Genomic DNA, 56,753 nt, shown 5'->3' on the forward strand with positions numbered 1-56,753 from the left:
AAGGTCGACATACGAAAACAGCGACCCCGTCCGATCATCCCCGCCGCGCATCCAAATTCCCTCGAAATCACTTGCAAGATGGAATCATGTGTCCAGCCCAAAAGCCAGTGGGTTTTTCAGCAGCCTGCTAGTGGTCGTGGGTACTGAGAGCTGACGCGGCCGGTAGCGCGATCGCGGTCGCGGAATATTCGCACCCTAGCAGCACGGGCCAATCGATCATCCCCCAACTGCAACAGGTTTGGCGGATTTCAATCCTCCGATGTGATTCGGTCGATCGCATCCTTGCATGCAGCCTTGATCAGGAGGACAACCGCCTCTTGGGATCGTCCCACCCCCAGCATTCGAACTATTGCGAAGCTCGTAAAAGCAAAGATTAGATGCGACAGCATCGCGTTGGCTGATTGAAAACGCCTTGCCCTTTGTTATTCGCCCAACCAGCACTTCGATGGTTTGCCGCCGGCGCTCGTTTCGCTCGATCAATGCCTGCGCGAATTCGGCGTCGAGCACCATTGCATCATGCAACCGACCGACGGCCGTTCCAGAAATTGCAGAAGATTTCGATCAAATGATCGAGTCCCGCTTGGGCATTCGGCATCGCCATCGCCTGGGCGATCCGCGTAAGGCCACCCTGAAGCGCAATCTCATCGAAAACGGTTTCAAGCAGTCCTCGCCGTGATCCGAACTGATTGTAGACGGCTGACGGGGCTTCTGACCATTCCGCCCATGCTACTCCAACCTGAAGCCCGTGGTCGTCTCAACGGGGTATATGGGGATTCATGTTTCTCGGCGGATCTCTTGCGGAATGGTACTAATGCCGCCCGCGCGGCGGCCTCGTTCCGGGCTTCTTGCGGACCTGGCCCCTGTCGCGGCGGCCCGCTTTGTGGAAGGAGCGCACCGCCGTCGGCATTTCGCGCCCTTCGCTGACCATTTCGAAACGCAGCGCGCCGGCGAGCGGAATCGCTTCGGCAAGCTTCACCGTGACGCTGTCGCCAAGGCGATAGCCAAGCCCTGTCCGTTCACCGGAGAGCGCCTGATGCGCCTCATCATAGATGAAATAATCGGTTCCAAGCGTCGATATGGGGACGAAACCGTCGGCGCCATAGTCCGGCAGAACGACAAAAAGCCCCGATTTCGTCACACCCGAGACGCGGCCGGCAAACTCCTCGCCGACGCGGCCGCTGAGATGGTGGGCGATCAGCCGGTCGACCGTCTCACGCTCGGCCGCCATGGCGCGGCGCTCGAAGGTCGAGATTTCGGCGGCGATATCGTCGAGAGCCGCCTCTTCCTCGGGCGTGATGCCCCCTTCACCGAAGCCCAGCGAGCCGACGAGGGCGCGATGCACGATGAGATCGGCGTAACGGCGGATCGGTGAGGTGAAATGCGCGTATTTCATCAGGTTGAGGCCGAAGTGGCCGATATTCTCCGGGCCGTAGATCGCCTGGCTCTGCGAACGCAGCACCATCTCGCTGACCATGGTCTGGTGCGGCGTGCCGTCCGCTTTCGCCAGGATGCCGTTGAAGTTGTTGGCGCGCATGTTGCCGCCCTTGGCAAGCGGGATGCCGAGCGTCGCCAGGAACTCGCGCAGGATTTCCTGCTTGGCAAGCGTCGGGCCGTCATGGATGCGGTAGATCAGCGGCTGACGTGCCTTTTCCAGCGTCTCGGCGGCGCAGACGTTCGCCTGGATCATCATCTCTTCGATCAGCTTGTGCGCCTCAAGGCGCGGCGGCACGACGACCCGGTCGACGGTGCCGTCGGGCTTCAGCTGGATCTTGCGCTCCGGCATGTCGAGTTCCAGCGGCTGGCGCCGGTCGCGTCCGCGCTTCATAACCTCATAGGCGTGCCAGAGGGGCTTCAGGATCGGCTCGAGCATCGGTCCGGTCTGATCGTCCGGCTTGCCGTCGATCGCCGCCTGCGCCTGCTGGTAGGACAGCTTGGCCGCGCTCTTCATCATGATGCGATAGAAGGTGTGGCCGATCTTGCGGCCTTCTCCGGAAAAGCTCATGCGCACGGCAAGCGCCGGGCGGTCGACACCTTCCTTCAGCGAACACAGATCGTTGGAGATGCGCTCCGGCAGCATCGGCACCACCCGATCCGGGAAATAGACAGAGTTGCCGCGTTTCAGCGCCTCGCGGTCGAGCGCCGACTTGGAGCGGACATACCAGGAGACATCGGCAATCGCCACGGTGACGACGACGCCGCCGGGATTGTCGGGCGAGGGGTCGAGTTCGGCATAGACGGCGTCGTCATGGTCCTTGGCGTCGGCCGGGTCGATGGTGATCAGCGGCACGTCGCGCCAATCCTCGCGATGCGACATCGTGGCGGGTTTTGCTGCGTCCGCCTCGTCAACGACGGCTGGCGGGAACACATGCGGGATGCCATGCGCATGAATGGCGATCATCGAGATCGCCTTTTCCGAGCCGACGGAGCCGACGACGGAAAGCACCTTGGCGCGCGGCAGGCCGAGACGGCCGAGGCGGGCGATTTCGACTTCGACCAGGTCGCCGTCCGTGGCGCCGCCGGTGAAGTCTGGATCGATGACCATCTCCTCGCCACGCCGCTCGATCGGCAGCAGCCGGCCGCCGCCGCCAGGCGCCGTGCGGAAAACGCCCATCGAGGCGCCGCGGCGCTTGTCGATCACTTTGATGATCCGCGCCGTATAGGCCGGCCCGCCGCGATCGACGGCCGGGAAGATCTTCGCCAGGATGCGGTCGCCGAGACCGGCGACGGGCGCCTTGCCCTTGCCCTGGCGGCCAGCAGGCGATTGTTGGCGGATGGCGACGGCAGGTGCGACACCCTGGTCTTCCGGCCATTCCGCCGGCCGGCCGATCAGATCGCCATCCTTGTCGCGCGTGGTGATATCGAGGACAGTGACCGGCGGCAGCGCGCCGGGACGGATCAGCGACTTGCGGTTCTTCTGCAGCATGCCTTCCTGCTCAAGCTCCTGCAGAAGGTGCTTGAGCTCGACGCGGTTGTCGCCCTTCAGGCCGAAGGCCCTGGCGAGTTCCCGTTTGGAGGCCTTCTGCGGATGATCGGCGATGAAGCGCAGGATCACCTCGCGCGAGGGCAGCGCGCCGTGGACGATGTTCAGCGGCTCGACCGCGGAAGCATCCTTGCCGGCACGACCGATCTTGCCAGGGCGCGTTCCCGCAGGGTTCGTTCTGTCGCGCGGTATTCTGCTCACGTCAGCTCTTTTTCGATTTCGCGGGCGCCTTCGCCTTTGTTGTCTTCGGCTTGGCCGCCGTCTTGGTGGTCTTGGCTTCGGCGGCCGCCGCCTTCGGCTTGGCTTTCGCCTTGATGGTTTTGCCAGCAGGCGCCTTGCCGGCCTTCTCGGCGATCAGCACGAGCGCCTCCTCGACGGTGATCGCCTGCGGATCCTTGCCCTTCGGCAGGGTGGCATTGACCTTGCCCCAGTTGACGTAAGGGCCGTACTTGCCGTCGCGAACGGTGATCGCGCCGCCGTCGGGATGGTCGCCGAGTGTCTTCAACGCCGCCGGCGTACCGCGCGAACCCCGGCCTGGCGGCTGGTTCGCCTTTTCGGCAATGACAGTCACGGCGCGGTTGAGGCCGACTGAGAACACGTCCTCGATGGTTTCCAGGTTGGCATAGGAGCCGTCATGCAGCAGGAACGGCCCATAGCGGCCGATGCCCGACGAGATCATCTTGCCGGATTCCGGATGTTTGCCGATATCGCGCGGCAGCGAAATCAGAGCCATCGCCTTTTCATAGTCGATGTCTTCGGGCTTCCAACCCTTCGGCAGCGAAGCGCGCTTTGCTTCCTTGCCGTCGCCGCGCTGAATATAGGGGCCGAAGCGGCCGGAACGCAGCGTCAGCTCCTCGCCGGTCGTCGGATCGGTGCCGAGGTTCTTCGGCTCGTTCAATCCGGCACCATCCGCTTCCCCGCCGTTTTCAGAAGAGAGCTGGCGGGTGTAGTTGCATTCCGGATAGTTCGAGCAGCCGACGAAGGCGCCATATTTGCCGAGCTTCAGCGACAGGTTGCCGGTGCCGCAGACCTGACAGATCCTGGGATCGCTGCCGTCCTCCCTTTTCGGGAAGACCAGGGGTGCCAGCGACTCGTTCAGCGAATCCAGCACATTGGTGACGCGCAATTCCTTGGTGTCTTCGATCTGCGCGAAGAAATCCTTCCAGAAATCGCGCAGCACCTGCTTCCAGTTCAGCTCGCCGGCGGAAATCCGGTCGAGCTTTTCCTCGAGATCGGCGGTGAAGTCGTATTCGACATATTTGGTAAAGAAGCTTTCGAGGAAAGCCGTCACCAGCCGGCCCTTGGCCTGCGGGATCAGCTTGCGCTTGTCGATCGTCACATAGTCGCGATCGCGCAATGTCGCCAGCGTCGCCGCATAGGTGGACGGGCGGCCGATGCCGAGCTCTTCCATCTTCTTGATCAGCGAAGCTTCCGAGTAGCGCGGCGGCGGCTCGGTGAAATGCTGGGTCGAATTGATCTTCTGCTTGGCGAGCGTCTCGCGCGCATTGATCTCCGGCAGGCGGCCATCCTCATCGCCGTCGTCGCTCTGTTCGCCGTCTTCCTTCTGGTCGGTATAGGCGGCGATGAAACCATCGAAGCGGATGACCGAACCGACGGCGCGCAGGCCGGCCTTCTCGCCCTTGTTGTCGGCGGTGATTTCAGCCGTCGTGCGTTCGATCTCGGCCGAGGCCATCTGGCTGGCGATGCCGCGCTTCCAGATCAGGTCGTAGAGCCGGATCTGGTCGGCATCGAGGAATTGGCGCACGCGGTCGGGTGACCGGTAGAAATCGGTCGGACGGATCGCCTCATGCGCTTCCTGGGCGTTCTTGGCCTTGGTGGAATAGAAGCGCGGCTTCTCAGGCATGTAGCGCTCGCCGAACTGGTCGACGATGGCGCTGCGCGCCGCATCGATCGCTTCCGGTGCCATCTGCACGCCGTCGGTTCGCATATATGTGATCAGACCGACCGTCTCGCCGCCGATATCGACGCCCTCATAAAGCTTCTGAGCGATCTGCATGGTGCGCGAGGCGGAGAAGCCGAGATTGGAGGAAGCGGCCTGCTGCAGCGTCGAGGTCGTAAACGGCGGTCCCGGGTTGCGCTTGACCGGCTTGGCCTCGACCGTGTCGACGACATAGCTCGCACCGTCGAGCAACGCCTTCAGCCGGCCTGCATCCTCGCCGTTGCCGATCGCGCGCGGCTGCAGCCGTTTGCCGTTCGCCGAAACCAGCCTTGCCTCGAACTCGTCGCCGCGCGGTGTCTTCAGAAGCGCCGAGATGTTCCAGTATTCTTCCGAAATGAAGCGCTCGATCTCGGATTCGCGGTCGCAGACCAAGCGAAGTGACACAGACTGGACACGGCCGGCCGAACGTGCGCCGGGCAGCTTGCGCCACAGGACCGGCGAAAGATTGAAGCCGACGAGATAGTCGAGTGCGCGGCGCGCGAGATAGGCGTCGACCAGCGGCACGTCGATGTCGCGCGGATCGGCCATCGCGTCGAGCACCGCCTTCTTGGTGATGGCGTTGAAGACGACGCGCTTGACCGGCTTGCCGTTCAGCACGCGCTTCTTGTTCAGCATGTCGAGAACGTGCCAGGAAATCGCTTCGCCTTCGCGATCCGGGTCGGTCGCGAGAAAAAGGCCGTCGGAGGATTTCACCGCGTCGGCAATGTCCTTCATCCGCTTGGCCGAGGCGCTATCGACCTCCCAAAGCATTTCGAAATCCTGATCGGGGAGGACCGAGCCATCCTTGGCAGGCAGATCGCGCACATGGCCGAAGGAGGCGAGCACTTTGTATCCCGGACCCAGATACTTGTTGATCGTCTTGGCCTTGGCAGGCGATTCCACCACTACAACATTCATGATGATTCTCTAAAAAGGAAACGACGCCAGCATTGAAGCCAGCGCAACACACACCGCAACATGGATGCCCGGCCCTCCGACATGGACAGGGAAATCGCCGCGGTCAAGGGGTTTGGTACAATTTTACGTCTTGCGTCTGTTGCAGCCGAAAGAGGATCGTCGGAAAAATACACCTTGAGATAGGTTGCCGATCATTTTCGGCATGGTTCGCCATTCTCAGCGCCGCGCCGAGATATCGCGCGAAATTCAATCGGCAAGCGAGACGAGACCGCCCTGATGCCGATGCAGCCTGCTTGAGATGTCGAGCTCCAGAAGGATGAGATAGACCGCGGATGCTGACAGACCGGTATGGCGGATGACGTCGTCGATCTCGACCGGGGTTGGTCCGAGCGCATCGATGATGCGAGCCCGGTCTGAATCGCCGGGCGGCATCGTCATCGCCTTGCCGTCACGTGCCGGTTGCTCGGCCATCGATGACGGGAACAGCTCGAATTGCGTAAGCGGCGCCAAAGCCTCGACGACATCGGCAGGTGTGGTGACGATCGAAGCGCCGTCCTTCAGCAGGCCGTTGCTGCCGTGGCAGCGCGGATCGAGCGGTGAGCCGGGCACGGCAAACACCAGGCGGCCGAACTCGCCGGCAAGCCGTGCGGTGATCAGCGAGCCTGAGCGCGTTGCCGCTTCGACGACCACAAGGCCGAGCGCGATGCCGGCGATCAGCCGGTTTCGGCGCGGGAAATCGCGGGCGCGCGGTTCCCAGCCGAAGGGCATCTCGCTCACCGCCAGGCCGTTGCCACCGGTTATTTCCTCGAGCAGGCCGATATTCTCCGGTGGGTAAGGCTGGTCGAGACCGCCGGCAAGCGCTGCGATCGTGCCCGTGTCGAGGCTTGCCCGATGCGCTGCCGTGTCGATGCCGCGGGCCAGGCCGGAGACCACGGTATAACCGGCCCGGCCGCAGTCGCGCGCCACCATCGCCGCGAATTTCGCGCCGGCGATCGAGGCGTTGCGCGAGCCGACAATGCCGACGGCCGGTCGTTTGGCGGCGGTAAGAGCGCCCTTGACGGCAAGCAGCGGTGGCGCGCCGTCGATCTGCTTCAGGGCCTGCGGATAGTCCGGCTCGCCGATGCCGACGAAGCGGGCGCCGAAACGGCGAGCCGCCTCCAGTTCCCGATGTGCCTCAGCCTCGCTGGCGATGCGGATTGCCCGCGTCGCGCCGCCGCGCGCCGAAAGCTCCGGCAGTGCTGCGAGCGCTGCCTCGGCCGATCCGAAATGATTGATCAGGTCGCGAAAGGTGGCCGGGCCGATATTGTCGGAACGGATGAGGCGCAGCCAGGCGATGCGTTGCCGTTCGCTCAGCGCCACGCCTTTTGATCCCGCGCCCGGCGCATCCATTATCCCTTTGCTCCGATCTTGCTTTCCGTGCCGTGCATCAGGCGGGAAATATTGGCCCTGTGCTTCCAGTAGGAGATCAGCGTCATGATCGCCATGACAGCAGCAACCTTTTCGTTACCCAGTATCCATAGCGCAACCGGAATGACAAGCATGGCAACCAGCGCCGATAGCGACGAGTAGCGGCTGGTGAAGGCGACCGCCAGCCAGACGGCGGCGAAGAGCACGACCATGATCGGCGCGACGCCGAGCAGGGTGCCGATATAGGTGGCGACACCCTTGCCGCCCTTGAAGGCGATCCAGACCGGGAAGAGATGGCCGATGAAGGCGAAAAAGCCGGCGATGATCGCCGCCTCCTCGCCGAGGAAATAACCGACAACCCAGGCCGCTGCCGCCGCCTTCAGCGCATCGAGCAGCAGTGTCGCAGCCGCGAGCTTGCGGTTTCCTGTTCTCAGCACGTTGGTCGCGCCGATATTGCCGGAGCCAATGCTGCGCACGTCGCCGAGGCCGGCGGCACGCGTGAGGATCAGGCCGAAGGGAATCGAGCCGAAGAGGTAGCCGATGATGGCGGCGGCAAGCGCGATCGGCAGCGTAATCTGCCATGACATGAGATTGGATAACATACGCCGCCTCAGCCCCTCCGTGGCCTATCCCCAGTATGCCGTTTCTTAAGTCCAGCCGGTTCTTAAAGTGCGTGGACAAGCTTTCCCGAGACATAAGTCGCGACGGCCCGCCCGCTGAAGCGCGCATCTTCGAACGGCGTATTCTTCGAGCGGGAGAGAAGCATGTCTTTGGCGACAAGCCAAGGCTCATCGAGATCGATCAGCGCGATATCGGCCGCAGCACCCGGTTTCAGCGTGCCGGCGGCGAGGCCGAAGATTTGTGCGGGGCGGGTGGACATGGCGTCGATCAGGCGCATCAGGCTCACCTGACCGCCATGGTGGAGCCTGAGAGCCGCCGCCAGCATGGTTTCAAGGCCGATCGCGCCGTCCGCCGCCTCGCCGAAGGGCAGGCGCTTCGTATCGACGTCCTGCGGGTCGTGCGAGGAGACGATGATGTCGATCGCGCCGTTCGCAAGCGCCTCGACCATGGCGACCCGGTCGTCTTCCGGGCGCAGCGGCGGATAGAGCTTGAAGAAGCTGCGGTATTCGCCGATGTCGTTTTCGTTGAGCGCCAGATTGTTGATCGATATGCCTGAGGTCACCTTGGCGCCGCGGCTGCGGGCGCGTTCGATAGCCTCGACCGAGGCCGGCACCGAGATCATCGCGGCGTGATAGTGGCCGCGCGTCAGTTCTGCGATCCTGAGATCGCGTTCGAGCGGGATCAGTTCGGCTTCCCTTGGAATGCCGGAGAGCCCGAGCCAGCTGGCGAAAAGCCCTTCATGCATGACGCCGTTCGCGCCGAGATATTTGTCGCGGGTTTCGCAGGAGATGACGGCGCCGAATTCACGCGCATAGGTCATGATCCGGCGCAGCACCTGCGTGTCGTGCACGCTCGAATGGGCATCGGTGAAGGCGACGGCGCCCGCCTGCATCAACAGGCCGATCTCCGTCATCTCCGCGCCGGCAAGGCCCTTGGTGATAGCGGCTGCCGGATAGACGTTGACGGCGGCGGTATCGCGGGCCGTCTTCTTGACGAATTCGACGAGCGCAATGTCGTCGATGACAGGATCGGTGTCCGGCATCATGATGATCGAGGTGACGCCGCCGGCTGCTGCCGCCCGACTTGCCGAGGCGATGGTCTCGCGATGTTCGCCGCCGGGTTCGCCGATATGGACGCGCGCATCGACGAGACCGGGGGCCGCGACAAGGCCGGCGCAGTCGCGGATGGTCGCACCTTCCGGCGCGCCCTGGTTCTGTGCCGCGGAACCGGCAGCAATGATCACACCGTTTTCGACGATGATCGTGCCAACGTCGTCAAGATTGCGCGACGGATCGATGATGCGGACGTTTTTGAGGACGATCGGGTTGCTCATGCCATCATTCCATCGCTTCGGGGACCCTGGTTCTGCGAGACGAGCAGCGTCTCCATCACCGCCATGCGCACCGCGACCCCCATTTCCACCTGTTCGGCGATCACGCTCTGCGGCCCGTCCGCCACCTCGGAGGCGATCTCGACGCCGCGGTTCATCGGACCGGGATGCATGACCAGCGCATCCTCCTTCGCCGACTTCAGCGTTTCGGCGTCGAGCCCGTAGAAATGATAGTATTCGCGCACCGAAGGCACAAAGGCGCCGGACATGCGTTCGCGCTGCAGCCGCAGCATCATCACCACGTCGGCGTCCTTCAGCCCTTCCTTCATCGAATGGAAGACCTCGACGCCCATCTCGGCGATGCCGGCGGGCAGCAGGGTCGCGGGCGCGACGACGCGCACGCGGGCGCCCATCGCATTGAGCAGCAGGATATTGGAGCGCGCCACCCGCGAATGCAGCACGTCGCCGCAGATCGCCACGATGATGCGCGAGAGCTTGCCCTTGGCGCGGCGGATCGTCAGCGCGTCGAGCAGCGCCTGGGTCGGATGTTCGTGCTGCCCGTCGCCGGCATTGACGACGGAGCAGGAGACCTTCTGGGCGAGAAGGGCGGCAGCACCGGCGCTCGAATGGCGAATAACAAGCACGTCGGGGCGCATCGCATTCAGCGTCATCGCCGTGTCGATCAGCGTTTCGCCCTTCTTCACCGAGGAGTTGCCGACCGACATGTTCATGACGTCGGCGCCGAGCCGCTTGCCGGCCAGCTCGAAGGAGGCCTGCGTGCGGGTCGATGCTTCGAAGAACAGGTTGATCTGTGTCAGCCCGCGCAACGTCGACGTCTTCTTCTCTCGCTGGCGGCTGATCTTGACGGCCTCGTCGGCCTTGTCGAGCAGATAGGTGATATCCTGCTCGGTGAGGCCCTTGATGCCGATGAGGTGGCGGTGGGGAAAAAAGACCATGACCCTGCCTCTTGCTGTCTCTGGCGGGTCTATAAAGAGTGCTGCCCGCCGGGGCAAGCATGCGCTGTGGGCAAAGGCTTATGTCCCCATGCATTTTCGCCAAAATTCCGATAGAGCAGAATGAACCGAATCATAACTTCCGGTTTCCCTTTGCCGGGCTCTTACACTAGAAGCGAATTATGACCTCCGCCAACCGGACTGAAGAAAAACTCGCAGAACTCAATCAGCCGAGCCTGTGGTCCGGCATCAACGCCTATCGGTCCGATCCGCTGATCGTCGATCTGACGGCAGCCCTGCCGCGCGGCATCCGCGAAGACCTGGAAAACATGGGCCGCTACGTCACCTCGCCGGAGGCGCAGGAGCTGGCGCGCATGGCGAACCAGGGTCCGCCGCAGCTGCGTACCCACGGTCCGCGCGGCGAGCGCCTCGACGTCGTCGAGTTCCATCCTGCCTGGCACGCGTTGATGCGCCGCTCCATGTCGGTCGGCCTGCATTCCTCGGTCTGGGATCCGCAGGCCGATAGCGAAGCCAAGGATGAGGCCCACAAGGTTCGCGCCGCCCGCTTCTATCTGTCGTCGCAGCTGGAATCCGGCCATCTCTGCCCGCTGACGATGACCAGCGCCTCGGTCGCCGCGCTCTCGGCCTCGCCGGCAATACAGAAGGATTGGGCCCCCAAAATCCTCTCGCGCAAATATGATTCGTCGAACAAGCCCGCCATGCAGAAGTCTGCCGTGACCATCGGCATGGGCATGACGGAAAAGCAGGGCGGCACGGATGTGCGCGCCAACCGCAGCGCTGCCGAAAAGGTCAGCGAGGGCATCTACCGGCTGTCCGGCCATAAATGGTTCATGTCGGCTCCGATGAGCGATGCCTTCATCATGCTGGCGCAGACGAAGGAGGGCATGGGCTGCTTCCTCGTGCCGCGCCTGCTGGAGGACGGTTCCGCCAACGGCCTGCAGTTCCAGCGGCTGAAGGACAAGGTCGGCAACCGCTCAAACGCCTCTGCCGAAGTGGAGTTCACCGACACGTTCGGTTTCCTGCTCGGCGGCCCGGATGCCGGCATCCGCACCATTCTCGACATGGTGACACTGACGCGGCTCGACTGCGCGCTGGCCTCATCCGGCATGATGCGCGCCTCACTGGCCGAAGCCGTACACCACACCCGCGGCCGCAGCGTCTTCGGCAAGATGCTCGTCAACCAGCCGATCATGACGCGCGTACTGGCCGACATGGCGCTCGATGTCGCCGCCGCGACGGCACTGTCCTTCCGTCTTGCCGATGCCTTCGACAAGGCGCGCGGCAATGCCGAGCAAGCGGCCTATGCCCGCGTCATGACGCCGGTCGCCAAATACTGGTGCTGCAAGATCGCGCCGGCGCTGATCTACGAGGCGATGGAATGCATCGGTGGCAACGGCTATATCGAAGAACGCCCGATCGCCCGCCACTACCGCGAGGCTCCGGTCAACGCCATCTGGGAAGGCTCCGGCAACGTCATGGCGCTCGACGTGCTGCGCGTGCTCAACCGTGGCAAGGATCTGTTCGAAACGGTGTTCGCCGGCCTTGCCCGCGATCTCGGCCCGGCCGGCAAGAAGACGATCGACGTGCTACGCGCCGCTGTCGCGCTCTGTGAACAGGATGAGGGCGCCGCGCGCTTGCTCGTCGAGCAGCTGGCGCTCGCCGCCGGTGCCGCCGAACTCTATCGGCTCGGGGCAGGGCGCATTGCCGATGCCTTCATCGAGACGCGCCTTGCCGGCGGCTGGCGCTCCACCTACGGCATGCTCGATTCTCGCTTCGACGCCAGCTACATCGTCGATCTGCTCTATCCGCCGGCGGCCTGACCGTAGCGGACGATGATCGCTCTTCGCCGGCATCGAGCAGCGATATCGAAGCGATTCGCGCCGACGGCTGCCCCTCACCATAACCCTCTCCCCGTAAACGGGGCGAGGGCACGTGCCTTGCAAGAGCGAGGTGGGAACGGAGAGGGCGCGGCATGTCCCTTCGCCCCGTTTACGGGGGGCCGCAGGACGGGTCGAGACCCGTGGCTCGACCCCGGTCGGTGCCGGCAGGCGGATGAGGGGCCGGCATCGGCGATCTCCCGGACCGGGTTGGCCGCACTTATCCCGCGCAGACGCACGATCCAAGACCGAACTGTGGACGACAATCACCGTCTTCCGTTCGGCTGGTCGCAACGTATCTCTTCCATGTCGCCTTCCCAGCCTATCCCTGCGAGGTCTGTGTTCGCATTTTTCCGGCGGCGCCTCTCGATCAGGCTTCGTAAAGCCTGTTCGACGGCGGCCTCTTTTGTCGCCAATCCCGTGACGATCATTGCTGCGTCGAGCAAGCCATCATCGATATCGATCGTCGTCCGCATGACCACCTCGAGTGTGCCAATGGGTGAAGGTACACGCCCAGCCCTCAGGGTTCGACTTGCTGAAGAAGCATCGCCACAAACAAAAATCCGGCCGCGTCGCCGCGGCCGGATTGATCATTTACGTCCGAAAATCAGCGTTCAAAAGAAGCCACGGCGCTGCCACCAGCCGGCCTTCTTCGGCTTGCCGTCGTCAGCTTCGCCATTCTCGACGCGGGTGGATTTCACAGTCGGTTCGGAGGAGGTGATATTGGATTCGCGGTTGGCGCGAACCGGCTTTGCCTCTTCCTTGACCTCTTCCTGAACGGGTGTTCCGAGATCGGCGGTGGCTTCAACCAACTCCGGTTCGGCCTCGGCCGCAGGTGCCGTCTCTGCCACCGGTTCCTCGACCGGCACTGCGGCCGGTTTGCGGCGGCCGCGGCTGCGGGCGGGCTTTACATCCTCGGCTATCACAGGTGCGCTTTCGACGGCTGCCATCGCGGCCTGGCCTTCGCCGGCATCGGCAACTGCTTCGATAGTTTCGGCGACGACTTCGCTCGGAGCGCTGTCGTTCGAAACGTCGTCGCCTTCGTCCTCGCCATTGTCCTCACCAGCTTCGCTGGCCGTCAGTTCGGAGCCATCCTCGGCCCGATTGCGGCGACCGCCACGCTTGCCGCGACGGCGCCGCTTGCGGCGCTGCGATTCCTCGCTTTCAGCCAGCGTCTCGGACGTGGATTCGGCGGTTTCAACGCCTTCACCGCCCTCGTCGTCACCGTCCTCATCTTCGTCGCCGGCTTCGCCAGCGGCAGACGTCGGATGCTCGGCATTGCCGTTGCGGCCACGCCGACGCCGGCGGCGCTTGCGCTTGCGATTGCCGTCAGCTTCGCCTTCCGAGCGTGCTGCGACGGGTCGCTCGGCAGCGGCCGGCTTTTCCTCGAGCTCTTCGTCTTCGTCCTCATCCACTTCGATGACGATGTCGTCGTCGTCATCTTCAGGAATGGCTGCGAAGTTGAAGAGCGTTTCGATTTTGACCGGGTTTTCCACCGGATCGCCGCGATCGATCGCGAAATGCTGGGCGCCGACCGAACCGTCCGCATCGATGACGATAGCGACGCCGAAACGGTTTTCGTAATCGATGATCGTCTGGCGCTTGTGGTTGAGCAGGTAGAGCGCAATGTCAGGCGTGGTGCGCACGCTGATATTGTGCGTGGTATTCTTCAGCAGATATTCCTCGATACCGCGCAGGACATGCAGGGCGACGGAGGACTGCGAACGCACATGGCCGCTGCCGCCGCAATGCGAGCAGACCTGCGTGGTCGATTCGAGAACCGACGCGCGGATGCGCTGGCGCGACATTTCGAGCAGGCCGAAATGCGAGATCCGTCCGACCTGAATGCGGGCGCGGTCGTTCTTCAGGCATTCCTTCAGCTTCTTCTCGACAGCGCGGTTGTTGCGCTTCTCTTCCATGTCGATGAAGTCGATGACGATCAGGCCGGCAAGGTCGCGCAGGCGAAGCTGGCGAGCGACTTCGTCGGCAGCCTCGAGGTTCGTCTGCAGCGCGGTATCTTCGATCGAGTGTTCGCGGGTCGAGCGGCCGGAGTTGACGTCGATCGAGACCAGCGCTTCGGTCTGGTTCATGATCAGGTAGCCGCCGGACTTCAGGGTCACCTGCGGCTGCAGCATGCGGTCGAGCTGCGCTTCGATACCGGAACGCGAGAAGATCGGATGGATGTCGCGGTAGGGCTGAACCACCTTGGCATGGCTCGGCATCAGCATCTTCATGAAGTCTTTCGCTTCACGATAGCCTTCTTCGCCGGAGACGATGACTTCACTGATATCCTTGTTGTAAAGGTCGCGGATCGAGCGCTTGATCAGCGAACCTTCCTCGTAGACGAGGCAGGGAGCCGTGGACGCCAGCGTCAGTGTGCGGACGTTCTCCCAGAGGCGCATCAGATATTCGAAGTCGCGCTTGACCTCGACCTTGGTGCGGTTGGCGCCGGCGGTGCGAAGGATGACGCCCATACCCTGCGGCACTTCGAGCATGCGCGCGATTTCCTTCAGGCGCTTGCGGTCGGCAGGGTTGGTGATCTTGCGGGAAATGCCGCCGCCGCGCGCCGTGTTCGGCATCAGCACGGAATAGCGGCCGGCGAGCGAGAGATAGGTAGTAAGGGCTGCACCCTTGTTGCCGCGCTCTTCCTTGGCGACCTGCACGAGCAGGATCTGGCGGCGCTTGATGACTTCCTGGATGCGGTACTGCTTGCGCGGCTTGCGCTGCACCCGTTCCGGCACTTCTTCCATCGCGTCTTCGGCGCCGACGGATTCGATGATTTCCTCTTCGCCATGATCGTCATCGTCGTCGTCATCATCGTGGCGACGCTTGCCGCTATCGACGTCCTCGGAGATCGAGTCGGTTTCCACCATGGCCGCCATCGCGCCGCCGGTCGAACCGTCATCCTCGTTATCGACGCTCGAAGCGCCTTCGGCTTCGACGTCCGTGGGAACGGCGTCCTCGGTGGCGGTTGTCTCAGCAGCCGGTTCGGTCACCTTCTTGCGGCTGCGGCGCGGCCTGGCCTTCTTGGCCGGAGCTTCCTCGGCGGCCTCGGGCGATGCCGCGGCCTCCACCGCTGCCGGCTCGTCGGTTACGGCAGCCGTTTCCGGCGCCTCCGGCACGATGCCGACATCCGGCTGGTCCTGGGTCGAAAGATCGACCATCGGCGCGGTTTCGACATGCTCGACATCTTCGTCGCGGCGATGCTCCTCGGCTTCGGCCCGAAGCAGCGCCTGACGGTCGGCGAGCGGTATCTGATAATAGTCGGGATGGATTTCGGCGAAGGCCAGGAAGCCGTGCCGGTTGCCGCCGTAATCGACGAAGGCTGCTTGCAGCGAGGGCTCGACCCTCGTTACCTTTGCAAGATAGATGTTGCCGCGGATCTGCTTCTTGTGCTGAGACTCGAAGTCAAATTCTTCTATGCGGTTCCCGCGAACGACAACGACGCGCGTCTCTTCCTCGTGAGACGCATCGATAAGCATTTTGTCTGCCATGTAAGCTGTGCTCCTCGGCGTGGCCGCGAGAGCGCATTCCCGACTGCTGTTGAAACAGAAAGAATGCGGTCCGCAGTGGCCGCGCCGGATAATGAAAGTCGCGCCTGATGCGAGGGGGAGGGCAGCAGCCAGACCGCAGCCGGAACCATTTCGGTCCGGGGCCTGTACACTTCAGATAAAACCTGCTGCGAAACCATCAACAACCAAGCGTGATCGACAAATACGAAGACCCATTCGGGTCCGATGAGTTTGCTCCCTGAGAGCGTGGTGGCTGATCCACCAATGAATTCCGACAATGAGCCGGAAAATCAGGATCCAGTTCTAAGGATGAAGCGCATGAGACGGCGGACGATGACCGGTGTGGCGCCAGGTCCTGATCTGGCTGGCAGCCTCTGCGGCGACTCTATCCCGTCAACACTTTACCCTAAAATTCGTTGTAGGTTTTCCGTGTCACAATAGCAAGGGAAAAGCCAAATGTGCCATAATATTGATGGATTTCGTAACGCATAGAAGTTGGGGATAAAGTGATCGCGATTCGGCGGGCCGCAACGGGTGTTTCGTCTAGCGACGTTCGACGCGGCCGCGTCGGCTCCATCGCAGTACAGATAGGGTGTGGCGGTTCATTGTTTAAGAGGGCTCGGATCGCGGCGAAATCCCCAGTGCGGCGATCGATATTCGCAAGGTTGGTTCTGACGGCGCTTCTGGCGGTTGGTTTCCTGCCGGCCGTTGTTGGTTCCGTCGAGGCCAGGGATCCGCTGCTTGCCTATGGCGCGCGTATCGTCGGCGACGACGCAAGAACCCGCATCGTCATCGATTTCGATCGCGAACCGCGCTTCTCCGTCCACTATATCGCCAATCCGGAGCGCATCGTCATCGACCTGCCGGCGACCGCCTTCGGTTTTCCGGCCAAGGATCTCGCTGCCCGCGGCCTGTTCAAGGATATCCGTTACGGCAAGATGGACGAGGAGAGCGCCCGCATCGTTCTGACGACGGCAGGGCCGGTGAAGCTGGCGCTCGCCAAGGTGCAGGCCGACGAGGCCGGCAAGGGTCATCGTCTCGTGCTCGATGCCGAGATGATCGATAAGCAGGCCTTCGCCGAACTGGTGAAGACGCAATCGTGGAGCGATCGGGCCTGGAGCGATCGGGCCTCGAACGATGGGAGCGAAGCGGCGCAGACGACCAGCGCCATTCCGGCGCCTGAGAAAGCCGCGCCCGGCGATTTCGTCATCGCCGTCGACGCCGGCCATGGCGGCATCGACACCGGCGCGATCGGCGTCGACACCAAGACCGAGGAAAAGCAGGTGACGCTTGCCTTCGCCAAGGCCTTGACCGACCTCCTGAACAAGGAGCCGGGCATCAAGGCTTTCCTGACGCGCGAGGACGACGAGTTCCTGTCGCTGTCGCAGCGTGTACTGATCGCCCGCCAGAACCATGCCGGGCTGTTCATTTCGCTGCATGCCGACACGCTGAAGCAGAAGGATATCCGTGGCGCCACCGTCTACACGATCTCCGACAAGGCATCCGACAAACTCGCCGCCGACCTTGCCGAACGTGAAAACCTCTCCGACCAGATCGCCGGCAAGGAAACGGTCGCCGAGCCGCCCGAGGTCGCCGATATCCTGCTCGATCTGACACGGCGCGAAACCCAGGCCTTCTCGATCTCGCTGGCCGAAAGCGTGCTGAATTCTTTCAAGGATCAGGTCGGCACCATCAACAATCCCCACCGTCATGCCGGTTTCCGCGTGCTACAGGCCCCTGACGTGCCGTCGATCCTTCTCGAACTCGGCTTTCTCTCGAATGCCGAGGACGAGAAACTGCTGCTCGACGACACCTGGCGCGGCAAGATCGTCGGGCTTTTGACCGAGGCGGTGAAGCGATACCGCGCCGGCGTGATGGCGAATGGCGGCTAACGCTTTTTGCCCGAAATTCAGTTGCGGTTGCGGGACGGCCGTATCCATGAAAACAAAGACTTAAACTGCGTTGCATGAATCGAATTCTGAGCAGGATGGCTCAGCTTGGCGGCGGGAACGGGCGTTGCTTGGATGTGACAGTCCTAGTGAAACGCGCCCGCAGCGGCGAATGCGGCGGCGAGAGCCCTATTTTCCTCACAATCGCGCCGTTACTCCGGCTTATGTTTCGCAGCCTGAGGCGCGGAATCGGCTTGTGGCGGTAGCGCTCATGGAGTAAGCCGCGCAACGTGCAAATTGCCTTGATCCATACAATCGTTGTGTCTGCGCCGATTGACGATCGAAGAGACCGGTAGCTGAAAATATGGTTAGACTTTTTGGATATTTCTTCGGAATGGCCTGCGTCCTGTTTCTGGTCGCGGCGGCGGGTGTTGCTATCTATCTCGCCAACGTCGCGAAGGATCTCCCGGACTATGCCGTCCTGAACAGCTATGCGCCGCCGGTGACTACCCGCGTCCACGCCGGCAACGGCGCTCTGATGGCTGAATACGCCAAGGAAAAGCGTCTCTTCCTGCCGATCCAGGCCGTCCCCGACCGCGTGAAGGCCGCTTTCCTGTCGGCCGAAGACAAGAATTTCTACAATCATCCGGGCGTCGATCTCACCGGTCTCGGCCGCGCAATCCTCGTCAACCTGCAGAATTTCGGTTCCGGCCGCCGGCCGGTCGGTGCTTCCACCATCACCCAGCAGGTGGCCAAGAACTTTCTTTTGAGCTCTGACCAGACGATCGACCGCAAGATCAAGGAAGCAATCCTGTCCTTCCGTATCGAGCAGGCCTACAGCAAGGACAAGATCCTCGAGCTCTACCTGAACGAGATCTTCTTCGGTCTGAATTCCTACGGCATCGCCGGCGCCGCGCTCACCTATTTCAACAAATCCGTCACTGAACTGACCGTCGCCGAAGCCGCCTATCTGGCATCGTTGCCGAAGGGTCCGGCCAATTATCATCCTTTCCGCCATCCCGAGGCAGCGCTCGAACGCCGCAACTGGGTGATCGACCGCATGGTCGAGAACGGCTATGTCAGCCAGAGCGATGGCGAGGAAGCCAAGAAGCAGCCGCTCGGCGTCACCGCCCGCACGACCGGCCCCTCGCTCTTTGCTTCGGACTATTTTGCCGAAGCCGTGCGCCGCCAGCTGATCGACCAATATGGCGAGAAGGTTCTCTATGAGGGCGGCCTTTCGGTGCGCACCTCGCTCGATCCGCAGCTGCAGCTTGCGGCCCGCAAGGCGCTGCAGGATGGTCTGGTGACCTATGACGAGCGTCGTGGTTTCCACGGCCCGATCAAGCAGATCGATGCAAGCGGTGATTGGGGCAAGGCGCTTGCCGATATTCCCTCCCTCTCCGACGTGCCGGAATGGCGGCTCGCCGTCGTGCTCGCCGTCTCGGACAGCAACGTCGATATCGGCCTGCAGCCGGCCAAGGATGGAAGCGGCAAGGTTTCAGCCGACCGTCAACGCGGCACCATTGAAGCCAAGAACATGCAGTGGGCCTTCCGTTCGGCCGACGGCGCCCGCAAGACCGCGAAATCGCCGGTCGGCGCCGTAGCCCCCGGTGACGTCGTCTATGTTGCAAAACTCGGCGACGACGCGTCGAGCTCCTATCGCCTGCAACAGCCGCCGAAGGTGCAGGGTGGCCTGGTCGCCATGGATCCGAAGACCGGCCGCGTGCTCGCCATGGTCGGCGGCTTCTCCTACGGCCAGTCCGAATTCAACCGCGCCACTCAGGCGATGCGCCAGCCGGGTTCCTCGTTCAAGCCCTTCGTCTACGCGGCGGCGATGGACAACGGCTATACGCCGGCTTCCGTCATCATGGATGCGCCGATCGAAATCGTCTCCGGCGGCCAGGTCTGGAAGCCGGAAAACTACGGCGGCGAAGTCAGTGGCCCGTCGACGCTGCGCTCGGGCATCGAGCATTCGCGCAACCTGATGACGGTGCGCCTCGCCAACGATCTCGGCATGAACATCGTCGCCGAATATGCCGAGCGCTTCGGCATCTACGATCACATGCTGCCGGTTCTCTCCATGTCGCTCGGCGCCGGCGACACGACGGTGCTACGCATGGTCTCTGCCTATTCGGTCATCGCCAATGGTGGCAAGCAGATCAAGCCGACCTTGATCGACCGCATCCAGGACCGCTACGGCAAGACGATCTTCAAGCATGAGGAGCGTTTGTGCGAGGGCTGCAATGCCGGCGCCTGGCAGAACCAGGAAGAGCCGAATGTCGTCGACAATCGCGAAACAGTTCTCGACCCGATGACCGCCTACCAGATCACCTCGATGATGCAGGGCGTCATCCAGCGCGGCACGGCCGCCGGCAAGGTCGATCTCGGCGGTCGCGACGTCGCAGGCAAGACCGGCACCACCAATGACGAGAAGGATGCCTGGTTCGTTGGCTTCACGCCGGATCTGGTCGCCGGTCTCTATATGGGCTTCGATACACCGGCCCCGCTCGGCCGCGGCGGCACCGGCGGCGTTCTCTCCGCCCCGATCTTCAACGAATTCATGCAGGCTGCCGTCAAGGATGCGCCGGAATCGAAATTCGTCATCCCGCCGGGCATGAATCTGATTTCGATCGACCGCAAGACCGGCATGGCCGCCGTCGACGGCGATCCGAACACCATCATCGAGGCCTTCAAGCCCGGCACCGGCCCGGCCGACAGCTTCTCCGTCATCGGCATGGACAGCACCATGGCGCCGGAAGAGATCCTGAAGACCTCGCCGCAGGCAAACCAGGCCGTCCAGACCGGCACGCCCGGCCTGTTCTGACCTCCGTCCCGATTTTTGAACGCCCGCGCGGCCTTTACATCCGCGGCGGGCGTCTCTATGTCCAGCAGCACCGGAAGAACCCAGACAGAGAAGCAGGAAAATGCGAGCCGAAATCGAAAACGTGGTCGATGAAACCAAGCAGGCTATCACCCTGCTGAGGAGGCATCTTTGACTGGGACCAGGCGACAAGACGGCTGGACTGGTTGAACAACAAGGCAGAGGATCCCAACCTCTGGAACGACGCTTCCGAAGCGCAGAAGCTGATGCGCGAGCGCCAGCAGCTGGATGACGGCATCAATGGCGTCAAGCAGCTGGAACAGCAGCTGAACGACAATATCGAGCTGATCGAGCTTGGCGAGGAAGAGGGCGACCAGAGTGTCGTCAAGGAAGCCGAAGACACGCTGAAAGCCCTGAAGGCCGAGGCTGCCCGCCGCCAGGTGGAGGCCATGCTCTCCGGCGAAGCCGATAGCAACGACACCTATCTCGAAGTCCATTCCGGCGCCGGCGGCACCGAAAGCCAGGACTGGGCGAACATACTGCTGCGCATGTACACCCGTTGGGCCGAACGCCAGCGTTTCAAGGTCGAGCTTCTCGAAGTCCACGACGGCGAAGAGGCGGGCATCAAATCCGCGACCCTGCTGGTCAAGGGACACAATGCCTATGGCTGGCTGAAGACGGAATCGGGCGTGCACCGGCTGGTGCGCATCTCGCCCTACGACAGCAATGCGCGTCGCCACACTTCCTTTTCGTCGATCTGGGTCTATCCGGTTGTCGACGACTCGATCCAGATCGAGATCAACGAAGGCGACTGCCGCATCGATACCTATCGTTCGTCGGGCGCCGGCGGCCAGCACGTCAACACCACCGACTCGGCCGTGCGCATCACGCATATCCCGACCGGCATCGTCGTGCAGTGCCAGCAGGAGCGTTCGCAGCACAAGAACCGCGCCAAGGCCTGGGACATGCTGCGCGCCCGCATGTACGAAGCGGAACTGAAGAAGCGCGAGGACGCCGCCAGCGCCGAAGCCGCCTCCAAGACGGATATCGGCTGGGGCCACCAGATCCGCTCCTACGTGCTGCAGCCTTACCAGCTGGTCAAGGATATGCGCACCGGCGTTGCCAGCAGCGCGCCGGACGACGTGCTCGACGGCGATCTGAACGAGTTCATGGAAGCGGCCCTTGCCCACCGCATCAGCGGCGCCGCCGACGCGGTCGTCGACGATGTGGATTGATAGAGCCGCGCTCCGCTTTGAGCCGGCATATGCACGTGGAAAGCCCCGCTCCGGGGCTTTTTTCGTACTCAGCCCCTGGCGTCGATGGCGGTATCTCGAAACAGTGCTGCCGATAGATCGGCAATCTCGTCATGAATGGCCGCGCGCTCGATGCCCGGCGGATCGGTAAAGAGCTCTGCCGCAAAGGCAAGGCCGAGTGCGGTGCCCTCCGGCACGAAGACGTAATGCCCAAGGCCGCCAACGAAGATCTTAAGAGCGCTGCGTGAGAGCCGCGCATGCAGCCATGCCGAACATTCCTCGGCCGGCGCAGCCCTGTCGGCGTCGCCGACCAGGATAAGGGCGGGCGCATCGACAGCTTTCAGGGTTTCCGCGCTGAAACCGAGAACGGACCGGCCCGGCGCGCACAGCAGTGCGGCCTTGATTCTCTCATCCCGGTAGGACTTTGTCATGCGGGACCAGGATTGGCGAAACACCTCGCTGGTGGAAAGCAATGTCGGGATATGATCGGCAAGGTCGGGAAATTCCCTCGGTCCGCGCGCGCCACCCGGCTTCATCCTGGACGGTTCGAACTGCGAGAACTGGGTGACGGCGCCAAGAAGCAGCATCACGCTATATGCTCCGGCCGAAAATCCGGCCGCGAAGACGTGGGTCGTATCGATATGACCGGAGAGATCGCTGAGCCAGTCATCGCGGTGATCGAGCATGTAGCTGAGATCCGGCGCCCGCTCCCAAAGACAGGCAAAGCCTTCAGTGCGATAGGGCTCGTTGCCGGTATTGCCGTGATGGTTGACGCCAAGCGCTGCAAATCCGCGATCGACCAGCCGTCGCGCCAGCCATTCCAGTCCGGCCGCGGATCCGCCGGTGCCATGCGACAACAGGACGAGGGGATAAGGTTGGGCACCCGGCCGGACGCGTGCGTCGCGGGCGACTTTCGCCTTTTGGAACCAGCCTCTTTCCGTTGTGTCGCTTTTCCGCGTTTCATCGGCAGCGGGATACCACAGCGACCAGCTGATGGGTCTGGGGCCGTCTGCGTCCCAGTTCGACCTGTTCTCGTCGTAAAGGACGCCGTCGCGGAAGCCCAATTTCATCTCTCGGATGCCCCTCTGAACAGTTCCCGGCTGTTCAATTCGTCGCCTTCTCCACGGTGATGTCGCCGAATTCATCGATCAGTACGGTCCAGCCATCCGGCTCCGCAGAGGGATCGGTCTTCAGATAGATCGTGGCGAACAGCCCCGGCTCCTTGATGATGCCGTTTGAATTCTCGGGGCGTATATCGGTAATATAAGGCTTCAGGTCGCTGATCTCCTGCAACTCGACGGTAGAAGTGATCGCCGGGCCGGTCTCGGTCTGGGCAATCTGCTGCAGATAGACCTTCGAGGTCCTGTCTGCCTGGCGAACGGCAAATAGCTTGTAGTAGCCGTGGCGCTGCGTGGTCTTTCCCTCGGGGTTGGCAACGCGCTCGGCGCCTGTCGGCGCCCGCTCGACATCCGGTGCGTTGCCGTCATCCTGCCAGTAGCCGGTGCTGGTCGCGAAAATCACCGATGCCGGCAGGATGGCATCCTGCCCCGGCAAGGCTGCGGCCGACCACCCGATGAGGAACACGGTGGTCATCAATAGGCGTCGCATTGCCATCGTCTCAATCCTTGAACTGCTCGGCGAGAATACGGTCGGACCAGGAGCGGTCGGGATCGGAAAGGATGCGTGCCGTCATATGTTCCGACTGGGCGATGCGGACATGCAGCACCGATTTGACCTCGGTATTGTCGGCCACGGCGTTCACCGGCCGCTTGACCGGCTCGAGGACGTCGATATCGACGGTCACCCTGTTGGGAAGCAGTGCGCCCCTCCAACGCCGTGGCCTGAAAGCGCTGACCGGCGTCATGGCGAGCAGTGGGGCCTCGAGCGGCAGGATCGGGCCATGGGCGGAAAGATTATAGGCTGTCGACCCGGCGGGGGTCGCCACCATCAGCCCGTCGCAGATCAGCTCCTCCAGGCGGACGCGCCCATCCACCGCGACCCGTAGATTGGCGGCCTGATAGGACTGGCGGAATAGATAGACCTCGTTGATGGCGAGTGCCGTCGAATTGGTGCCGTCGGCGTTGGCCGTCGTCATCTGCAATGGCCGGAAGACGTTTTCGACGGCGACGCAGATGCGCTCCTGAAGTTGTTCGCTGCGATAGTCGTTCATCAGGAAGCCGACCGAGCCGCGATTCATGCCGTAGACCAGCTTGCCGGAGTTCATCGTGCTGTGCAGCGTCTGCAGCATGAAACCGTCGCCGCCCAGCGCGACGATAACGTCGGCATCGTCGGCCGGCACGTCACCATAAATGCGAATCAACTCCTCGCGCGCTTCAAGCGCCTCTGTCGTCGGTGAGGCGAGAAAGGAAAGAGTCTGAAATGAACGGCCCATGCAATGCCCTTTATGATGCTGTCCTAGCTAAAGGATAAAGGGCTGGCGCGACAAGGACGTTTTCTATCGCGAAGCGTTTTGAGCGGCAGTCGAGCTGTCCGCACTGACACGATTTTTCCTTTACAGAATCATAGAATCTGCTAGTTGGGCACCTATTGCCCTTGTAGCTCAGTTGGTAGAGCACCTGATTTGTAATCAGGGGGTCCCGGGTTCGAACCCTGGTGGGGGCACCATTTTTCCACGCGATACCGCCCGTCCAGACCATAGTCTCGGTTCGACGTTGCTTCGCTCGATCGCGCCGGCGGATTTGCCAGGTATCACGTACTCCTTGATGAACCTTGCCTGAAGGGCTGCTTCAGCGCCAATTCAGCCGCGCCAGCTTATCTTCGCCTCATCATCAATGAGGAAGAAGCAGCCATGAAGCTCGCACATCTCTTTTTCGCCGCAACCATGTCCGTTGGTGCGGCTTTGGCGTCCGTCGCCCCGGCCGCCGCCATGCCCGTCGATCGGCCGGCCGTGTCGGTCCAGGGCGATATCGTTCAAATTCGTGATGGCTGGCGACATGATCGCAACCGTGACGAAAGTGACGACCGCGGTTGGCGCGATAAGCGTGACGACCGTGGCTGGCGCGATCAGCGTGATTGGCGTCGGTCCGACTGGCGCGATGATGACTGGCGCTGGCGCCGGTGGCGTGCCGAGCGTTGGCAGGAACGCCGCGAGTGGCGCCATCGCGATCGTGATATGCCTTTCTGGCTCTACCGCGGCTGACGCGTCCGTTGCGCGCCTGAGATGCGCGGTTACAGAACGGCCCGGATCATCCGGGCCGTTTTCAATGCGTGGCGGGTTCGTTGACGCTTGCCTCAATCCTGTTGCCGTTGCCGCTCTGGCCCGCGCCGGAAGGTGACAGCATCGCGATGCTGAGCACTGAGACGACCATGAAGGCGACGACGGCGATCATTATGCGCATGAGCGTTCAATCCTCGTTCAATTACGGGATTAACGCCTGATCGCCGTCCGCGTTCCTGCTGGGCTAAAGCGCGCCGCATCGAATTTGATTCATGCGACGCGCTTTAGCCTTTTGTTTTTATGCATGTCGTTACCCCGGAACTGCTGCACACTTCCGGGCGATATGCATTATTGCACCTGTCCGGGCGTCGCAGGGCCGGGCGCCGTTGGCGATAACGGATCGGGCTGGTGGATCGGGTGCGACGTGTCCACCCACATGATGCTGAGGATAATCACGACGAAGACCGCGATGAAGAGGATACCGAAAATCAGCGGTCGAATGGCCATGATGGGGATCGTTCCTTCTTGCTTCTGACCGGTCGTTACGATCGGTCATCGGCCGATCATAGTGCCCCAGGAGGTCTTTCCAAGGCAAAATTGAATTTCTCCGGCTTCGGTCGAGCCTTGCGCGGTATCGCCGGCATCGGTTTTTCCAGCTGTCGCACCGGGTTAAACTGTGCCACGGATGCCTGAAACAGTTGGGGACGGGCATCATGAAGCGGATGGTTACAGCATCGGTCATTGTCGCGGCATTCGTCTCATGGGCCGGAGCGTCCGAAAATGCGGGCCTTTTCGACAAGCCGATAAAGCTGGATGTTGTCGTGTTGCCGAAGGATGAGCTCAATCCTGATGCGAAACCGAAGATCACCTGCAGCCGCTATCCCGCATTCATGGTCAAGGAGGTCGGTCTCGGTGAGGTCGGAGCCGAAAAGCTGGCGCTGCTTGCCTCCGATGCCCCCTGTGAACGCACCGGCGAGCGCGAGCGGGTGATCGAGGATGATACCGCCGGCTATCTCATCGGCGTCAGCGGCGGTTTCGTGTTTTTCCGTGCGGCGGACGGATGGAACGGCGGGTTGCCCTTTGTCGTCTACGATGCGGCGGCGGGCGAGCGGCTGCTCGACGATTCCCTCGAGGGCGACGATTTTTCTGCGATAAGGAGCGGGAAGGGGGAGCTGGCCCTCGATTTCCGTCGCGTCTACACGGCCTCCTGTTCGCTCTATCTGGAGGGCACTGCCTGCGCCAAGACGATCGCCGCCGACACGGGTCTGTCGCCGCAGCAACTGCCGGATTGCACAGCTGCCTACAAGGCGGAAATCAAACGTACCCCCGAGCATGCGAGGGAAATCGAGAAACTGCCGAGCGTGATCGTCTATCCCGTCGAACTGACTTACGCGGCGGGCGAAGCGGTCCGCAGCCCTATGGACGGACCGACTGCCTGCCGGATACCGAGCTGACCCAGCCGAGTGGGTTGACGGGATACACCGTCAACTTTCAAATCAATGACGGACGAGCGATAGCGGCTTGCCGCCTTCGTCCTTCGATTTGTCGAAATTGCCGTCGGCGCGCATGTCGAAGCCAAGCGATGAGCCGTCATCGCCCATCAGCGTCAGCCCGAAACCCTCGATATGCCAGACTGTCAGTTTCAGCCTGGCGACATTGGCGGCGCAGTCTCCGGATAGTGACAGCGGCGCGTTGCCGTCAGCATTGACGTGGCCGTCGAGTGTCACGCCGCAGAGCTTTTCGCCGTCCGGCCTTTGCATCGTCCAAATCCCGGCAAGGCTGTTGAAGGTCGGTAATCGATCGACGCCGTCGGGTGCGGCGATCAGCAAAAGCGGCACCCGATCTTCCGTCTTCATCGGCGACCCTTCGTTCTCGACGAAACGGGCCAGCACCTTACGCAGCGGATCGATCAGGATGATGCCGCCATTGCCGTCGAAATTCCAGGCATAGGACTCGGCAAGCGAAGGCAGCGGCTTGGCGCAGGAATCCTGTCCAGACAGCCCATAACCGCCGATGGCTGTGCCGGTTTCGAGCGTCATCCGGCATCCGGCTCCACCGTCTTCCGGGGCAACGAGATAGGTTCCGGCCTGCGCTTTGAGAATATCGGGATCGATCTCCTGCCCATATGCGAGACCGCAGACAAGCAGCGCCGCTGCTGCAGCCGCAAGGCGGGGGATGATACGGATCATGGTAATTTCTCTTCGCCTCGGCCCGCTTGCGGACCAGCCTATGCCTTCAGGTAAAGCCGCGCCGCATAAAGCGCGATTGCCGCGGCATTCGAGACGTTCAGCGATTTGATCGCGCCGGGCATGTCGAGGCGGGCAAGCGCGTTGACGGTTTCGCGCGTCTTCTGTCGCAGCCCCTTGCCCTCGGAGCCGAGCACCAGCGCAACCTTCCCGCCCGAGAACGTGCTTTCGAGCGGCGCCGGCCCTTCCGAATCGAGGCCGATGGTGGAGAAACCGAGCTTGTGCAATTCACCGAGTGCATCGGCGAGATTGGTAACCTGTATATAAGGTATCAGTTCCAGCGCGCCGGAGGCGGACTTGGCGAGCACGCCGGATTCGGTCGGGCTATGTCTCTGTGTGGTGATAACGGCGCCGGCATTGAAGGCGACGGCTGAGCGCATGATGGCGCCGACATTGTGCGGATCGGTCACCTGGTCGAGAACGAGCAGGAGAGGGCTGTCTTTCAGCGCTTCGAGCCGGCGGACCGGCAGCGGCCGTGTTTCCAGCATGACGCCCTGATGAATCGCCTCTGGGCCGAGCACCTTGTCGATGTCCTGCGGCGAGACCATTTCGAAGGGAATGCCGAGTGTTTCGACGTCGACTTCGAGCCGCGCCAGCGCGTTCTGCGTCACGAAAAGCTTGATCTTCTTGCGCTCGGGATTGTCGAGGGCGGCGCGCACCGTATGCAGGCCGTAGAGATGCACCTGGTCGGGCGCTAGCGCCGGCGGCTTCCAGTCTTCGCCGCCGCGCTTGCGCTTCTGTGGCTGAGGCGTGGGAATCTCTCCGCGTTCGCGCTTGCCGTCACGGTGCGCGCGCCGCAGCGTGGCGTAATGCGTATCCTTGGCCGATGGGTCTGTCGCGGCCGTGCCGCCGGATTTTTTATCTTTGCTCATGCGGCTTTATAGCCATGGCGCTGGCTGCCGCATAGGCTTTCTTTCATCGGCCGGCTTTCGGCAAGGAATGAAATTTTTCGTGTTTTTTCCGTTGTCATCGTGTTGACAGACGGAAATGCTCCGGTCATATACGCGGCGCAGACGACGGGTCGCAACGCTTCGAAGTCTGACAAACTTGGTCTTCAAGATCCGGACGAATAACTGGAGAGATGCCCGAGTGGTTAAAGGGGACGGACTGTAAATCCGTTGGCTCAGCCTACGTTGGTTCAAATCCAACTCTCTCCACCATTCGTCATCGGATCGGACCACCCCGCGGGTATAGCTCAATGGTAGAGCAGCAGCCTTCCAAGCTGAATACGCGGGTTCGATTCCCGCTACCCGCTCCAGTTTTTCTAAGCCCAATTCACGTGACCGACGCCGCCGCGATAATTCGGCACGCAGATGTTTCAGAAGACGCCGGCGCGGTTGCTCATCTCCGGCAGTCGACGCGATTTTCTCCAAGGATTTCAGTAATTTTCGACGGTGCTCCGGCGAATCGCCTTGCAGGCGGCAAATTGTCCCCCATATGCGCTGTCACACCAAGAATGGCGCCTGCAATTAAGTCTTGCGCAATTTCGCCGAAAGCCTTAAACGGCGGCACTAAACCGGTTCGCCGGGGCCCACCATCTCGTTCACAGGAAGCATTCAAATGGGAAAGAGTAAGTTTGAGCGCAACAAGCCGCACGTCAACATTGGCACGATTGGCCACGTTGACCACGGCAAGACGTCTCTGACGGCAGCGATCACGAAGTACTTCGGCGAGTACAAGGCGTACGACCAGATCGACGCTGCTCCGGAAGAAAAGGCCCGCGGCATCACCATTTCGACGGCACACGTCGAGTATGAGACGCCGGCCCGCCACTATGCACACGNTCAAATGGGAAAGAGTAAGTTTGAGCGCAACAAGCCGCACGTCAACATTGGCACGATTGGCCACGTTGACCACGGCAAGACGTCTCTGACGGCAGCGATCACGAAGTACTTCGGCGAGTACAAGGCGTACGACCAGATCGACGCTGCTCCGGAAGAAAAGGCCCGCGGCATCACCATTTCGACGGCACACGTCGAGTATGAGACGCCGGCCCGCCACTATGCACACGTCGACTGCCCCGGCCACGCCGACTACGTCAAGAACATGATCACCGGTGCTGCCCAGATGGACGGCGCGATCCTGGTGTGCTCGGCCGCTGACGGCCCGATGCCGCAGACGCGCGAACACATCCTGCTGGCCCGTCAGGTCGGCGTTCCGGCCATCGTGGTGTTCCTGAACAAGGTCGACCAGGTTGACGACGCCGAGCTTCTCGAACTGGTCGAGCTCGAAGTTCGCGAACTGCTGTCGTCCTACGACTTCCCGGGCGATGACATCCCGATCGTCAAGGGTTCGGCGCTGGCCGCCCTTGAAGATTCGGACAAGAAGATCGGCGAGGATTCGATCCGCGAACTGATGGCCGCTGTCGACGCCTACATCCCGACGCCTGAGCGTCCGATCAACCTGCCGTTCCTGCTGCCGATCGAAGACGTGTTCTCGATCTCTGGCCGCGGTACGGTTGTGACCGGCCGCGTCGAGCGTGGCATCGTCAAGGTTGGCGAAGAAGTCGAGATCGTCGGCATCCGCCCGACGACGAAGACGACGGTGACCGGCGTTGAAATGTTCCGCAAGCTGCTCGACCAGGGCCAGGCTGGCGACAACATCGGCGCGCTGATCCGCGGCGTCACCCGTGACGGCGTTGAGCGTGGCCAGATTCTGTGCAAGCCGGGCTCTGTCAAGCCGCACAAGAAGTTCATGGCTGAAGCCTACATCCTGACGAAGGAAGAGGGTGGCCGTCATACGCCGTTCTTCACCAACTATCGTCCGCAGTTTTACTTCCGCACGACCGACGTGACGGGCATCGTATCGCTGCCGGAAGGCACGGAGATGGTCATGCCGGGCGACAACGTCACGGTATCGGTCGAGCTGATCGTTCCGATCGCGATGGAAGAAAAGCTGCGCTTCGCGATCCGCGAAGGTGGCCGCACCGTCGGCGCCGGTATCGTTGCTTCGATCGTCGAGTAATCCTGGGATTACCCGAAATTCAGGAAAAACCCCGCTGGAAACGGCGGGGTTTTTCGTTTTGATGCTATTAGGGGGATTAACACGTGTTGTAAAAATATCGTTAAGTTCGTCCGTCACAGTATTTTGTTCATCTCACATTCAGAAACCAGTTGTGATTGGTTCATTTTAGTCCAGACTCCTTCATGCAAAGAGGAGAGCCCGGATGATTCCAAAGGCCACGTTCGTTGCGACGATATTCGCGATGTATGTTTTCACGATGTTTTTCATCGCTGCAATTCCGCAAGAGGTTGTTCAGGCAGCCGGAGTGCAGCTCGGCGAGGTAAGTGTCGTCAAGTGATGATTTAGCAGTTCACCGCAGGCTGCTGCGGTGATTGGAAATGATCGGCCAGGTGCCCCTAAGAGGGCGCTCCTGGCGACGCGGGGGTGAACCCTTGCAGGACGCTCGCTTGCTCTTCGCGCGGAAGCGTCTATCTATGCCTCCGATTTCATGATGCGGAGGATATTCCATGAAGAAGCGGATTCTGTTCACGGGCGGTTCGGGCAAGGCAGGTCGCCATACCGTGCCGTGGCTCATCAATGCCGGTTACGAGGTTCACAACCTCGATCTCGTGCCGCTGGACAGTCCCGGCGTCACCAACCTCATTGCCGACATCACCGATAGCGGTCAGGTCTTCAACGCTCTGTCGATGCACCGCGATTTTCCTGATCTGGACGCGGGCAGGGGCGTGCAGCCTTTCGATGCCGTCGTGCACTTCGCCGCCATCCCGCGCATCCTGATCAAGCCCGACAATGAGACTTTCCGCATCAACACGATGGGCACTTACAATGTCATCGAGGCGGCGGTGAAGCTCGGCATCAGGAAGGTTATCGTCGCATCGAGCGAGACGACCTACGGCGTCTGCTTCGCCGAAGGCCATCGTGATTTCCACCAGTTCCCGCTGGAGGAAGACTACGACGTCAATCCGATGGATTCCTACGGGCTCTCCAAGGTGGTCAACGAGAAGACGGCCCGCGCCTTTGCCGAACGTTCAGGCTTCGACATCTATGCGCTGCGTATCGGCAACGTCATCGAGCCGCACGAATATGAGCGGTTCCCCACCTATTTCGCCAATCCCGAAATGCGCAAGCGCATTGCCTGGAGCTATATCGACGCCCGCGATCTCGGGCAGATCTGCCATCTCTGCATCGAAAAGGACGGTCTCGGCTATCAGGTCTTCAACGCGGCCAACGACACCGTCTCGGCCAACACGCCGTCGAAGGAGCTTGCGAAGCGATTCTACCCGAACGTGCCCTTCACCCGCGAAATCGGCGAATATGAAGGCCTGCTCTCCAACCGCAAGATCCGCGAGGTGCTGGGTTTTAACGAAGAGCACGATTGGCGGAAATATGTGACGGTCTGAACGGATATTGGTGGTGCGATGAAAGAGCCGATCGCTCGCATATGCGCAGAATGGCTTTGAAAATCGAAAATCGTGCTTGCCAATCTGCTGTCGTCGTCCTAAAGGGAGCGCCATGCTTTTCATCAGCGATTTGCGGACTTTGGTCCAGGCGCTGAATGATCGGCATGAAGGGGTATAGCTCAGTTGGTAGAGCGGCGGTCTCCAAAACCGCAGGTCGTAAGTTCGAGCCTTACTGCCCCTGCCATTTTCCTCGAAGCGGGACAGCGCGGACATGCTCGCGGCATTCCGGCCGGGGATTGATTGGCGGTAACTAATTTCGTTAAACTTCGGTTTCCCTCTTGTGTATTCGGAAATCGGTGTTTATTTAGGGTTCAACAGACACGCGGTGCGTGGGGCTGATGGTTTCAGCTTTACGCGCCGTAATTGCGTGGGCAGTCGATGGCATCCAAATCCAATCCGTTTGCGTTTCTGCAGCAGGTTCGCTCCGAGACGTCCAAAGTTACATGGCCGTCGCGCCGCGAGACGATGATCTCGACGGTTATGGTGCTTGTGATGGTAGTTTTCGCCGCGCTTTTTTTCTTTGCCGCTGACCAGCTGATCGGCTGGGTTCTGAGCTTCGTGCTGAATACCGGCAACTGATACGGGTGGAGATGAAAATGGCGGCACGTTGGTACATCGTCCACGCATATTCCAATTTTGAAAAGAAGGTCGCTGAGGACATCGAGAACAAGGCTCGCCAGAAGGGGCTTGAGCACCTGTTCGAGAAGATCCTCGTGCCGACCGAGAAGGTGGTGGAAGTGCGTCGCGGCCGCAAGGTCGACAGCGAGCGCAAGTTTTTCCCGGGCTACGTCATGGTTCGTGCCAATCTGACCGATGAAGCCTATCACCTGATCAAGAATACGCCGAAGGTTACAGGTTTCCTCGGCTCCGACAATAAGCCAGTTCCGATTCCGGATTATGAAGCCGAGCGCATTCTCGGTCAGGTCCAGGAAGGTGTCGAGCGGCCGAAGGCCTCGATTACCTTCGAGATCGGCGAGCAGGTTCGCGTTTCCGACGGCCCGTTCGCTTCGTTCAACGGCACGGTTCAGGACGTCGACGAAGAGCGTTCGCGCCTGAAGGTTGAGGTGTCGATCTTCGGCCGCGCAACGCCGGTCGAACTCGAATACGCTCAGGTCGAGAAGGTCTGATTGCAAGAGATTGGAAGCTGGCCTTGCGGCCTGTTTCCTGCGGACTATGTCCGCATCCGCGTGGAAGGTGAGGGGGTCTTAGCCGGACCCTGATGATCCGCACCACGCAACCGCAGCCGCCGGAGAGATCCGGCATCACGGGCCGGGCGACCGGCCGTTCATGAAAGGCAGAGAGATATGGCTAAGAAAGTTGCAGGCCAGCTCAAGCTTCAGGTCAAGGCAGGATCGGCAAACCCGTCCCCGCCGATTGGTCCGGCGCTTGGTCAGCGTGGCATTAACATTATGGAATTCTGCAAGGCGTTCAATGCCGCCACGCAGGAAATGGAAAAGGGTATGCCGATCCCGGTCGTCATCACCTATTACCAGGATAAGTCCTTCACCTTCGCGATGAAGCAGCCTCCGGTCAGCTACTGGCTGAAGAAGGAAGCGAAGATCACCTCCGGTTCCAAGACGCCCGGCAAGGGCGCCAAGGCCGGCTCCCTCACAAAGGCTCAGATCAAGTCGATCGCAGAAGCCAAGATGAAGGATCTGAACGCAGCGGATATCGAAGGTGCAATGGCGATGATCGAGGGCTCTGCCCGCGCCATGGGCCTGGAAGTGGTGGGTTAAGATCATGGCTGGTAAGCGCACGCAGAAGATCAACGAAGGTGTTGATCCCACCAAGCTCTACGCTCTGACCCTGGCCATCGGCATGGTCAAGGAACGGGCTGTCGCCAAGTTCGACGAAACCATCGAAGTCTCGATGAACCTCGGCGTCGACCCGCGCCATGCGGACCAGATGGTTCGCGGCGTCGTCAACCTGCCGAACGGCACCGGCCGTACGGTTCGCGTTGCCGTCTTCGCTCGTGGCGTCAAGGCTGATGAAGCCAAGGCTGCCGGTGCCGATATCGTCGGCGCTGAAGAGCTCGTCGAAATCGTCCAGGGCGGCAAGATCGAATTCGATCGCTGCATCGCCACCCCCGACATGATGCCGCTCGTCGGTCGTCTCGGTAAGGTTCTCGGCCCGCGGGGCATGATGCCGAACCCGAAGGTCGGCACCGTCACCATGGATGTCGCCGGAGCCGTCAAGGCTTCCAAGGGCGGCGCTGTCGAGTTCCGCGTCGAGAAGGCTGGCATCGTCCATGCCGGCATCGGCAAGGCCTCTTTCGACGCCAAGGCTCTGGAAGAAAACATCCGCGCTTTTGCCGACGCCGTCATCAAGGCGAAGCCGGCTGGCGCCAAGGGCAACTACGTCAAGCGCGTGGCGATTTCTTCGACCATGGGCCCCGGCGTCAAGATCGAAGTCGGCTCGGTCACCGCAAGCCCGACTGCGTAAATTATTGCCGGGCTTTATGTCCGGCGACTGAATTTCCGGCCTCGAAAGGGGCCGGAATATTCCGGAGAAATCCGGAATCCTGTCCGAGATTGCAGGTGGTTTTCCCTTAATCACTTTGCCTGCATGAGACGGGTAAGACCCGAATTGCATGAAGTTCGCTTCTAGGAAATCGGTTCGAGCCTTGGATGCCTTGTGCCTCTTTAGCCTTGATTGGCGCGAGAGCGCGGGGGGACAGGATCCTCAAGCGTCGCTTGGGATCTCGCATGATCCCAGGAGGCAAAGGCAACCCGGCGGGCCCATTCTCGGTCCCGCCAACTGGAGATAGGCAGTGGAAAGAGCGGAAAAACGCGAATTCGTCACGGAACTGAGTGAAGTCTTCAAGGCTTCGGGCTCAGTTGTCGTGGCCCACTATGCTGGTGCCACAGTCGCGCAGATGAACGATTTTCGTTCGAAGATGCGTGCAGCTGGCGGTACCGTCAAAGTCGCGAAGAACCGCCTGGCCAAAATTGCCCTTCAGGGTACGGAAGCGGAAGGGATTACCAATCTCTTCAAGGGTCAGACGCTGATTGCATACAGCACCGATCCGATCACCGCTCCGAAGGTCGTCATGGATTTCGCCAAGACCAATGACAAAATCATTGTTCTGGGTGGTTCCATGGGAACAACCACGCTCAACGCCGATGCAGTCAAGTCGCTTGCGACCCTGCCTTCGCTCGATGAGCTGCGTGCGAAGCTGCTGGGCATGATCCAGACACCGGCTACCCGCATCGCTGGAGTTGTTGCAGCACCGGCAAGCCAGCTTGCCCGCGTGTTCGCGGCCTACGCCAAGAAGGACGAAGCCGCTTAAGGCGGTTTTTCGCTGTTTATAATCAACCGGTTCGAACCGAACAAAAGGAACTAGTAAAATGACTGATCTCGCAAAGATCGTTGACGACCTCTCCGCGCTGACCGTTCTGGAAGCCGCAGAACTGTCGAAGCTTCTTGAAGAAAAGTGGGGCGTTTCCGCTGCTGCTCCGGTAGCTGTAGCTGCTGCTGGCGGCGGTGCTGCTGCTGCTGTCGTTGAAGAAGAAAAGACCGAGTTCGACGTCATCCTCACGGATGTCGGCGCCAACAAGATCAACGTCATCAAGGAAGTCCGCGCCATCACCGGTCTCGGCCTCAAGGAAGCCAAGGACCTCGTCGAAGGCGCTCCGAAGGCTGTCAAGGAAGGCGTCAACAAGGCTGAAGCCGCTGACATCAAGAAGAAGCTTGAAGATGCTGGCGCCAAGGCCGACGTCAAGTAATCTTGAATTGCTTTTGGGAGGCAGTCTCTGCTGCCTCCCATTTGCCGTTTTTCTGAACGAATTACCCAAAAGCCGCGTCAAACCGGCTTTTGGGTAATGGGTTCTTCAAAAGGATAGTCTCGCACAGAGGGCAGCACAGCAATCCGAGCTGAGCGTTTTCGGGTGTCGGACGAGATTGGATTACTCATTGATTGACGGGATCGACTGGCCATCGGTTCCCGTCCGTTGCAGGCCCGGGTGCAAGATTTTGAAGGAGCGACGATGGCTCAGACCCTTTCGTTCAACGGTCGTAGGCGCGTACGCAAGTTTTTTGGTAAGATCCCCGAAGTCGCAGAAATGCCGAACCTCATCGAGGTTCAGAAGGCGTCCTACGACCAGTTTTTGATGGTTGAAGAGCCGAAAGGCGGCCGGCCCGACGAGGGTCTTCAGGCCGTTTTCAAGTCGGTTTTCCCGATCACCGATTTCTCCGGCGCCTCCATGCTGGAATTCGTGTCCTACGAATTCGAACCGCCGAAGTTCGACGTTGACGAATGCCGTCAGCGCGATCTGACCTATGCTGCGCCGCTGAAGGTGACGCTGCGCCTCATCGTGTTCGATATCGACGAGGATACGGGCGCGAAGTCGATCAAGGACATCAAGGAACAGTCCGTTTACATGGGCGACATGCCGCTCATGACCAATAACGGCACGTTCATCGTCAACGGCACCGAGCGCGTGATCGTTTCCCAGATGCACCGTTCGCCGGGCGTCTTCTTCGACCACGACAAGGGCAAGAGCCATTCTTCTGGCAAGCTGCTCTTTGCTGCCCGCGTTATCCCCTATCGCGGTTCCTGGCTCGATATCGAATTCGACGCCAAGGATATCGTTTACGCCCGTATCGACCGTCGCCGCAAGATTCCGGTCACGTCGCTGCTGATGGCGCTTGGCATGGACGGCGAGGAAATCCTCGACACCTTCTACACGAAGTCGCTCTACAAACGCGACGGCAAAGGCTGGCGCATTCCCTTCAAGCCGGAAACGCTGAAGGGTGCCAAGGCGATCACCGAGATGGTCGACGCCGACACCGGCGAAGTCGTCGTGGAAGCCGGCAAGAAGCTGACCCCGCGCCTGCTGCGCCAGCTTTCCGATAAGGGTCTGAAGGCGCTGAAGGCCGGCGACGACGATCTTTACGGCAACTACCTTGCCGGCGACATCGTCAACTACTCCACCGGTGAAATCTACCTCGAAGCCGGCGATGAAATCGACGAGAAGACGCTCGGCATCATCCTGGCGAACGGCTTCGACGAGATCCCGGTTCTCGGCATCGACCACATCAATGTCGGCGCCTATATCCGCAACACGCTGACCGCCGACAAGAACGAGAACCGTCAGGACGCTCTGTTCGACATCTACCGCGTCATGCGTCCGGGTGAGCCGCCGACCATGGAATCGGCCGAAGCCATGTTCAACTCGCTGTTCTTCGATGCGGAGCGTTACGACCTCTCCGCCGTCGGCCGCGTCAAGATGAACATGCGTCTCGACCTGACCGTCGAAGACACCGTCCGCATCCTGCGCAAGGACGACATCTTGGCCGTGGTCAGGATGCTGGTCGAATTGCGCGACGGCAGGGGCGAGATCGACGACATCGACAACCTTGGCAACCGCCGCGTCCGCTCGGTCGGCGAGCTGATGGAAAACCAGTACCGTCTCGGCCTGCTGCGCATGGAGCGCGCGATCAAGGAACGCATGTCCTCGATCGAGATCGACACGGTGATGCCGCAGGATCTGATCAACGCCAAGCCGGCTGCTGCCGCCGTCCGCGAATTCTTCGGTTCCTCGCAGCTCTCGCAGTTCATGGACCAAGTCAATCCGCTCTCGGAAATCACCCACAAGCGCCGTCTTTCGGCCCTTGGTCCGGGCGGTCTGACCCGCGAGCGCGCCGGCTTCGAAGTCCGCGACGTGCATCCGACCCACTACGGCCGCATTTGCCCGATCGAAACGCCGGAAGGCCCGAACATCGGTCTGATCAACTCGCTTGCGACCTTTGCCCGCGTCAACAAATACGGCTTCATCGAAAGCCCGTACCGCCGCATCGTCGAAGGCAGGGTGACGAGCGACGTGCTCTACCTCTCCGCCATGGAAGAGGCGAAGTACTACGTCGCCCAGGCCAACGCTGAAATGAACCCTGATGGTTCCTTCGTCGACGAGTTCGTCGTCTGCCGTCATGCCGGCGAAGTCATGCTCGCGCCCCGCGACAGCATGAACCTGATGGACGTTTCGCCGAAGCAGGTGGTTTCGGTCGCAGCCGCGCTCATCCCGTTCCTGGAAAACGACGACGCCAACCGCGCGCTCATGGGCTCGAACATGCAGCGTCAGGCAGTGCCGCTGCTGCGTGCCGAAGCTCCGTTCGTCGGTACCGGCATGGAGCCGGTCGTTGCCCGTGACTCAGGCGCTGCTATCGGCGCCCGCCGCGGCGGCGTGGTCGACCAGGTCGACGCGACGCGTATCGTTATCCGCGCCACGGAAGACCTCGAAGCCGGCAAGTCCGGCGTCGATATCTACCGGCTGCAGAAGTTCCAGCGTTCGAACCAGAACACCTGCGTCAACCAGCGTCCGCTGGTCACCGTTGGTGACGAGGTCAACCGCGGCGACATTCTTGCCGACGGTCCGTCGACCGATCTCGGCGACCTGGCGCTCGGCCGCAACGCGCTCGTCGCGTTCATGCCCTGGAACGGATACAACTACGAAGACTCGATCCTGCTCTCCGAGCGCATTGTTGCCGACGACGTGTTCACCTCCATTCACATCGAGGAATTCGAGGTGATGGCGCGCGACACCAAGCTTGGTCCTGAGGAAATCACCCGCGATATTCCGAACGTTTCGGAAGAAGCTCTGAAGAACCTCGACGAAGCCGGCATCGTCTATATCGGCGCTGAAGTTCAGCCGGGCGATATCCTGGTCGGCAAGATCACGCCGAAGGGCGAAAGCCCGATGACGCCGGAAGAAAAGCTTCTGCGCGCCATCTTCGGCGAAAAGGCCTCCGACGTGCGCGATACCTCCATGCGCATGCCGCCTGGCACCTACGGCACGATCGTCGAAGTGCGCGTCTTCAACCGCCATGGCGTCGAGAAGGACGAGCGCGCGATGGCGATCGAGCGCGAAGAGATCGAGCGTCTTGCAAAGGACCGCGACGACGAGCAGGCGATCCTCGACCGTAACGTCTACGGCCGTCTGATCGAAATGCTGCGCGGCCAGGCTTCCATCGCCGGCCCGAAGGGTTTCAAGAAGGGCGCCGAGCTTTCCAACGCCGTCGTTTCCGAATATCCCCGCTCGCAGTGGTGGATGTTCGCGGTCGAGGACGAAAAGGTCCAGAGCGAGCTCGAAGCACTCCGTGGCCAGTACGACGAATCCAAGTCGCGCCTTGAACAGCGCTTCATGGATAAGGTCGAAAAGGTCCAGCGCGGCGATGAAATGCCTCCTGGCGTCATGAAGATGGTCAAGGTCTTTGTCGCCGTGAAGCGCAAGATCCAGCCGGGCGACAAGATGGCTGGCCGTCACGGCAACAAGGGCGTCGTCTCGCGCATCGTGCCTGTCGAAGACATGCCGTTTCTCGAGGACGGCACGCATGTCGACGTCGTTCTGAACCCGCTCGGCGTGCCCTCGCGCATGAACGTCGGCCAGATCCTCGAAACCCACCTGGGTTGGGCTTGCGCCGGCATGGGTCGCCAGATCGGCGAACTGATCGACGCATACAAGGCCAATGGCAACATCGAGCCGCTGCGCAAGACCATCGGCGATGTCGTCGGTGACGGTCCGAAGGCCGAACAGGTCCAGGATTTCGACGACGACTCGGTTCTGCGTCTTGCCGATCAGTGGAAGCGCGGCGTTTCGATTGCGACGCCTGTTTTCGACGGTGCGAACGAAGCCGACGTCAACGACATGCTGCGTCTGGCAGGTCTCAAGGACAGCGGCCAGTCGACGCTTTATGACGGCCGTACCGGTGAGCAGTTCGACCGCCAGGTGACCGTGGGCTACATCTACATGCTGAAGCTCAACCACTTGGTCGACGACAAGATCCATGCCCGCTCGATCGGTCCATACTCGCTCGTTACCCAGCAGCCGCTGGGCGGCAAGGCGCAGTTCGGCGGTCAGCGCTTCGGCGAAATGGAAGTCTGGGCACTCGAAGCCTATGGCGCGGCCTACACGCTGCAGGAAATGCTGACGGTGAAGTCGGACGACGTCGCCGGCCGCACCAAGGTCTACGAAGCCATCGTCCGCGGAGACGACACGTTCGAAGCCGGTATTCCGGAAAGCTTCAACGTTCTCGTCAAGGAAATGCGTTCGCTGGGCCTTAGTGTCGAGCTCGAAAACACCAAGCTTGATGAGGCGCAGGCAGCCCAGCTGCCCGATGCGGCCGAGTAAGCACCTGATAGGGCGTGCGCTGCCAACGCGGCGCACGCCGGTCCCACCGGGCGCCGTATCCGTGTCGGCCCGGAAGGGAAGTTTCGCCGCATCTTGCGGTTATTCTCGTTTAAGCGAGGGAGGCGGCTCCCGGGAAATTGCCGCCGACCATCGCATTTTGAGGGCTCTCAGCCCATGAAGGAGACAGGCATGAACCAAGAGGTCATGAATCTTTTCAATCCGCAGGTGCCTGCACAGAATTTCGATTCGATTCGGATTTCGATCGCATCTCCGGAGAAGATCCTCTCCTGGTCTTACGGTGAGATCAAGAAGCCGGAAACCATCAACTACCGTACGTTCAAGCCGGAACGCGACGGTCTCTTCTGCGCGCGCATCTTCGGGCCGATCAAGGACTACGAATGCCTGTGCGGCAAGTACAAGCGCATGAAGTACAAGGGCATCATCTGCGAAAAGTGCGGCGTCGAAGTTACGCTGTCGCGCGTTCGCCGTGAGCGCATGGGCCATATCGAGCTCGCCGCTCCCGTTGCCCACATCTGGTTCCTGAAGTCGCTGCCATCACGCATTTCGACGCTGCTCGACATGACGCTGAAGGATGTCGAGCGTGTCCTCTATTTCGAAAACTACATCGTCACCGAGCCGGGCCTGACTGCCCTCAAGGAGCACCAGCTCCTCTCGGAAGAAGAGTACATGCTTGCCGTTGACGAATACGGCGAAGACCAGTTCACCGCGATGATCGGCGCTGAGGCGATCTACGAGATGCTGGCCTCGATGAACCTCGAAAAGATCGCTGGCGATCTGCGCGCTGAGCTTGCCGAGACCACGTCGGATCTCAAGCAGAAGAAGCTGATGAAGCGCCTGAAGATCGTCGAGAACTTCATGGAATCGGGCAACCGTCCGGAATGGATGATCATGAAGGTCGTTCCGGTCATTCCGCCGGATCTGCGTCCGCTGGTTCCGCTCGACGGTGGCCGTTTCGCCACCTCGGATCTGAACGACCTCTACCGCCGCGTCATCAACCGCAACAACCGTCTGAAGCGTCTGATCGAGCTTCGTGCGCCTGGCATCATCATCCGCAACGAAAAGCGTATGCTGCAGGAATCGGTTGACGCGCTGTTCGACAACGGCCGTCGCGGCCGCGTCATCACCGGCGCCAACAAGCGTCCGCTGAAGTCGCTCTCCGACATGCTGAAGGGCAAGCAGGGCCGCTTCCGCCAGAACCTGCTCGGCAAGCGCGTCGACTATTCCGGCCGTTCGGTCATCGTCACCGGTCCGGAACTGAAGCTGCACCAGTGCGGCCTGCCGAAGAAGATGGCGCTCGAACTCTTCAAGCCGTTCATCTATGCCCGCCTCGATGCCAAGGGTTACTCCTCGACCGTCAAGCAGGCCAAGAAGCTGGTCGAAAAGGAAAAGCCGGAAGTCTGGGATATCCTCGACGAGGTCATCCGCGAGCATCCGGTTTTGCTGAACCGCGCACCGACGCTGCACCGCTTGGGCATCCAGGCTTTCGAACCTACCCTGGTCGAAGGCAAGGCGATCCAGCTGCATCCGCTCGTCTGCACGGCCTTCAACGCCGACTTCGACGGTGACCAGATGGCCGTTCACGTGCCGCTGTCGCTCGAAGCCCAGCTCGAAGCCCGCGTGCTGATGATGTCGACCAACAACATCCTGCATCCGGCCAACGGCGCGCCGATCATCGTTCCCTCGCAGGACATGGTTCTCGGCCTCTACTACCTGTCGATCCTGAACCAGAACGAGCCTGGCGAAGGCATGGCCTTCTCCGATCTCGGCGAACTGCATCACGCCCTCGAAACCAAGGTCGTGACGCTGCACACCAAGATCCGCGGCCGGTTCAAGTCGATCGACGAGGATGGCAAGCCCTACTCGAAGATCTATGAGACGACGCCTGGCCGACTGCTCATCGGCGAACTTCTGCCGAAAAACGGCAAGGTGCTCTTCGACATCTGCAACCAGGAAATGACCAAGAAGAACATCTCCAAGATGATCGACACGGTCTACCGCCACTGCGGCCAGAAGGACACGGTCATCTTCTGCGACCGCATCATGCAGCTCGGCTTTTCCCATGCCTGCCGCGCCGGCATTTCGTTCGGCAAGGACGACATGGTCATTCCGGATGCCAAGGCCAAGATCGTTGCCGACACCGAAAGCCTGGTGAAGGAATACGAGCAGCAGTACAATGACGGCCTGATCACGCAGGGCGAAAAGTACAACAAGGTTGTCGACGCCTGGGGCAAGGCCACCGAAAAGGTCGCCGAAGAGATGATGGCCCGCATTAAGGCGGTCGAATTCGATGAGAGCACCGGTCGCCAGAAGCCGATGAATTCGATCTACATGATGAGCCATTCCGGTGCCCGCGGTTCTCCGAACCAGATGCGCCAGCTGGGCGGCATGCGCGGCCTCATGGCCAAGCCGTCGGGTGAAATCATCGAGACGCCGATCATCTCGAACTTCAAGGAAGGCCTGACCGTCAACGAGTACTTCAACTCGACCCACGGCGCCCGCAAGGGTCTTGCAGACACCGCCCTGAAGACCGCCAACTCCGGCTACCTGACCCGTCGTCTCGTCGACGTCGCGCAGGATTGCATCGTCACGCACGTCGATTGCGGAACGCAGACGGGCCTCACCATGACCGCCATCGTCGATGCCGGCCAGGTGGTTGCTTCGATCGGCGTCCGCATCCTCGGCCGCACGGCGCTTGATGACATCGATCATCCGATCACGGGTGAGCGCATCGTCGATGCCGGCAGGATGATCCTCGAGCCCGATGTCGTCGAAATCGAGAAGGCCGGTATCCAGTCGATCCGCATCCGCTCGGCGCTGACCTGCGAAATCCAGACCGGCGTCTGCGCAGTCTGCTACGGCCGCGACCTCGCGCGTGGTACGCCTGTCAACATGGGCGAAGCCGTCGGCGTCATCGCTGCTCAGTCGATCGGTGAACCGGGCACCCAGCTCACCATGCGTACCTTCCACCTTGGTGGTACGGCAACCGTGGTCGACCAGTCGTTCCTCGAAGCTTCGTACGAAGGTACGGTGCAGATCAAGAACCGCAACATCCTGCGCAACTCCGATGGCAACCTCGTTGCCATGGGCCGCAACATGACCGTCCAGATCCTGGACGAGCGTGGCGTCGAGCGGTCTTCGCAGCGTGTGGCTTACGGTTCGAAACTGCATGTCGACGAAGGTGACAAGGTCAAGCGCGGCCAGCGTCTGGCAGAGTGGGACCCTTACACCCGTCCGATGATGACCGAAGTGGCTGGTACCGTTCAGTTCGAAGACCTGGTCGACGGTCTCTCCGTTCTGGAAGCCACGGACGAGTCGACCGGCATCACCAAGCGTCAGGTCATCGACTGGCGTTCGACCCCGCGCGGTTCGGACCTCAAGCCGGCGATCGTCATCAAGGACGCCAGCGGCAACATCATGAAGCTGTCGCGTGGTGGTGACGCCCGCTTCTTCCTCTCGGTCGACGCCATCTTGTCGGTCGATTCGGGCACCAAGGTCTCTCAGGGTGACGTCCTCGCGCGTTCGCCGCTTGAAAGCGCCAAGACCAAGGACATCACCGGCGGTCTGCCACGTGTTGCCGAGCTCTTCGAAGCCCGCCGTCCGAAGGACCACGCCATCATCGCAGAGATCGATGGTACGATCCGCCTCGGCCGCGACTACAAGAACAAGCGTCGCGTTATCATCGAACCGGCGGAAGACGGTGTCGAGCCTGTCGAATACCTGATCCCGAAGGGCAAGCCCTTCCACCTTCAGGAAGGCGACTATATCGAAAAGGGTGACTACATCCTCGACGGTAACCCGGCTCCGCACGACATCCTGGCGATCAAGGGCGTGGAGGCTCTGGCCTCCTACCTCGTCAACGAGATCCAGGAAGTCTACCGCCTGCAGGGCGTTGTCATCAACGACAAGCACATCGAGGTGATTGTCCGTCAGATGCTGCAGAAGGTGGAAATCACCGATGCAGGCGACTCGACCTATATCGTCGGCGACAATGTCGACCGGATCGAGCTCGAAGACGTCAACGATCATCTGATCGAGCAGGGCAAGAAGCCTGCCTACGGCGATCCGGTTCTTCTCGGCATCACCAAGGCGTCGCTGCAGACCCCGTCCTTCATCTCGGCCGCGTCCTTCCAGGAAACGACCAAGGTGCTGACGGAAGCGGCAATCGCCGGCAAGACCGACGGCCTGCAGGGTCTGAAGGAAAACGTCATTGTCGGCCGCCTTATCCCGGCCGGCACCGGCGGCACCATGACCCAGATCCGTCGCATCGCCACGTCGCGCGACGAGATGATCCTCGAAGAGCGCCGCAAGGGCAGCGGCGCAGCCGTTGCCACGCCGATGCTGGAGGACATGGCCGAAAAGGCTCCGGCTGCGGAATAATCCGCAGCGGAAGCCGCCACTTTGGTGGCACGCGAATTGAAAAACCGCCCGGAGCGATCCGGGCGGTTTTCGTTTTTAGTCGGCTTTGGTTGGTCGGGGTGAGGGAAGGCGCTGCTTCCGCTTATGCTGCCTTTGGCGACCCGCAGCGCAAGCGGCGGCTCCCTTCAGTTGAAGCGGATGATCGCGACCTCGCCATCGACGGCACCCTGATAGGCGGAGGCGTGCGGCTCTTCGGCCGGCACCTCGGTCAGCATGCCGATCTGGTCGAGATCGGCCTCGATGAAGCCTTCCTCGGCAAGGGCGTTCAAGGCCTCGCGTACGGCAGTGTCGTCGTCGGGCGCCTTCAACATGATGTGCAGGTCGATGCCTTCGCTGCCGTCGGACTCGTAGCCTTTGCCGATGATGATGAAGATCATCGGCCCGTCGAAATTATTGTCGTTGTCAGGTGTCGTAATCATCGCCTGTCCTTCGGCTCTTTGACGATTCGGTCGCTCGAATCCTGCTGTGAGGGCCGCACGCCGCAATTGCTGATTCCTTAACTGCTTTTGCTGCAATGCCCAAGTTTTTATCTTGGTGCTCGGGCCTGATTTCGTCTAGAAGCCTGGAAACAGGGCCTTAGGCCCGCAGATCAAGGCGATACGGCGAGTTTATTTCTTAACCGGCCTTGACGAGATCGGTGGAAACCAGTAGTACCCCGGCCATCAGATCCCATGTGAGGCTTGGCTGTTCGGGGCGACGCGCCCTGAAGTTCACCTCAAACAAGGTTCTAAACGCACGTTGAAGTCATGATGCTGCACGCACGACGCAAATTATATGCGTCCTCTGCTCCTTGTGGTCCATCTGCGGAAGCGGATCGGGCCATATTTTGCGCATTGACGGAAAGCGTGCGTCACTGCCGGAGACGGCGCGAGTTCAAGCCCGCAAGGGTACTGAGATAAAACGTAAGGGATGGTTGAATGCCTACCGTAAACCAGCTGATCCGCAAGCCTCGCCAGGCGAACGTAAAGCGTAACAAGGTTCCCGCACTCCAGGAGAACCCGCAGAAGCGCGGCGTTTGCACGCGCGTCTATACGACGACGCCGAAGAAGCCGAACTCGGCTCTGCGTAAGGTCGCAAAGATCCGCCTGACCAACGGCTTCGAAGTCATTGGTTACATCCCCGGCGAAGGTCACAACCTTCAGGAACACTCCGTCGTCATGATCCGCGGCGGCCGCGTCAAGGACCTTCCGGGTGTCCGTTATCACATCATTCGCGGCGTTCTCGATACCCAAGGTGTCAAGAACCGCAAGCAGCGCCGCTCCAAGTACGGCGCGAAGCGTCCGAAGTAATTCGGTTTTGAGTAATTCGGCGCTGCGCGAGGTCCTCCGCGTGATGAAGCGCCTTAACGGTTGAAGAGACGAAAATTATGTCCAGACGTCATAAAGCAGAAAAGCGCGAGATCAATCCGGACCCGAAGTTCGGTGATCTCGTCGTCACCAAGTTCATGAATGCCATCATGCTCGACGGCAAGAAGTCCGTTGCTGAAAACATTGTCTACGGCGCGTTCGACGTCGTCCAGGGCAAGTCCAAGCAGGAGCCGCTCACGGTTTTCCATTCTGCACTCGACAACATTGCCCCGCACGTTGAAGTCCGCTCGCGCCGCGTCGGCGGTGCGACCTATCAGGTCCCGGTCGATGTTCGTCCGGAGCGCCGCCAGGCTCTCGCCATTCGCTGGCTGATCGCTGCTGCCCGCAAGCGCAATGAAACGACTATGGTTGACCGCCTTTCCGGCGAACTGCTCGATGCGTCCAACAACCGCGGCTCCGCCGTCAAGAAGCGCGAAGACACGCACAAGATGGCTGACGCCAACCGCGCGTTCTCGCACTATCGCTGGTAATTCCGAACGGTATCGAAAGGCAGTCCATAATGGCTCGCGAATATAAAATCGAAGACTACCGCAATTTCGGTATCATGGCGCATATCGACGCCGGCAAGACCACGACCACCGAGCGTATCCTTTATTACACCGGCAAGTCGCACAAGATCGGCGAAGTCCACGACGGCGCAGCCACCATGGACTGGATGGAGCAGGAGCAGGAGCGTGGCATCACGATCACCTCCGCTGCCACCACGACCTACTGGAAGGGCCGTGACGGCAAGACGCGTCGCTTCAACATCATCGACACCCCCGGCCACGTCGACTTCACCATCGAAGTCGAGCGTTCGCTGCGCGTTCTCGACGGCGCCATCGCGCTGCTCGACGCCAATGCCGGTGTTGAACCGCAGACGGAAACCGTCTGGCGCCAGGCCGAGAAGTACAACGTCCCGCGGATGATCTTCTGCAACAAGATGGACAAGACCGGCGCGGACTTCTATCGCTCCGTCGAGATGATCAAGACCCGTCTCGGCGCAACGGCTGTCGTCATGCAGTTGCCGATCGGTGCGGAAACCGAATTCAAGGGCGTCATCGATCTGATCGAGATGAACGCTCTCATCTGGCGCGACGAGTCGCTCGGCGCCCAGTGGGATGTCGTCGAGATCCCCGACGACATGAAGGCCAAGGCTGAAGAGTATCGCGAAAAGCTGATCGAGACGGTCGTCGACATCGACGAAGCCGCGACGGAAGCCTATCTTGAGGGCATTCTGCCCGACAACGAGAAGATCCGCGAACTCGTTCGCCGCGGCACGATCGACGTCAAGTTCCACCCGATGTTCTGCGGCACCGCCTTCAAGAACAAGGGTGTGCAGCCGCTGCTCGACGCCGTCGTCGACTACCTGCCGTCGCCGATGGACATCCCGGCGATCAAGGGCATCGACTTCAAGACTGAAGCTGAAATCGAACGTCACGCCGACGACAGCGAGCCGCTTTCCATGCTCGCCTTCAAGATCATGAACGACCCCTTCGTCGGTTCGCTGACTTTCGCCCGCATCTACTCCGGCAAGCTCGAAAAGGGCACGTCGGTCATCAACACGGTCAAGGACAAGCGCGAGCGCGTCGGCCGTATGTTGCAGATGCACTCCAACTCGCGTGAAGACATCGAAGAAGCCTTCGCAGGTGACATCGTTGCTCTCGCCGGCCTCAAGGAAACCACGACGGGCGACACGCTCTGTGATCCGCTGAAGCCGGTTATCCTCGAGCGCATGGAATTCCCCGAGCCGGTCATCCAGATCGCCATCGAGCCGAAGACCAAGGGCGACCAGGAAAAGATGGGCCTCGCGCTCAACCGCCTGGCTGCTGAGGATCCGTCCTTCCGCGTCAAGACCGACCAGGAATCCGGCCAGACCATCATCGCCGGCATGGGCGAACTGCATCTCGACATCATCGTCGACCGCATGCGTCGTGAATTCAAGGTCGAAGCAACCGTCGGTGCGCCGCAGGTTGCCTACCGCGAAACCATCACCAGAACGCACGAAGAAGACTACACGCACAAGAAGCAGTCCGGTGGTACCGGCCAGTTCGCGCGCGTCAAAATCGTCTTCGAACCGAACCCGGACGGCGAGGAATTCAAGTTCGAATCGAAGATCGTCGGCGGCTCCGTTCCGAAGGAATACATCCCGGGCGTCCAGAAGGGCATCGAAAGTGTTCTGTCTTCGGGTCCGCTCGCTGGCTTCCCGATGCTCGGCGTCAAGGCGACCCTCATCGATGGTGCCTTCCACGACGTCGACTCTTCGGTTCTCGCTTTCGAAATCGCATCGCGTGCCTGCTTCCGTGAAGCAGCCAAGAAGGCCGGCGCTCAGCTGCTCGAGCCAATGATGAAGGTCGAAGTCGTGACCCCGGAAGATTATGTCGGCGACGTCATCGGCGACCTGAACTCCCGTCGCGGTCAGATCCAGGGCCAGGAAAGCCGTGGTATCGCCGTCGTCATCAACGCGAACGTTCCGCTCGCGAACATGTTCAAGTACGTCGACAACCTGCGCTCCATGTCCCAGGGCCGCGCTCAGTACACGATGACCTTCGATCACTACTCGCCGGTCCCGTCGAACGTCGCAACAGAAATCCAGGCAAAGTATTCCGGTCAGAAGTGACCGGAATACCAATTGACCGATAACAAGAATTAGATCCCTTCGGGGACTAGCAAAATGGAGACCCGAAAATGGGAAAGAGTAAGTTTGAGCGCAACAAGCCGCACGTCAACATTGGCACGATTGGCCACGTTGACCACGGCAAGACGTCTCTGACGGCAGCGATCACGAAGTACTTCGGCGAGTACAAGGCGTACGACCAGATCGACGCTGCTCCGGAAGAAAAGGCCCGCGGCATCACCATTTCGACGGCACACGTCGAGTATGAGACGCCGGCCCGCCACTATGCACACGTCGACTGCCCCGGCCACGCCGACTACGTCAAGAACATGATCACCGGTGCTGCCCAGATGGACGGCGCGATCCTGGTGTGCTCGGCCGCTGACGGCCCGATGCCGCAGACGCGCGAACACATCCTGCTGGCCCGTCAGGTCGGCGTTCCGGCCATCGTGGTGTTCCTGAACAAGGTCGACCAGGTTGACGACGCCGAGCTTCTCGAACTGGTCGAGCTCGAAGTTCGCGAACTGCTGTCGTCCTACGACTTCCCGGGCGATGACATCCCGATCGTCAAGGGTTCGGCGCTGGCCGCCCTTGAAGATTCGGACAAGAAGATCGGCGAGGATTCGATCCGCGAACTGATGGCCGCTGTCGACGCCTACATCCCGACGCCTGAGCGTCCGATCAACCTGCCGTTCCTGCTGCCGATCGAAGACGTGTTCTCGATCTCTGGCCGCGGTACGGTTGTGACCGGCCGCGTCGAGCGTGGCATCGTCAAGGTTGGCGAAGAAGTCGAGATCGTCGGCATCCGCCCGACGACGAAGACGACGGTGACCGGCGTTGAAATGTTCCGCAAGCTGCTCGACCAGGGCCAGGCTGGCGACAACATCGGCGCGCTGATCCGCGGCGTCACCCGTGACGGCGTTGAGCGTGGCCAGATTCTGTGCAAGCCGGGCTCTGTCAAGCCGCACAAGAAGTTCATGGCTGAAGCCTACATCCTGACGAAGGAAGAGGGTGGCCGTCATACGCCGTTCTTCACCAACTATCGTCCGCAGTTCTACTTCCGCACGACCGACGTGACGGGCATCGTATCGCTGCCGGAAGGCACGGAGATGGTCATGCCGGGCGACAACGTCACGGTATCGGTCGAGCTGATCGTTCCGATCGCGATGGAAGAAAAGCTGCGCTTCGCGATCCGCGAAGGTGGCCGCACCGTCGGCGCCGGTATCGTTGCTTCGATCGTCGAGTAACTAGCGGCTGGGCCACCAGGCCCAAGGAAAGGATAGGGACGCCGACCTCGGTGTCCCTCTCGATCTTTGAAACCGGTGACCCGCTAACGTAACTGAAGGTAAGTCGTGTCCCTCAATGGTGACACGCGGATAACAGACACAAGGATAAAGTCGAATGAACGGCCAGAATATCCGCATCCGCCTGAAGGCGTTCGATCACCGGATTCTCGATGCCTCCACGCGCGAGATCGTATCGACGGCTAAGCGCACCGGTGCAAGCGTCCGGGGCCCCGTTCCGCTTCCGACCCGCATCGAGAAGTTCACGGTCAACCGGTCCCCGCACATCGACAAGAAGAGCCGCGAACAGTTCGAGATGCGCACGCACAAGCGCCTTCTCGATATCGTTGATCCGACCCCGCAGACGGTAGACGCGCTGATGAAGCTCGATCTCGCCGCCGGTGTCGATGTTGAGATCAAGCTCTGAGACCTCGGGTCTTCGGGCTGAGTGAGAAGGATTGAACCGATGCGTTCAGGTGTGATTGCACAGAAGGTGGGAATGACCCGCGTCTATAACGACGCCGGCGAGCATGTCCCGGTAACGGTACTGCGCATGGAGGCCGTCCAGGTCGTCGCTACGCGTACTGTCGAAAAGAATGGCTATACCGCAGTTCAGCTCGGTGCCGGCCAGGCGAAGGTGAAGAACACGTCGAAGGCGATGCGCGGCAATTTTGCCATTGCCAACGTCGAGCCGAAGGCCAAGGTCACAGAATTCCGTGTGTCGGAAGACCAACTGCTTGAGATCGGCACTGAGATCAAGGCGGGTCACTTTGCAGCCGGTCAGCTCGTCGACGTGACGGGCACGACGATCGGTAAGGGTTTTGCCGGCGCCATGAAGCGCCATGGTTTCGGTGGTCTCCGCGCCACGCACGGTGTGTCGGTTTCGCACCGTTCGCACGGTTCGACCGGCTCGCGCCAGGATCCGGGCAAGGTTTTCAAGAACAAGAAGATGGCTGGTCACATGGGCCAGACGCGCGTCACGACGCAGAACCTGGAAGTGGTTTCGACCGACGAAGATCGTGGTCTGATCCTGATCAAGGGTGCTGTTCCTGGTTCCAAGGGTGCTTGGATCATCGTGCGCGACGCCGTCAAGTCGGCCGCGAAGTAAGGGAGCCAGATCAATGGAATTTAACGTCAAAACCCTCGAGGGAAAAGACGCCGGGAAGGTTTCCCTTTCGGACGCGATTTTCGGCCTCGAGCCCCGCGAAGACATTATCGCCCGCGTCATCCGCTGGCAGCTTGCCAAGAAGCAGCAGGGCACGCACAAGGCAAAGGGCCGCGCTGAAATTTCGCGCACCGGCGCCAAGATGTACAAGCAGAAGGGTACGGGCCGCGCCCGCCACCATTCGGCTCGCGCTCCGCAGTTCCGCGGCGGCGGCAAGGCTCACGGCCCAGTCGTCCGCAGCCATGAGCATGACCTTCCGAAGAAGGTTCGTGCACTCGGCCTGCGTCTCGCTCTTTCGGCCAAGATCAAGGCCGATGACGTCATCGTCATCGACAACCTGGTTGCCACCGAAGCCAAGACCAAGGCTCTCGCGTCTGTATTCGAGACACTCGGCCTGACCAACGCCCTCTTCATCGGTGGCGCAGAACTTGATGGCAACTTCAAGCTCGCAGCTCAGAACATCCCGAACATCGATGTTCTTCCGATCCAGGGCATCAACGTTTATGACATCCTGCGCCGCGGCAAGCTCGTGCTTTCCAAGGCTGCGGTTGAAGCGCTAGAGGAGCGATTCAAGTGACCGATCTTCGCCACTACGATGTGATCGTCTCTCCGGCGATCACCGAAAAGTCCACGCTGGTATCCGAAAACAACCAGGTTGTTTTCAATGTCGCCAAGCAGGCGACGAAGCCGGAAATCAAGGCTGCTGTCGAGGCGCTGTTTGGCGTCAAGGTTACGGCCGTCAACACTCTGCTGCGCAAGGGCAAGACCAAGCGGTTCCGCGGTTTCGTCGGCAAGCAGAAGGACGTGAAGAAGGCTGTTGTGACCCTGGCTGAAGGCCAGACGATCGACGTCTCCACCGGTCTCTGAGGTATAAGAAAATGGCATTGAAAACATTCAATCCGATCACCCCGAGCCAGCGCCAGCTGGTCATCGTCGACCGTTCGGCCCTCTACAAGGGCAAGCCGGTCAAGGCGCTGACGGAAGGCCTGACCAAGAGCGGCGGTCGTAACAACCTCGGTCGCATCACCGCCCGCTTCATCGGCGGCGGTCACAAGCGCACGTATCGTCTGATCGACTTCAAGCGTCGCAAGTTTGAGGTCGAAGGCACGGTCGAGCGTATCGAATACGATCCGAACCGCACCGCTTTCATCGCGCTGGTGAACTATGCTGATGGCGAGAAGGCTTATATCCTCGCTCCTCAGCGCCTCGCTCCCGGCGACAAGGTCATCGCTTCCGAGAAGGCTGTCGACGTCAAGCCCGGTAACACCATGCCGCTGCAGTTCATCCCGGTCGGCTCCATCATCCACAATGTGGAAATGAAGCCGGGCAAGGGTGGTCAGATCGCTCGCTCCGCCGGTGGTTACGCACAGCTCGTCGGCCGTGACCAGGGCATGGCGATCCTTCGCCTGAACTCCGGTGAACAGCGTCTCGTTCATGGCTCCTGCCTTGCTTCGATCGGCGCCGTCTCCAACCCTGACCACGCCAACATCAACGACGGCAAGGCCGGTCGTACCGTTTGGCGCGGCAAGCGTCCGCACAACCGCGGTGTTGTCATGAACCCGGTCGACCACCCGCACGGCGGTGGTGAAGGTCGCACCTCTGGTGGCCGTCACCCGGTTACTCCGTGGGGCAAGCCGACCAAGGGCAAGCGCACCCGGTCGAACAAGTCGACCGACAAAATGATCATGCGCTCGCGTCATCAGCGTAAGAAGTAAGAGAGGAAGTCTCCAATGGCTCGTTCAGTATGGAAAGGTCCGTTCGTTGACGGCTATCTTCTCAAGAAGGCTGAGAAGGTTCGTGAAGGCGGACGTGCAGAAGTGATCAAGATCTGGAGCCGTCGCTCCACGATCCTGCCGCAGTTCGTCGGTCTTACCTTCGGCGTCTACAACGGCAGCAAGCATATCCCGGTCAGTGTCAATGAAGACATGGTCGGCCACAAGTTCGGTGAATTCTCTCCGACCCGCACCTATTACGGTCACGGCGCGGACAAGAAGGCGAAGAGGAAGTAACAATGGGCAAGGCAAAAGCCGAACGCCGGCTGAAGGACAACGAGGCGCAAGCAGTCGCCCGCACGCTCCGCGTCAGCCCCCAGAAGCTCAACCTGGTTGCTGCGGCTATCCGCGGCAAGAAGGTCGAGCGCGCACTCGCTGAGCTGGAGTTCTCCCGCAAGCGCATCGCAGGTGCCGTCAAGAAGACGCTCGAATCTGCGATCGCCAATGCCGAGAACAACCACGATCTCGACGTCGACTCGCTTGTCGTCGCCGAGGCCTATGTCGGCAAGTCGATCGTCATGAAGCGTTTCCACGCTCGTGGCCGCGGTCGCGCGTCGCGCATCGAAAAGCCTTTCGCGCACCTGACGATCGTCGTTCGTGAAGTGCAGGCAGTAGAGGAGGCCGCATAATGGGTCAGAAAATCAATCCAATCGGTTTCCGTCTTGGCATCAACCGTACCTGGGATAGCCGCTGGTTTGCGGACAATGCCGAGTACGGCCAGTTGCTGCACGAAGACCTGAAGATGCGCAAGTTCGTCATGAGCGAACTGAAGCAGGCCGGGATTTCCAAGGTGGTCATCGAGCGTCCACACAAGAAGTGCCGCGTCACGATCCACTCGGCACGTCCGGGCCTGATCATCGGCCGCAAGGGCGCAGACATCGACAAGCTCCGCAAGAAGCTGTCGGAGATGACGAATTCGGAAACGCACCTCAACATCGTCGAAGTGCGCAAGCCCGAAGTCGATGCGACGCTGGTCGCTCAGTCGATCGCCCAGCAGCTCGAGCGCCGCGTGGCTTTCCGTCGCGCCATGAAGCGCGCCGTTCAGTCCGCGATGCGTCTTGGGGCCGAAGGCATCAAGATCACCTGCGCCGGTCGTCTCGGCGGCGCTGAAATCGCCCGTACGGAATGGTACCGCGAAGGTCGTGTGCCGCTGCACACGCTACGCGCCGACATCGACTACGGCACGGCTGAAGCAGAAACCGCATTCGGCATCTGCGGCATCAAGGTCTGGATCTTCAAGGGCGAAATCCTTGAGCACGATCCGATGGCTTCCGAGCGCCGTGCGATGGAAGGTGACGCCCAGGGTCCGGCAAGCCGTGATCGTGACCGCGACAGAGACCGTCGCCGCGACAACGCTTGATAGCGCGCGTGGCAGAGAAGTTCGGAGAATAAGAAAATGTTGCAGCCAAAGCGTACCAAGTACCGCAAGCAGTTCAAGGGCCGCATCAAGGGCGTCGCTAAGGGCGGTTCTGACCTGGCATTCGGCGAATTCGGCCTGAAGGCTCAGGAACCCAACCGCGTCAACGCGCGCGAGATCGAGGCGGCCCGCCGCGCGATCACGCGTTATATGAAGCGCGCCGGCCGTGTATGGATCCGCGTGTTCCCGGACGTTCCGGTGACCAAAAAGCCGACCGAAGTCCGCATGGGTAAGGGTAAGGGCTCCGTTGAATACTGGGCATGCAAGGTCAAGCCCGGCCGTATGATGTTCGAGATCGACGGTGTCAGCGAAGAAATCGCCCGTGAGGCTCTTCGCCTCGGCTCCGCCAAGCTCTCGGTCAAGACGCGCTTCGTTCAGCGCATTGCAGAGTAAGGGATTGAGCTCATGAAAGCCTCAGATGTTCGCGGGTTTACCGCCGACCAACTCAAGGACGAGCTTGCCAAGCTGAAGAAGGAGCAGTTCAACCTGCGCTTCCAGAAGGCGACCGGCCAGCTCGAAAAGTCCTCGCGCATCAACGAAGTCCGCAAGGACATCGCCCGCGTGAAAACCATTGCCCGCCAGAAGGCGGCAGAAGTTAAGGCCTAAAGGAAGAAAAATATGCCGAAGCGCATCCTGCAGGGCGTCGTCGTTGGCGACAAGAACGAGAAGACGGTAGTGGTTCGCGTCGAGCGTCGTTTCGCTCACCCGCTGCTCCAGAAGACCGTTCGTCGTTCCAAGAAGTACAAGGCCCACGACGAGAACAATCAGTACAAGATTGGCGATACCGTATCCATCGAGGAATGCGCGCCGATCTCCAAGGACAAGCGTTGGACGGTGATTTCCGCCCAGGGCCAGTAACAGAATTTTGTGCGAGGCCTTGCGTCTCGCCGAAATATCTGTATGAAGCAGCGTCAGAACGCTCGAAAGCCGGGCGTTCTTTTGCTTTGAGCGCACGGAAGGTCCTTCGGGAAACCACCCTGGCACGATCGATCCCGCGCTATTCAGCTATTGCCGCGTCTGTGCTGCCGTCAAGGCATCTCGGCCGGCGAAAATTTTCATAAGCCGGAGTAGGGGGCTAGCCCAACCATTCCGGTAAACCAAGAAGGCGACCTGATATGATTCAGATGCAAACAAACCTCGACGTCGCGGATAATTCCGGCGCACGTCGTGTCATGTGCATCAAGGTGCTGGGCGGCTCGAAGCGCAAGTATGCCTCGATCGGCGACGTCATCGTCGTTTCGATCAAGGAAGCGATCCCGCGCGGCCGTGTGAAGAAGGGTGACGTGATGAAGGCGGTTGTCGTTCGTACCGCCAAGGACATCCGTCGTCCGGATGGCTCCGTCATCCGCTTCGACACCAACGCAGCAGTCCTCATCGACAACAAAAAAGAGCCGATCGGCACCCGTATCTTCGGACCGGTTCCGCGCGAACTTCGCGCCAAGAACCACATGAAGATCATCTCGCTGGCTCCCGAAGTACTGTAAGGAGCGAAGCGATGCAGAAGATTCGTAAGGGCGACAAGGTCGTCATGCTCGCTGGCAAGGACAAGGGCCGCACCGGCGAAGTTGTCCAGGTCATGCCGAAGGAAGATCGTGCCGTTGTTCGTGGCGTCAACGTCGTCAAGCGCCATCAGCGCCAGACGCAGACCCAGGAAGCCGGCATCATCAACAAGGAAGCCCCGGTCCACCTGTCTAACGTTGCAATCATCGACAAGGACGGCAAGCCGACCCGCGTCGGTTTCAAGGTTGTTGACGGCAAGAAGGTCCGTGTGGCCAAGCGTTCTGGAGAAGTGATCGATGGCTGAGGCAAAATACGAGCCACGGCTCAAGAAGGAATATGTCGAGCGCATCCGCAAGGCGTTGCAGGAGCAGTTCTCCTACGCCAACGAGATGATGATCCCGAAGCTCGACAAGATCGTGATCAACATGGGTGTTGGCGAAGCGACCGCCGACTCGAAGAAGCCGACGGTAGCTGCCGCCGACCTCGCAGCGATCGCCGGCCAGAAGCCGGTCATCACCCGCGCACGCAACTCTATCGCTGGCTTCAAGGTCCGCGAACAGATGCCGATCGGCGCCAAGGTCACCCTGCGCGGCGCCCGCATGTACGAGTTCATGGACCGTCTCGTGAACATCGCGCTCCCGCGCGTTCGCGACTTCCGCGGCCTGAACCCGAAAAGCTTTGACGGCCGTGGCAACTTCGCCATGGGCATCAAGGAGCACATTGTGTTCCCTGAGATCAACTACGACAAGGTTGATCAGATGTGGGGCATGGACATCATCGTTTGCACGACGGCGACGACCGACGACGAAGCACGGGCTCTTCTGAAAGAGTTCAGCTTCCCGTTCCGTCAATAACCGTAACGACGAGCGTAGAAAAGGAACCTGACATGGCGAAGACAAGCGCAGTTGAAAAGAACAAGCGCCGCCGTACTGCGGTCGCCAACCAGTCCGCTAAGCGGGCTGCGTTGAAGGCGATCATCATGAACCAGGCTCTTCCGATCGAAGAGCGGTTCAAGGCCTCGATCAAGCTGGCATCCCTGCCGCGTGATGGATCGAAGACCCGTGTTCGCAACCGTTGCGAAGTTTCGGGGCGTCCGCGCGCATATTACCGCAAACTGCGCATGTCGCGTATTGCGCTGCGTGAACTGGGCAATTTCGGCAAGGTGCCGGGTATCGTCAAGTCGAGCTGGTAAGGAGCAGGTTACATGACAATGACTGATCCGTTGGGCGATATGCTCACCCGTATCCGTAACGGCGCTTCCCGCCGCAAGTCGTCGGTTTCGACGCCTGCGTCCAGGCTCCGTGCACGTGTTCTCGATGTCTTGCAGTCCGAAGGCTACATCCGTGGCTATTCCGTTGTCGATTTCGGCAATGGCAAGTCGGAACTCAGCATCGAGCTGAAATATTATGAAGGCGCGTCGGTGATCCGTGAGATCGGCCGTGTGTCCAAGCCGGGCCGCCGGGTTTATGTCTCGGTCAAGTCCATTCCGCAGGTCGCGAACGGCCTCGGCATCACCATCCTTTCGACTCCGAAGGGTGTGATGGCCGATCACCAGGCTCGCGAACAGAACGTTGGCGGCGAGGTTCTTTGCTCGGTCTTCTAAGATCGGGCAGGGATCTCCATAGCGAACAGACAGGATTGAAACATGTCTCGTATCGGTAAGAAGCCCGTTCAGGTACCTGCTGGGATCACGGCTACGGTCGATGGCCAGAAGGTCACTG

The 56,753-nt window shown here is 60.8% G+C and carries 56 protein-coding genes and 4 tRNA genes (1 of these 60 running past the window's edge); 43 read left to right on the forward strand and 17 right to left on the reverse strand.

The window, feature by feature from the left end:
- The first annotated feature begins 412 nt into the window (after positions 1-412).
- Positions 413-676 carry a hypothetical protein gene (locus HJB89_RS31240; protein WP_207583816.1) on the forward strand — a complete coding sequence of 88 codons (264 nt, stop codon included), beginning with the start codon at positions 413-415 and terminating at the stop codon, positions 674-676.
- Positions 677-808: 132 nt separating this feature from the next.
- Here the strand turns inward: HJB89_RS31240 and rnr are convergent, their stop codons facing one another.
- The 6 genes from rnr to HJB89_RS31270 form a co-directional block, all read right to left on the reverse strand.
- Entirely contained in the window at positions 809-3,181 is a 2,373-nt protein-coding gene (gene rnr / locus HJB89_RS31245; protein WP_221131553.1) for a ribonuclease R, read from the reverse strand.
- A 1-nt stretch (position 3,182) separates the two neighbouring features.
- Positions 3,183-5,837, reverse strand: a complete 2,655-nt coding sequence (topA, locus tag HJB89_RS31250) for a type I DNA topoisomerase (RefSeq protein ID WP_207583818.1) — start codon at positions 5,835-5,837, stop codon at positions 3,183-3,185.
- Positions 5,838-6,083: 246 nt separating this feature from the next.
- Positions 6,084-7,226 carry a DNA-processing protein DprA gene (dprA, locus tag HJB89_RS31255; RefSeq protein WP_221139898.1) on the reverse strand — a complete coding sequence of 381 codons (1,143 nt, stop codon included), beginning with the start codon at positions 7,224-7,226 and terminating at the stop codon, positions 6,084-6,086.
- On the reverse strand, positions 7,226-7,846 hold the full coding sequence (gene plsY / locus HJB89_RS31260; protein ID WP_221150947.1) for a glycerol-3-phosphate 1-O-acyltransferase PlsY: 621 nt from the start codon (positions 7,844-7,846) through the stop codon (positions 7,226-7,228). The genes dprA and plsY overlap by 1 nt, the downstream gene beginning before the upstream one ends.
- A 62-nt stretch (positions 7,847-7,908) precedes the next feature.
- Positions 7,909-9,198 carry a dihydroorotase gene (locus HJB89_RS31265; protein ID WP_221116268.1) on the reverse strand — a complete coding sequence of 430 codons (1,290 nt, stop codon included), beginning with the start codon at positions 9,196-9,198 and terminating at the stop codon, positions 7,909-7,911.
- Positions 9,195-10,151: an aspartate carbamoyltransferase catalytic subunit gene (locus tag HJB89_RS31270; RefSeq protein WP_207583822.1), complete on the reverse strand. Its 957-nt coding sequence runs from the start codon at positions 10,149-10,151 to the stop codon at positions 9,195-9,197. Before HJB89_RS31270 ends, HJB89_RS31265 begins: the two co-directional genes overlap by 4 nt.
- A 179-nt stretch (positions 10,152-10,330) precedes the next feature.
- On the opposite strand from HJB89_RS31270, the gene HJB89_RS31275 reads away from it, so the two are divergent.
- Entirely contained in the window at positions 10,331-11,989 is a 1,659-nt protein-coding gene (locus tag HJB89_RS31275) for an acyl-CoA dehydrogenase family protein (protein ID WP_207583823.1), read from the forward strand.
- Between the two features lie 323 nt (positions 11,990-12,312).
- Here HJB89_RS31275 and HJB89_RS31280 read toward each other — a convergent pair whose 3' ends face one another.
- Together HJB89_RS31280 and HJB89_RS31285 are read right to left on the reverse strand one after the other, a co-directional pair.
- Positions 12,313-12,522, reverse strand: a complete 210-nt coding sequence (locus HJB89_RS31280; RefSeq protein WP_207583824.1) for a type II toxin-antitoxin system VapB family antitoxin — start codon at positions 12,520-12,522, stop codon at positions 12,313-12,315.
- A 138-nt stretch (positions 12,523-12,660) separates the two neighbouring features.
- Positions 12,661-15,540, reverse strand: coding sequence for a ribonuclease E/G (locus HJB89_RS31285; protein WP_207583825.1), 2,880 nt, complete (start codon positions 15,538-15,540; stop codon positions 12,661-12,663).
- A 623-nt stretch (positions 15,541-16,163) separates the two neighbouring features.
- Between HJB89_RS31285 and HJB89_RS31290 the strand changes: the two genes are divergently transcribed.
- The 3 genes from HJB89_RS31290 (at position 16,164) to prfB (ending at position 21,503) form a co-directional block, all read left to right on the forward strand.
- Positions 16,164-17,450 (forward strand): N-acetylmuramoyl-L-alanine amidase, encoded by a 1,287-nt coding sequence (locus HJB89_RS31290; RefSeq protein ID WP_221131558.1) that lies wholly within the window; start codon positions 16,164-16,166, stop codon positions 17,448-17,450.
- A gap of 361 nt (positions 17,451-17,811) precedes the next feature.
- Complete coding sequence (locus HJB89_RS31295) at positions 17,812-20,271, forward strand: penicillin-binding protein 1A (protein WP_221131559.1); 2,460 nt, start codon at positions 17,812-17,814, stop codon at positions 20,269-20,271.
- Between the two features lie 100 nt (positions 20,272-20,371).
- Positions 20,372-21,503 (forward strand): peptide chain release factor 2 gene (gene prfB / locus HJB89_RS31300; protein ID WP_221150948.1). Its coding sequence is split into 2 segments (ribosomal slippage): positions 20,372-20,440 and positions 20,442-21,503, totalling 1,131 coding nucleotides; the frame shifts between segments, so codons are not numbered across the junction.
- Between the two features lie 68 nt (positions 21,504-21,571).
- Here the strand turns inward: prfB and HJB89_RS31305 are convergent.
- From HJB89_RS31305 to HJB89_RS31315, 3 genes are read right to left on the reverse strand one after another with little or no spacing between them, the layout of a single operon-like run.
- On the reverse strand, positions 21,572-22,591 hold the full coding sequence (locus HJB89_RS31305; protein WP_221150949.1) for a dienelactone hydrolase: 1,020 nt from the start codon (positions 22,589-22,591) through the stop codon (positions 21,572-21,574).
- 34 nt (positions 22,592-22,625) lie between these two features.
- Positions 22,626-23,135: a hypothetical protein gene (locus HJB89_RS31310; RefSeq protein ID WP_207583830.1), complete on the reverse strand. Its 510-nt coding sequence runs from the start codon at positions 23,133-23,135 to the stop codon at positions 22,626-22,628.
- A 4-nt stretch (positions 23,136-23,139) separates the two neighbouring features.
- Positions 23,140-23,913, reverse strand: a complete 774-nt coding sequence (locus HJB89_RS31315) for an NAD kinase (protein WP_207583831.1) — start codon at positions 23,911-23,913, stop codon at positions 23,140-23,142.
- 157 nt (positions 23,914-24,070) lie between these two features.
- Here HJB89_RS31315 and HJB89_RS31320 point away from each other — a divergent pair.
- Both HJB89_RS31320 and HJB89_RS31325 read left to right on the forward strand, forming a co-directional pair.
- Positions 24,071-24,146: transfer RNA gene (locus HJB89_RS31320), tRNA-Thr, on the forward strand.
- Between the two features lie 109 nt (positions 24,147-24,255).
- The gene (locus HJB89_RS31325; protein WP_221150959.1) at positions 24,256-24,681 is read left to right on the forward strand and encodes a hypothetical protein; all 426 of its coding nucleotides are present in this window, start codon (positions 24,256-24,258) and stop codon (positions 24,679-24,681) included.
- A 61-nt stretch (positions 24,682-24,742) separates the two neighbouring features.
- Here HJB89_RS31325 and HJB89_RS31330 read toward each other — a convergent pair whose 3' ends face one another.
- Positions 24,743-24,880 (reverse strand): hypothetical protein, encoded by a 138-nt coding sequence (locus tag HJB89_RS31330; protein ID WP_221150950.1) that lies wholly within the window; start codon positions 24,878-24,880, stop codon positions 24,743-24,745.
- Between the two features lie 167 nt (positions 24,881-25,047).
- Complete coding sequence (locus HJB89_RS31335) at positions 25,048-25,206, reverse strand: hypothetical protein (RefSeq protein WP_207583834.1); 159 nt, start codon at positions 25,204-25,206, stop codon at positions 25,048-25,050.
- Positions 25,207-25,412: 206 nt separating this feature from the next.
- Here HJB89_RS31335 and HJB89_RS31340 point away from each other — a divergent pair, with 206 nt between their 5' ends.
- Positions 25,413-26,153 (forward strand): hypothetical protein, encoded by a 741-nt coding sequence (locus HJB89_RS31340; RefSeq protein ID WP_221139932.1) that lies wholly within the window; start codon positions 25,413-25,415, stop codon positions 26,151-26,153.
- Between the two features lie 42 nt (positions 26,154-26,195).
- Here the strand turns inward: HJB89_RS31340 and HJB89_RS31345 are convergent, their stop codons facing one another.
- Genes HJB89_RS31345 through HJB89_RS31355 form a run of 3 tightly spaced genes read right to left on the reverse strand, consistent with a single transcriptional unit; the run spans position 26,196 to position 27,990 of the window.
- Positions 26,196-26,888: an AprI/Inh family metalloprotease inhibitor gene (locus tag HJB89_RS31345; RefSeq protein WP_221139933.1), complete on the reverse strand. Its 693-nt coding sequence runs from the start codon at positions 26,886-26,888 to the stop codon at positions 26,196-26,198.
- A gap of 38 nt (positions 26,889-26,926) precedes the next feature.
- The gene (gene rlmB / locus HJB89_RS31350; protein WP_221150951.1) at positions 26,927-27,817 is read right to left on the reverse strand and encodes a 23S rRNA (guanosine(2251)-2'-O)-methyltransferase RlmB; all 891 of its coding nucleotides are present in this window, start codon (positions 27,815-27,817) and stop codon (positions 26,927-26,929) included.
- The gene (locus tag HJB89_RS31355) at positions 27,814-27,990 is read right to left on the reverse strand and encodes a hypothetical protein (protein WP_207583838.1); all 177 of its coding nucleotides are present in this window, start codon (positions 27,988-27,990) and stop codon (positions 27,814-27,816) included. Before HJB89_RS31355 ends, rlmB begins: the two co-directional genes overlap by 4 nt.
- A gap of 30 nt (positions 27,991-28,020) precedes the next feature.
- Here HJB89_RS31355 and HJB89_RS31360 point away from each other — a divergent pair.
- From HJB89_RS31360 to rpoC, 14 genes are all read left to right on the forward strand, one after another.
- A tRNA-Tyr gene (locus tag HJB89_RS31360) sits at positions 28,021-28,105 on the forward strand.
- Between the two features lie 24 nt (positions 28,106-28,129).
- A tRNA-Gly gene (locus HJB89_RS31365) sits at positions 28,130-28,203 on the forward strand.
- 302 nt (positions 28,204-28,505) lie between these two features.
- Positions 28,506-29,909 carry an elongation factor Tu gene (tuf, locus tag HJB89_RS31370; RefSeq protein ID WP_221150952.1) on the forward strand — a complete coding sequence of 468 codons (1,404 nt, stop codon included), beginning with the start codon at positions 28,506-28,508 and terminating at the stop codon, positions 29,907-29,909.
- Between the two features lie 202 nt (positions 29,910-30,111).
- Complete coding sequence (locus tag HJB89_RS33525) at positions 30,112-30,246, forward strand: hypothetical protein (protein ID WP_259669787.1); 135 nt, start codon at positions 30,112-30,114, stop codon at positions 30,244-30,246.
- 169 nt (positions 30,247-30,415) lie between these two features.
- Positions 30,416-31,309: an NAD(P)-dependent oxidoreductase gene (locus HJB89_RS31375; protein ID WP_207583840.1), complete on the forward strand. Its 894-nt coding sequence runs from the start codon at positions 30,416-30,418 to the stop codon at positions 31,307-31,309.
- A 168-nt stretch (positions 31,310-31,477) separates the two neighbouring features.
- Positions 31,478-31,553: transfer RNA gene (locus HJB89_RS31380), tRNA-Trp, on the forward strand.
- A gap of 194 nt (positions 31,554-31,747) precedes the next feature.
- The gene (secE, locus tag HJB89_RS31385; protein ID WP_003573826.1) at positions 31,748-31,948 is read left to right on the forward strand and encodes a preprotein translocase subunit SecE; all 201 of its coding nucleotides are present in this window, start codon (positions 31,748-31,750) and stop codon (positions 31,946-31,948) included.
- A 17-nt stretch (positions 31,949-31,965) separates the two neighbouring features.
- Positions 31,966-32,496, forward strand: a complete 531-nt coding sequence (nusG, locus tag HJB89_RS31390) for a transcription termination/antitermination protein NusG (protein WP_003547516.1) — start codon at positions 31,966-31,968, stop codon at positions 32,494-32,496.
- Positions 32,497-32,673: 177 nt separating this feature from the next.
- On the forward strand, positions 32,674-33,105 hold the full coding sequence (gene rplK, locus HJB89_RS31395) for a 50S ribosomal protein L11 (protein ID WP_003547518.1): 432 nt from the start codon (positions 32,674-32,676) through the stop codon (positions 33,103-33,105).
- A 4-nt stretch (positions 33,106-33,109) separates the two neighbouring features.
- On the forward strand, positions 33,110-33,811 hold the full coding sequence (rplA, locus tag HJB89_RS31400) for a 50S ribosomal protein L1 (protein ID WP_207583841.1): 702 nt from the start codon (positions 33,110-33,112) through the stop codon (positions 33,809-33,811).
- Between the two features lie 328 nt (positions 33,812-34,139).
- Positions 34,140-34,658: a 50S ribosomal protein L10 gene (gene rplJ / locus HJB89_RS31405; RefSeq protein ID WP_164009047.1), complete on the forward strand. Its 519-nt coding sequence runs from the start codon at positions 34,140-34,142 to the stop codon at positions 34,656-34,658.
- A gap of 58 nt (positions 34,659-34,716) precedes the next feature.
- Positions 34,717-35,094 (forward strand): 50S ribosomal protein L7/L12, encoded by a 378-nt coding sequence (gene rplL, locus HJB89_RS31410; protein WP_164009049.1) that lies wholly within the window; start codon positions 34,717-34,719, stop codon positions 35,092-35,094.
- A 261-nt stretch (positions 35,095-35,355) separates the two neighbouring features.
- Entirely contained in the window at positions 35,356-39,495 is a 4,140-nt protein-coding gene (gene rpoB / locus HJB89_RS31415; protein WP_207583842.1) for a DNA-directed RNA polymerase subunit beta, read from the forward strand.
- 189 nt (positions 39,496-39,684) lie between these two features.
- A complete protein-coding gene (rpoC, locus tag HJB89_RS31420) occupies positions 39,685-43,893 on the forward strand; it encodes a DNA-directed RNA polymerase subunit beta' (RefSeq protein WP_221150953.1) in 4,209 nt (1,402 codons plus the stop codon).
- A 164-nt stretch (positions 43,894-44,057) separates the two neighbouring features.
- Here rpoC and HJB89_RS31425 read toward each other — a convergent pair whose 3' ends face one another.
- Positions 44,058-44,351 carry a hypothetical protein gene (locus HJB89_RS31425; RefSeq protein ID WP_007626097.1) on the reverse strand — a complete coding sequence of 98 codons (294 nt, stop codon included), beginning with the start codon at positions 44,349-44,351 and terminating at the stop codon, positions 44,058-44,060.
- Positions 44,352-44,849: 498 nt separating this feature from the next.
- Here HJB89_RS31425 and rpsL point away from each other — a divergent pair, with 498 nt between their 5' ends.
- From rpsL to rplF, 21 genes are all read left to right on the forward strand, one after another.
- Positions 44,850-45,221, forward strand: coding sequence for a 30S ribosomal protein S12 (rpsL, locus tag HJB89_RS31430; RefSeq protein ID WP_003547537.1), 372 nt, complete (start codon positions 44,850-44,852; stop codon positions 45,219-45,221).
- Between the two features lie 77 nt (positions 45,222-45,298).
- On the forward strand, positions 45,299-45,769 hold the full coding sequence (gene rpsG, locus HJB89_RS31435; protein ID WP_003578662.1) for a 30S ribosomal protein S7: 471 nt from the start codon (positions 45,299-45,301) through the stop codon (positions 45,767-45,769).
- Between the two features lie 29 nt (positions 45,770-45,798).
- Entirely contained in the window at positions 45,799-47,898 is a 2,100-nt protein-coding gene (gene fusA / locus HJB89_RS31440; protein WP_207583844.1) for an elongation factor G, read from the forward strand.
- Between the two features lie 68 nt (positions 47,899-47,966).
- Positions 47,967-49,142, forward strand: coding sequence for an elongation factor Tu (gene tuf / locus HJB89_RS31445; protein ID WP_207583839.1), 1,176 nt, complete (start codon positions 47,967-47,969; stop codon positions 49,140-49,142).
- Positions 49,143-49,296: 154 nt separating this feature from the next.
- Complete coding sequence (rpsJ, locus tag HJB89_RS31450) at positions 49,297-49,605, forward strand: 30S ribosomal protein S10 (protein WP_003547547.1); 309 nt, start codon at positions 49,297-49,299, stop codon at positions 49,603-49,605.
- Positions 49,606-49,644: 39 nt separating this feature from the next.
- Positions 49,645-50,286, forward strand: a complete 642-nt coding sequence (gene rplC, locus HJB89_RS31455) for a 50S ribosomal protein L3 (protein ID WP_007626085.1) — start codon at positions 49,645-49,647, stop codon at positions 50,284-50,286.
- Positions 50,287-50,299: 13 nt separating this feature from the next.
- The gene (gene rplD / locus HJB89_RS31460) at positions 50,300-50,920 is read left to right on the forward strand and encodes a 50S ribosomal protein L4 (protein WP_207583845.1); all 621 of its coding nucleotides are present in this window, start codon (positions 50,300-50,302) and stop codon (positions 50,918-50,920) included.
- Positions 50,917-51,210, forward strand: coding sequence for a 50S ribosomal protein L23 (locus HJB89_RS31465; protein ID WP_003547550.1), 294 nt, complete (start codon positions 50,917-50,919; stop codon positions 51,208-51,210). Before rplD ends, HJB89_RS31465 begins: the two co-directional genes overlap by 4 nt.
- A gap of 11 nt (positions 51,211-51,221) precedes the next feature.
- Positions 51,222-52,058 (forward strand): 50S ribosomal protein L2, encoded by an 837-nt coding sequence (gene rplB, locus HJB89_RS31470; protein ID WP_007626082.1) that lies wholly within the window; start codon positions 51,222-51,224, stop codon positions 52,056-52,058.
- 15 nt (positions 52,059-52,073) lie between these two features.
- A complete protein-coding gene (gene rpsS, locus HJB89_RS31475) occupies positions 52,074-52,352 on the forward strand; it encodes a 30S ribosomal protein S19 (RefSeq protein WP_003573797.1) in 279 nt (92 codons plus the stop codon).
- Positions 52,353-52,354: 2 nt separating this feature from the next.
- Positions 52,355-52,744, forward strand: coding sequence for a 50S ribosomal protein L22 (gene rplV / locus HJB89_RS31480; protein ID WP_007626081.1), 390 nt, complete (start codon positions 52,355-52,357; stop codon positions 52,742-52,744).
- Positions 52,744-53,475 (forward strand): 30S ribosomal protein S3, encoded by a 732-nt coding sequence (gene rpsC, locus HJB89_RS31485; RefSeq protein WP_003547554.1) that lies wholly within the window; start codon positions 52,744-52,746, stop codon positions 53,473-53,475. The genes rplV and rpsC overlap by 1 nt, the downstream gene beginning before the upstream one ends.
- A gap of 36 nt (positions 53,476-53,511) precedes the next feature.
- On the forward strand, positions 53,512-53,925 hold the full coding sequence (gene rplP / locus HJB89_RS31490; RefSeq protein ID WP_003547555.1) for a 50S ribosomal protein L16: 414 nt from the start codon (positions 53,512-53,514) through the stop codon (positions 53,923-53,925).
- 12 nt (positions 53,926-53,937) lie between these two features.
- Positions 53,938-54,138, forward strand: a complete 201-nt coding sequence (gene rpmC, locus HJB89_RS31495) for a 50S ribosomal protein L29 (RefSeq protein WP_003547556.1) — start codon at positions 53,938-53,940, stop codon at positions 54,136-54,138.
- 12 nt (positions 54,139-54,150) lie between these two features.
- Entirely contained in the window at positions 54,151-54,390 is a 240-nt protein-coding gene (gene rpsQ / locus HJB89_RS31500; protein WP_003573791.1) for a 30S ribosomal protein S17, read from the forward strand.
- A 257-nt stretch (positions 54,391-54,647) separates the two neighbouring features.
- Complete coding sequence (gene rplN, locus HJB89_RS31505) at positions 54,648-55,016, forward strand: 50S ribosomal protein L14 (protein WP_003573790.1); 369 nt, start codon at positions 54,648-54,650, stop codon at positions 55,014-55,016.
- Between the two features lie 11 nt (positions 55,017-55,027).
- Positions 55,028-55,336 carry a 50S ribosomal protein L24 gene (gene rplX / locus HJB89_RS31510; protein WP_003547559.1) on the forward strand — a complete coding sequence of 103 codons (309 nt, stop codon included), beginning with the start codon at positions 55,028-55,030 and terminating at the stop codon, positions 55,334-55,336.
- Positions 55,329-55,886, forward strand: a complete 558-nt coding sequence (gene rplE / locus HJB89_RS31515) for a 50S ribosomal protein L5 (RefSeq protein ID WP_003547560.1) — start codon at positions 55,329-55,331, stop codon at positions 55,884-55,886. Before rplX ends, rplE begins: the two co-directional genes overlap by 8 nt.
- 32 nt (positions 55,887-55,918) lie before the next feature.
- On the forward strand, positions 55,919-56,224 hold the full coding sequence (gene rpsN / locus HJB89_RS31520; protein ID WP_221150954.1) for a 30S ribosomal protein S14: 306 nt from the start codon (positions 55,919-55,921) through the stop codon (positions 56,222-56,224).
- A gap of 12 nt (positions 56,225-56,236) precedes the next feature.
- Positions 56,237-56,635 carry a 30S ribosomal protein S8 gene (gene rpsH, locus HJB89_RS31525; RefSeq protein ID WP_007626077.1) on the forward strand — a complete coding sequence of 133 codons (399 nt, stop codon included), beginning with the start codon at positions 56,237-56,239 and terminating at the stop codon, positions 56,633-56,635.
- A 42-nt stretch (positions 56,636-56,677) separates the two neighbouring features.
- Positions 56,678-56,753: the 5' portion of a 50S ribosomal protein L6 gene (rplF, locus tag HJB89_RS31530; RefSeq protein WP_007626076.1), read on the forward strand. Its footprint extends 458 nt past the window's final position; 76 of the gene's 534 nt are visible here — the first part of the coding sequence; it begins with the start codon at positions 56,678-56,680; its stop codon lies beyond the right edge, outside the window.

It is taken from the genome of Rhizobium sp. NZLR8 (assembly GCF_019685025.1).
Classification (GTDB): domain Bacteria; phylum Pseudomonadota; class Alphaproteobacteria; order Rhizobiales; family Rhizobiaceae; genus Rhizobium.

Coding starts and splice junctions, on each gene's coding strand:
- plsY (WP_221150947.1), bottom strand. CDS start 7,846: ATGTTATCCAATCTCATGTCATGGCAGATTACGCTGCCGATCGCGCTT.
- rpsN (WP_221150954.1), top strand. CDS start 55,919: ATGGCGAAGACAAGCGCAGTTGAAAAGAACAAGCGCCGCCGTACTGCG.
- rpoB (WP_207583842.1), top strand. CDS start 35,356: ATGGCTCAGACCCTTTCGTTCAACGGTCGTAGGCGCGTACGCAAGTTT.
- topA (WP_207583818.1), bottom strand. CDS start 5,837: ATGAATGTTGTAGTGGTGGAATCGCCTGCCAAGGCCAAGACGATCAAC.
- HJB89_RS31295 (WP_221131559.1), top strand. CDS start 17,812: ATGGTTAGACTTTTTGGATATTTCTTCGGAATGGCCTGCGTCCTGTTT.
- fusA (WP_207583844.1), top strand. CDS start 45,799: ATGGCTCGCGAATATAAAATCGAAGACTACCGCAATTTCGGTATCATG.
- rplC (WP_007626085.1), top strand. CDS start 49,645: ATGCGTTCAGGTGTGATTGCACAGAAGGTGGGAATGACCCGCGTCTAT.
- rplA (WP_207583841.1), top strand. CDS start 33,110: ATGGCTGGTAAGCGCACGCAGAAGATCAACGAAGGTGTTGATCCCACC.
- rplL (WP_164009049.1), top strand. CDS start 34,717: ATGACTGATCTCGCAAAGATCGTTGACGACCTCTCCGCGCTGACCGTT.
- secE (WP_003573826.1), top strand. CDS start 31,748: ATGGCATCCAAATCCAATCCGTTTGCGTTTCTGCAGCAGGTTCGCTCC.
- HJB89_RS31270 (WP_207583822.1), bottom strand. CDS start 10,151: ATGGTCTTTTTTCCCCACCGCCACCTCATCGGCATCAAGGGCCTCACC.
- HJB89_RS31310 (WP_207583830.1), bottom strand. CDS start 23,135: ATGGCAATGCGACGCCTATTGATGACCACCGTGTTCCTCATCGGGTGG.
- HJB89_RS31345 (WP_221139933.1), bottom strand. CDS start 26,888: ATGATCCGTATCATCCCCCGCCTTGCGGCTGCAGCAGCGGCGCTGCTT.
- rplN (WP_003573790.1), top strand. CDS start 54,648: ATGATTCAGATGCAAACAAACCTCGACGTCGCGGATAATTCCGGCGCA.
- rlmB (WP_221150951.1), bottom strand. CDS start 27,817: ATGAGCAAAGATAAAAAATCCGGCGGCACGGCCGCGACAGACCCATCG.
- rplK (WP_003547518.1), top strand. CDS start 32,674: ATGGCTAAGAAAGTTGCAGGCCAGCTCAAGCTTCAGGTCAAGGCAGGA.
- HJB89_RS31275 (WP_207583823.1), top strand. CDS start 10,331: ATGACCTCCGCCAACCGGACTGAAGAAAAACTCGCAGAACTCAATCAG.
- HJB89_RS31335 (WP_207583834.1), bottom strand. CDS start 25,206: ATGGCCATTCGACCGCTGATTTTCGGTATCCTCTTCATCGCGGTCTTC.
- HJB89_RS31315 (WP_207583831.1), bottom strand. CDS start 23,913: ATGGGCCGTTCATTTCAGACTCTTTCCTTTCTCGCCTCACCGACGACA.
- HJB89_RS31265 (WP_221116268.1), bottom strand. CDS start 9,198: ATGAGCAACCCGATCGTCCTCAAAAACGTCCGCATCATCGATCCGTCG.
- rpsJ (WP_003547547.1), top strand. CDS start 49,297: ATGAACGGCCAGAATATCCGCATCCGCCTGAAGGCGTTCGATCACCGG.
- rpsC (WP_003547554.1), top strand. CDS start 52,744: ATGGGTCAGAAAATCAATCCAATCGGTTTCCGTCTTGGCATCAACCGT.
- rpsQ (WP_003573791.1), top strand. CDS start 54,151: ATGCCGAAGCGCATCCTGCAGGGCGTCGTCGTTGGCGACAAGAACGAG.
- rplX (WP_003547559.1), top strand. CDS start 55,028: ATGCAGAAGATTCGTAAGGGCGACAAGGTCGTCATGCTCGCTGGCAAG.
- rpsL (WP_003547537.1), top strand. CDS start 44,850: ATGCCTACCGTAAACCAGCTGATCCGCAAGCCTCGCCAGGCGAACGTA.
- tuf (WP_207583839.1), top strand. CDS start 47,967: ATGGGAAAGAGTAAGTTTGAGCGCAACAAGCCGCACGTCAACATTGGC.
- nusG (WP_003547516.1), top strand. CDS start 31,966: ATGGCGGCACGTTGGTACATCGTCCACGCATATTCCAATTTTGAAAAG.
- HJB89_RS31280 (WP_207583824.1), bottom strand. CDS start 12,522: ATGCGGACGACGATCGATATCGATGATGGCTTGCTCGACGCAGCAATG.
- HJB89_RS31285 (WP_207583825.1), bottom strand. CDS start 15,540: ATGGCAGACAAAATGCTTATCGATGCGTCTCACGAGGAAGAGACGCGC.
- HJB89_RS31330 (WP_221150950.1), bottom strand. CDS start 24,880: ATGCGCATAATGATCGCCGTCGTCGCCTTCATGGTCGTCTCAGTGCTC.
- rplE (WP_003547560.1), top strand. CDS start 55,329: ATGGCTGAGGCAAAATACGAGCCACGGCTCAAGAAGGAATATGTCGAG.
- rpsG (WP_003578662.1), top strand. CDS start 45,299: ATGTCCAGACGTCATAAAGCAGAAAAGCGCGAGATCAATCCGGACCCG.
- HJB89_RS33525 (WP_259669787.1), top strand. CDS start 30,112: ATGATTCCAAAGGCCACGTTCGTTGCGACGATATTCGCGATGTATGTT.
- HJB89_RS31425 (WP_007626097.1), bottom strand. CDS start 44,351: ATGATTACGACACCTGACAACGACAATAATTTCGACGGGCCGATGATC.
- rplB (WP_007626082.1), top strand. CDS start 51,222: ATGGCATTGAAAACATTCAATCCGATCACCCCGAGCCAGCGCCAGCTG.
- dprA (WP_221139898.1), bottom strand. CDS start 7,226: ATGGATGCGCCGGGCGCGGGATCAAAAGGCGTGGCGCTGAGCGAACGG.
- rplD (WP_207583845.1), top strand. CDS start 50,300: ATGGAATTTAACGTCAAAACCCTCGAGGGAAAAGACGCCGGGAAGGTT.
- rpsS (WP_003573797.1), top strand. CDS start 52,074: ATGGCTCGTTCAGTATGGAAAGGTCCGTTCGTTGACGGCTATCTTCTC.
- rplV (WP_007626081.1), top strand. CDS start 52,355: ATGGGCAAGGCAAAAGCCGAACGCCGGCTGAAGGACAACGAGGCGCAA.
- HJB89_RS31305 (WP_221150949.1), bottom strand. CDS start 22,591: ATGAAATTGGGCTTCCGCGACGGCGTCCTTTACGACGAGAACAGGTCG.
- rpoC (WP_221150953.1), top strand. CDS start 39,685: ATGAACCAAGAGGTCATGAATCTTTTCAATCCGCAGGTGCCTGCACAG.
- rplP (WP_003547555.1), top strand. CDS start 53,512: ATGTTGCAGCCAAAGCGTACCAAGTACCGCAAGCAGTTCAAGGGCCGC.
- rpsH (WP_007626077.1), top strand. CDS start 56,237: ATGACAATGACTGATCCGTTGGGCGATATGCTCACCCGTATCCGTAAC.
- HJB89_RS31375 (WP_207583840.1), top strand. CDS start 30,416: ATGAAGAAGCGGATTCTGTTCACGGGCGGTTCGGGCAAGGCAGGTCGC.
- rpmC (WP_003547556.1), top strand. CDS start 53,938: ATGAAAGCCTCAGATGTTCGCGGGTTTACCGCCGACCAACTCAAGGAC.
- HJB89_RS31340 (WP_221139932.1), top strand. CDS start 25,413: ATGAAGCGGATGGTTACAGCATCGGTCATTGTCGCGGCATTCGTCTCA.